Here is a 46,642-nt window from a genome sequence, read left to right as displayed (position 1 = left end):
AAGGAAGCTTAAAGTGAAAACTTTTATAAAAAATATTTATTAGTTAATACTAAAAATGAAATAAGATTTTACTTTTAGCTATTTTTAGCTCTTTTTCACTTTAAATATTAAAATGATCTTTTACTAATAATAGAAGAAAGAAAGAGAAGGCTTAACTTTTAAAAAATGATGTAGAAGTTAAAATGTGGAGAATTAAGAAAGACTTAGCTTTTAAAAAGGTGTGCTTAGTGACTAAGCTATATTAAGTAAGAGTAAGCAAGCAACTTCAAGAGGGTGAAAAAACAAGCGATAGCGCAAGTTTCTTTGAAAAAGATTAACTAAAAACTAGGCTTGCTAAAAGACTTTTTGAGAAGTGCCTTTCTAGTTTTTAGCTTATTCTTAGTAGACTTTAGTACAAGTTAATAAAATAACTAGTATAATGAAAACCAAGATCTTGTAAATCTTTTTCATTAGGCATCACCTCCTTCCTTTTTTGGAACGAGATATACACCTAAGAGGCACCACCCTCTTAGGGCAACCTCTACTTCAATTATAACAAATCAATATTTTTACTTTTATGGATTCTTTTTATGAGTTTTTATACTTGCTTAATCGCGCCTGCTGTGCTTTTAGCGTAGTGACAATGTAGAGATTACTTCATCTTCATGATGCCGCCTTTTATAGAGACATATAAGATTATGACTAAGATGATAGGTGAGATATAGCGTACTAAAAAGTACCATATCTCAAATAAGACGCCATGCAAAGAGTTGCTAGCATAGAGTTTAAGTGTCTCTTTTTTGATGACCCAGCCTACAAATATAACAACAGCTAGTCCACCAAGGATTAATATAACATCTGAGGTTAGGAAAATAAAACATTAGCATCAAAACTAAATATTAATAAACTCTACTTTTTAATCCTAAGAGTACGTTACTTTTAAGCCTATTTTAAATTTAATAAATATTTTTTTAAAACGTCATGACCTGTCGCAACATTTTATTAGATTCTTTTTATCACAACCACCAAAGGAGACAAAGATGACAGAGTTAATAAAAGTCACACTAGCAGCAGTAGGCGGTTTCTTTTTGTACAAATACACTAGAAAGTATTTAGAGAATAAAGATAAATATGATGGTATAAAAGACTTCATCACTAGAGATATTTTAGAAAAAGATTAGCAGCAAACAAGCGACATTTAAAACCTACAAGGATACAATGAGTTAGCACAAGTAAAAAGGAGGCTCCATGCCAACTTCGCATGACAAGATAGCCATGAGACTAGCCCAAATCATAACTAAGCTAAACGACGGCGAGGAGCTAGATCTAAAAGACCTAGCAAGGGAGTTTAATGTAAGCATTAGAACTATCCAAAGAGATTTTAATGATAGGCTTACTTCTTTGCCACTTGATAAAACTAGTGGAATCTACAAGCTAGAAGAGCACTCTCTTGGAAAGCTAAGCTATAAAGACATAAAAAACTTTGCAGCAGTAAGCGGAATCTTAAATCTCTACCCACAGCTAAGCAATGAGTTTATAAGTAGCCTATTAAACAAAGGGGCAAATACGCCCTATAAGATTAATATCAACACTTATGAAGAGCTACAAGCAAGGGATAAAGACTTTGAAAAGCTAAATGACGCTATATTAAATCACAACGTTATAACCTTTACTTACAGCGATAAAAAAAGAGAGTTAAATCCCTATAAGCTTATCAACAACAACGGCATCTGGTATCTAGCAGGGACTGAAGAAGAAGATTTGAAGATGTATGCCTTTAGCAAGATACAAAAACTTAAAGTACTAAACAAAACCTTTAGTTCTAAAGAAGAGCTTGTACAAAAGATAGAGACTAATAATGCCAACTGGTTTGCGCAAAAAGTTACAGAAGTTACATTAGAGATAAAAAAGCCCTTAATTGAGTTTTTCTTAAGGCGAAAGATCTTGCCTAATCAAAAGATAGTAAAACAAAGCGAAGAAAAGCTAGTGCTTTCTACTAATGTCGCTTATGAAGAAGAGATGCTTGGAGTGGTAAAGCGTGGCATCCCTCATATCAAGATTCTAAAACCCAAAGACTTAAATGATAAGCTAAAAGCATTACTAAAAGCATACATACAAAATATATAAACTAAAAATGAGCACTCCATGATAAAACCACTATCCTATCTTAGATGTTGTTTTAGATATTTTTACACCTAAAAAACCTAAAATATAACTACTTATAAAACTCTAAAGGTTATCTATTAAAATGCAAAATCTACTTATACTTTTTAACCCCTACTACCAAAAAGATGTTATAGACATACATCTAAAAGTGCTTCTAGAAAGAGGTCAAGTAGCCTTTGGCAAGATAAGATCAAAACTAAGAGATAAAGAAAACCCCTTTGATGACAAGCTAACAGAAATCTATAAAGGTGTGAGTGAGACTAACTACTTGCAACTTTTTTTAACTGACTATGCAAATATCTATGTTGCCAAAGTTGTGGCGATAGACAAAATAAAGCATGCTAAGATAACCCCTGCTTACTATGATGAAAAGAGCTTAGAGGTTGAAGACTGGTTTATCATAAAAGACTTAAGAGAGCTTGTCTATAACGACTTTGTGCAAACTAGAGATGTGTTTTTAGCAAACTTCACCACTCCAAACCATGGAGGTCATACCTATGCTGTCTATGGTAATAGCTATGTTTATCCTTTAATAGTAGATATGAAAAGTGAAATCAACTACTTTGATAACGAAGATTCTAACTTTCGCTATTTTCCTAATATGTATAAGTCAGCTAAGTTTTTAGAGATAAAACAAAATCTAATAGATTATAGTTTTGGAGAAAGATATATACATCTGCTGCATCCAGATTCTATAAGTAATATAGTCTCAGCCGAGATAGAGTTTCAAGACAACAAAGATGACAATACTTATGACTTTAATAGCATAGTTATAAAGTACTCTAAGACTATGGAGCAAGAGCTTTACTTGTTTGCAAAAGTGATGTTTAACTTTTTAACTAACTTAGAGCCTAGTCTTAAAAGTATAGACTACAAGGTTCAAAGTGAGCATTTTACCCTGCCTGATTTGCAGTTTAGCAAGCCAAACCTTGGCACTTACTCCTTCTTATTTAAAAACACAAATATAAAAGATGCCATAAATAATCACCTATCTAAAAAGGTCACTCTTTTTATATATATAAAACTTATAGGTTTTATAAACGTGCTAAAAGGTGTGAGAAATGAAAGTGTACACGCCAAGTCAGCCAACAAAGAGCAAGCAGAGCTTTTACGAAACAAGATCATAGGTGTAGCTGAAGAAAGCATGTTAATAGAGCTAACAAAGATAAGGGTTAATGAGCTAAAAGGCATAAAGCAAGCAGCCTCATAAGATCTTATGCTTAGCAACTCTTTATCTACCTCAGAAAAGCTTTAAGATGGGATTTAGAAATTTTTACTTAAAGCATTAGTATTTATCACACCAACTCGTACTCAAAGATAGTCTTGTAGAGAAACTTGGCAAAGCACTCATGGAATCAAAGCTTCAAAAGAGTGGCTAGATACTCTCATAAAGCCTTACTTAAAAGATAAGCTAATACCTCTTCTAACTAAAGTATGCCTAAGACTTTAGGGATACTTATATGAGGTTATAAAAAGCTTCTTGTTTTGGAGGCGCAAGTAAGCGACATAACCTGTCATTACGTAAGATTATAATCCTTCCAGTAGTTAAAACTTGAAAAAGGTACTAAAATATTCGCACACCTAGGAAGTCACCTTAAGGGCTTTAAGAAAGGAGATAGGTTGTTTTACAAAGCTTGTTTATATAACCTTTTTGATAATAACTCCTATTTCTTATATCACACAAGAAGTCCTACAAAAGTAGGTATCACACCACTAAAACATCACAACAAAACATTTAAAGGACTAGCCTAATGACAAACAACATAGCACAAGAACCACAAAAGATTTACAGCAGGCTTCAAGACGAAATAGATCGTATAATAGATTCCATAAAGCCAAAAGGGGATGATGAGCTTGCTAAGCTTGGCAAGGGTATACTAGATGAAATAAGTGCATTTAAAGAGCTTAAATTAGATAAAGAAGTAGCCCTTTTAGAGAAAAATGCAAACTGGGATACGTTTACGCTTGCTTTTTACGGCGAGACTAACGCAGGAAAGTCAACTTTAATAGAAGCTCTTAGAATCTACTTTAAAGAAGCAACCAAAGTTCAAAGTGAGCAAAAGTTTAAGGAAGCACAAAAGCAAAAACTAGAGGTAGAAGCTAAGTCTGCTAGCTTGCATGAAGAAATCAAAAAGCTAAGTGATGCTAAAAGCGAGCATGTAAATAATCTTAGTGAGATAGATTCTAAAGTCCAAGCCTTAGATAAAGATATAAAAGATATTCAAGATGCACTTGAGGGCTTAAACACAAACTTAGTCTTATTGACAAAAACCAAAGATGAACTAAACTCTAAGATTAAATCAACTAAAGATAAAAAAGATAGCCTAGAAAAAGAAATGCAAGAGGCCACAAAAAAGCTAGATGAGACAACTTTAAAAAAGACTGATTTTGAAGCCAGATTACAACTTATAAGTAGGAGGCTAGAAGAGTTAAAAAACGCTAGTGCCTTAGTTAGATTTTTCAAGCTTTTCTCAAAGTTAAAACTAAGCCTGAAAAAACTTACTTTAGAATCTAGCCTAGTGAGCTTAGAAAAACTTTTAAATAAAATAACTTTAAAGATAAAGTTAGATAAGTCTGCACTAGAAGCCATGTTTACTGACTGTGAAAATCAAACAAAGACCCTAAAAGAACTAACAGATAAACAAGATAGCTATGAAACAGAGCTTAGCAATACTAGCAGTAAGCTAAAAGAGCTACAAGAAAAACTAAGTAAGTATGATGGTATAAGAGATGAAGAAACAGCCAAGCTTAAAGAATATGAGGTAAGGATAAAAGAAATAGAATCTAACTTAAAAGAATCTGAAGAAAAGATAGAAAGCTTTCTTACTGTTATGAAAGAGCACAGAGATGGCCTTATCATAGGAGATGGAAGAAGTGACTTTACAAGAGAGGTTAGTAAGTATGAGTTTGCTTATCAAGATAAGCGCTTTGCTATCTTAGATGTGCCCGGTATCGAGGGCAATGAAATCTTAGTTCAAGACGCTATAAATAACGCAGTAGCACAAGCGCATGCTGTATTTTACATAACAAGAGAGCCAAGACCACCACAAAAAGGTGATGGCAAAAGTATGGGTACTATAGAAAAGATAAAAAGACAGCTTGGCGCACAAAGCGAAGTGTACGCCCTTTATAACAAGCCAGTTACAAGCCTTCACGCCTTACCTGAGCATGGACTAATAAACAAGGACGAAGAAGAAGGTCTAAAGGACTTAGATTCTAAGCTTGGGGCTGAAAGTGAACTAGGCTCTAAGCACTATAGGGGGCATAAAGCTTTATCAGCGAGACTTCCTTTCCTTGCTTTAGGTAAGTGTTTTATAGAAGGCAAAAAAGATGGCAAGGACCAAAAGAAGTTTTTAAGTGCACTAGATTCTAAAGAGCTTTTGGCAAAATCCCAGTTTTTAGACTTTGCTAGCTTTTTGACTAATGATCTAGTGGTTAACACTAAAGAAAAGATTTTACTTTCACACTTAAACAAGGCTAAAGAAGTCTTAACTAGCTTTGAAAAGATTATAGAGTGTTCATTAAAAGAGAAAGTAGAAAAGTACATTGATATAAATAAAAATAGCATACAAACTACTATAAGAAATATAAACACTAGTTCAAACACTACAGAGCAATCTATTAGAAGTGATATTGAAAGTAAAATAGATGAGATTATGCAGATAACAAGAAAAGGAATGTATGACTACATTGATAATAATGGTGGTAAGGCATTAGATAATGATAAATTTAAATTAGAACTTGAGATGAGACTAGAAAGAGTTCCTAATCTGATGGAAGGTAGTATAGGTAAAATAATTAAGATTAATATAGAAAAACTAAAAGAGAAGACAAAAAAATACCTTGAAGATCTAGGAAGAAGACTTGATAATACTGAAAAAGCCATTGTTAGCTTTAGTGTTAGTATGGATAAGGGGATTCATATAGAAGTTGAAACTCCAAGCTCTTTTAGTATCAGTAGTTTGTTTAGTGCAGGTGGTGGATTAGTTGGTATAGGAGCTGGGATATGGGGAGCTATAGCCATAGCTACAGCTACAGGACCTATAGGTTGGTTAATATTAGGGATGGCTGGGGCTGTAGCTGGTATCGTAGCTGGGGCTATGGGATTATTTAGTGCTGCTATGGAATTCTTTAGTGACAGCAAGAAAAAAAGCAATCAAAAAAAGAAGACAGATAAGGCTATTCATGACTTTCATGGAGCAATAAAAAAGAGTTTAGATAGCCTCTATAAAGAGGTATCTGAGAAATTAGACGAGGGCACAAAGGCCATCATAGATGAACTAGAAGGCCTTATTAAAGATATGGATGATATGAAAACTAAACTGCTAGAAGCAAAAAATAACTTAAAGCTAATAGCTAATGAGATCTAAACTAAGGAGATAGCAATGGATAACAGCACAGTAAAAGAGTTTGAAAAAAGCAAAGAAACCACACTAAAACTTTTAGAAAAGCTTAAAGTTTTTTTGGATGTAGGCAAGGATGCTGGGGTTGATATAGACCCTAGTTTAAACAAAAAGCTAGAAGATGCTATAAACAAGATTGGCACTACTAAGTTAAAGGTAGCTTTAATAGGAGGCTTTTCAGAAGGTAAGACCTCTATAGCAGCAGGCTGGCTAGGTAAGATAGAAGCTAATATGAACATAAGTCAGCAAGAATCTTCAAACGCAGTAGTTGAGTACAACATAGATGACAAAATAGATCTAGTAGATACTCCGGGGCTTTTTGGCTTTAAAGAAAAAAATATAGGAGCTGAAAAAGAAGAAGCTTATAAAGATATAACTAGAAAGTATATAAGTGAAGCCCACTTAGTGCTTTATGTCATGAACTCTGTAAACCCTATAAAAGAAAGCCATAAAGATGAACTAAACTGGCTTTTTAGAACGCTTAATCTACTTCCAAGGACAGTATTTATCTTAAGTAAGTTTGATGAAGTAGCAGACCCAGCAGATGAAGAAGACTACAAAGAAGTTTTTAAGATAAAAAAAGACAATGTTATAGGAAGGTTAAAAGACTTAATAAGGCTAGATTCTAAAGAAGAAGGTGAACTTTCTATAGTCGCTTTGTCTGCTAACCCTTATGGCAAGGGCACTGCTTACTGGCTTTCTCATATGGAAGAGTATAAAAAACTCTCTTACATAGATGAGCTTCAAAAAGATACTACAGAAAAGATAAGGCTTAATGGTGGGGCAAGTGCTATCGCAGATGAGGTTAAAAAAACTATCATTAGTGATATCTTAACAAAACAACTACCACTGGCAAAAAAAGCAACCCTAGAGCTACAACCTCAACTAAAGATGCTTAATGATTCTTTAAAAAGTAATGATACACAGCTTAAAGAGATAGAAAGGGATGTAGAGCAAGCTATTATAGATTTACAAAAATTTGTACAACACTATTTCACTGATCTAATATTGCAGCTAAATGGCACTGATATACAGTCTTTTGAAGAGTTTTTTCAAAGAGAAATAGGCAAGGATGGTATAAATATAGAAACTACAATACAAATAAAATATAAAGAAAGACTAAGAGTTATAGGGGATGAACTAATGGTTTTAAAAAATAGTGTTGATGGAGATGTTAAGGCTTATGATTCTACTATGCTTATGCTTGCAAAAGATGGTGTTAACTATCTTTCAAAGTCTGGCATGATAACTAGTAAAAGCATACTTGCAGCTAGGGACTTTTTAGGTATAAGCTTTAAGTTTAAGCCTTGGGGGGCTGTCAAACTTGCTAATGGCTTGGGTGCGGCACTAGGCTTTGTCAGCTTAGCTATGGAAGGGTTAAACTTGTATCTTGATAAAAAATCTCAAGATGACTTTGAAAAAGCCAAAAGTAAGCTAAAAGAAGACTTAGAATCTAGCAAGGAAGAATTACTCAAGAACTTAGGTAATAAAAAGCAATTTGATGAACACTTCCCAGACCTTATAAGTATTAAGGAGACAATAAGGGAGCTTAAAAATGCTTTAGATGAAAAAAATGCACATAGTGTTGGCTTAGATAAATGGCTTAAAGAAGGTGAGGCAATAGAAGCTGAGTTTGAAGAGATAAGCCATATAGAGTATAAGCCTTAGTTTTTATATAAGGTTTTTACCTTAGTGCTTTATATAATCTCTTAAAAAATAAAGCTTGATGTAAAGATAGGTGAAAGTAAGCTAACGTAGGAAGATGTAGTATCTCTTACTGCTTGCTTAATACCACTTTTTTGTGATACCACGCAAGGGCTGAGAATGTGCTTTATATGAAAGCTAGAATCTTTTAAAAATAACTGCCTAAAGAAACAATACACAACCAACTTGAAGTTAATAAAGACTATTATGCGTCTTTATTAACTTCAAGCTTTTTAAGCTATCATCTTCATGATACCGCCTTTTATAGAGACATATAAGATTATAACTAAGATGATAGGTGAGATATAGCGTACTAAAAAGTACCATATCTCAAATAAGACACCATGCAAAGAGTTACTAGCATAGAGTTTAAGTGTCTCTTTTTTGATGACCCAGCCTACAAATATAACAACAGCTAGCCCACCAAGGATTAATATAACATCTGAGGTTAGGAAGTCTAGCCAGTCCCAGAAAGTTAGATTTAAAAACTTAAAGCCAGTGGTATCACTATAGATGACTAGGGTTCCTACAACTGCTACTATTAGCGAAAGTAGTAAAGTAGACTTAGTGCGAGTTAGCTTAACTTTTTTAGTTTTAGTAACATCAACTAGGTACATAACCCCGGGCTCTAAAAGAGATATAGTAGAAGTGATACCTGCAAAGCCAAGTGTTAGGAAAAATAAAAAAGAGATTATCTTCCCTGTAAAGCCCATACTATGAAAGACTAAAGGTAAGGTTTTAAACACAAGACCTGGACCTGAAAACTCTATACCTTCTTTGCTGTGGGCTGCAGTGTATTGAAACACAACTGTAAATATCATAATGCCCGCCATAAGCGCTATACAAACACCAGCTATAGATATAAAAACTGAGCTTTTAAAAAGGTTTTGCTTCTTTGGACTAGAAGCAGCATAAGCTATGATTATCCCTATACCTATTGAAAGTGAGAAAAAGATCTGACTTACTACGTCTACAAAAGTCTTAGCAGTGATGGCTTCAGGCTTAAACTCAAAAAGATACTTCAGTGCAGTTGTAAAGTAAGGTGAAGTCGCAGAGTAGATGACAAGACCTATGAAGATGATAAAAAGTAAAGGCATAAGCACAAAGTTAAGTTTTTCTATACCGCTTTCAACACCCTTATAGATGATAAAGCCAGTGATGATAACTATCACATAAAAACATACTAGCTGCCAGCCCCAAGGATCACCTAAGAGATTATTAAAAATTTCTAAGCTTTCTGTTGCATTAGATGGTAAAGTCCAGCTAATACCTAGCATGTAGTATAAAACCCAGCCTAAAACAACGCAGTAAAAACACAAGATGCCTATACCGCCAAAGAGTGAAAAGCCTGCTAAGTACCACTTTTTGCTTTTTGTTGTATCTAACTCGCGGTAAGATTCTACAGGATCTTTTCTAGCCGCATTTCCTATTATCATCTCTGCCATTAGGATGCTTATACCTATGGTTAGGATTAGTACTATAAAAATTATGATAAAGGCACCGCCTCCATTGTCTGCTACCATATATGGAAAACGCCAGATTTGTCCTAATCCTATAGAGCTGCCAAGTGCAGCCAATAAAAATCCTAACTTGCTAAATCCACCCACAATCAACTTCCTTTTAAAACGTAATATTTTTCATTTTAGCCAAAAAGTAACAAAAATAGTTAGTCCTATCTAAGCAAAAAGGAGAAAAATTATCAAAAGCATGCTTTGTTTTTATCAAAAGTCCTTTATATAAAAAGCTTTTTTTAGATATAGAATCTAACTAAGAAACCCTTACTAAAAGTATCTTAAACATCCATCTCAAGCATTTTAGTGTAGTAGTCATAAGCAACTACTGCTACTGCATTTGAAAGATTTAAGCAGCGACAGTTTTTGTGCATTGGAATAGTTGCTAGATTAGAACTTAGATAGCTTTTATAAAAAGCTTCTTCAAAGCCCTTATCTTCGGCACCAAAGTGAAGATAGACATCCTTGCTAGCTTTTTTTACATCTAAGTAGCTTTCTTTGTAGTAAGGCTTAGTTACTTTAGAGCTAAGTGCCATGTGAAAGCACTCTTTTAAGGGTAGGTTTAAAAAAGATTCTAAGTTTTCGTGCACTTCTAGTTTTAATATATCCCAGTAATCAAGACCAGAACGCTTAACCCTAGCATCACTTATATCAAAGCCTAAGGGTTTTACTAGGTGTAATGTGGCGTCTAAAGCTATACTTAGCCTTGCTATGTTGCCAGTATTAGGTGGAATCTGAGGTGAGTGAAGGACTATATGTAAGCTCAAAGTTTAAGCCTTTGGTAATATACAAGCTTTATCTATAAGTCCATCTATGCCATTTTCTAAACAGCTTTGAATATCTTGCCTTAAAGTATCTTTAGTGCTTAATAAAAGCACTTTCATATCTAATACATACTTTTCTACTAGACCTTGCACTTCACTAGCTGTATATAAGCTATCACAAAGCACGTACTCACAGCCTAGATTTAGATGGGCTACTATCTCACTTAAGTAGTTTGTAAAGCTACTTTTGGAATCAAGATATAGGCTAAAAGGGATGGAGTTATCCCTGCAGTAGCGTGCTAAAAAGCAGTCTTTAGGTAAAAGTAAGGCTATGGCTTTGGAGTTTAGAGAATCTTCATCTAAACAAACTTTAAAGCTAAGGCTATCAGTTTCTAAGAATCCAAACATCAACATCTTGCTATCTCCTAATCTTTTTTAGCTTTTATTTTTCAGCTTTTTGCGACAGTCGCTACAAAGCACCTTATCCCCAACCCTTTTAGTCTCTTTCTCACTTACATAAGTAGAACACAAATCACACTCTACCATCTTAGTAGAATCATCTTTTTTAGCAGGAGTGTGACTAGAAGCAGCAGATATAACTTTTGAAAACTTTTTAACTATATAGATGACTACTATCACCACTACTATAAAAACTAAGATTTTTATCATATCTTCTCCTAAAAAGACTTACTAAAGTAAACATAAGTAAAGTCGCATTTTTTCATAATAAACTTAACTAATAAGTCCTTATCTATAAGTGTGCTTTCTTCAAAACTACTAGACTTATAAAGTAAGTAGTTTGTGGTTTTTGTGGCTATGTGGGCACTTAGGTCTAAGATAAGGTCTAGGTCTCCTACAGCGCGCGATGTGATTAGGTCTATGTTTTTAAACTCACACTCTTGTATGCGTTTTTGATAGATAGAGATGTTATCTAGTCCAAGTTTTAACTTGACATAGTTCAAAAAGCTAGCCCTTTTAAGTCTAGGCTCTACAAGGTAGAAGTGGCTTTTTGGGAAGACTATACTTAAAGGAAGGGCTGGTAGTCCAGCACCTGTGCCTATGTCTAGGCAGGTTTTAAAAGGTGCTAGCTTATGTCTTGGATAGATGCTTGCTAGGACTTGTCTTTTTAAGTCTTGTAAGTTTAGCTTGCCACTTAGGTTATGGATCTCATTCCACTCTAAAAGTAGCTTTATGTAGCTTAGCAGCTTCATAGTATAAGCATCCCATCACCATAAGAGTAAAACTTATACTCTTTAGACTTTGCTAACTCATAAAGCTCTAGTGTCTTTTCTAGGCCAATCATTGAAGCTACTAGCATTATAAGGCTTGATTTAGGAAGGTGGAAGTTAGTTAGTAAGGCTTTGGCTTTTTTTGGTGGATTAAGCGGATGTAAGAAGATATCACACTCTCCTTGTTCTAGCTTGTAGTCACAACCATGTAAAAACTCTAAAGTCCTTAGGGCTGTAGTGCCTATACAGGCTATCTTAGTGCTATCTTTTAGCTTTTGTAAGTTTTGTCTATCTATAAAAAAAGATTCTGTATGAATCTTATGCTCTAAGATATTTTCTACTTGGACTGGTTGAAAAGTGCCAGCACCTACATGGAGTGTTAAAAAAAGATACTCATAGTGCTTTTTTAAATAAGTAAGCATGGAATCTGAAAAGTGCAAGCTTGCAGTTGGCGCTGCTACTGAGCCAAGATTTCTTGCAAACACACTTTGATAATCTAGCAAATCCTTAGCACTAGCCTCCCTTTTTATATAAGGGGGAAGAGGGATAACTCCTATGTCTTCTAAGAGACTTAAAACACTTGCTAACTCTAGTGCTTTGCCTTCTTTTATAAACTCCACTTCTCTAAATCCAGAATCTAAAAGCTTTAAGATTTTTACATCTAGCCCTTCTTTTATATTGATTAAATCATCTTCTTTTACCTTGCCTTTAATTTGCACTAAAAAGGCTTGCTTGCTTTTTTCTGAATGGATCTCTTTGTGGAAAAAGATCTCATATTTTTTTTGATTTTTAAAGCCAAAAAAACGTGCTTTGATGACTTTAGTGTCATTCATAACTATAAGATAGTCTTTTGGTAGAAAGTCAAAAAGGTGTTTAAAAGTAGTGTGAGTTATCTTATCTTTAGCCCTCTCATAGACTAGAAGCTTGGAATCTTCTTTATTTGTAGGTGGGTTTAGGGCTATAAAACTTGGATCTAGTCTAAAGTCATAAGAGCTTAAGTCTAAAGGACTAGCCTTGCTATTTGTGTCCACTTACTTTTTGCCTTTAGACTTTTTGTGAGACTTAGACTTGCTTGTATCTTCTTGCTTATCTTCTTTTGTCTCATCTTCATTTACTTTATCTTGTGCCTCATCTTTTTCTTCATCTTCTTCGTCTTCTTTTGGTAACTTTGAAGCTGGGTTTACCATAAGGGCTATAAAGTAAGAAAAGCCATATAAAAGAAGCATAGGCACAGCTAAAAGAAGTTGTGAAAAGACATCTGGGGGTGTGATAACTGCCGCTACTATAAAGATAACTACTATGGCATATCTAAAGTAGTGCTTCACAGTTTTATCAGTTATAAGTCCAACTTTAGCTAGAAAGTAAGCAAGCACAGGCAGCTCAAAGCCTATGCCAAAGGCTAGGATAAAGCGCGTAAAAAAGGTCACATACTCACTACTTGAGATATTAGCATCTGCCATGTCATTACCAAAGGCTAAGACGTATTTGATAATAAAAGGAAAAACTACATAGTAAGAAAAAATCACGCCTAAAACAAACATGATAGACCCAAAAGTCACAAAAGGAAGTACTAGCTTTTTTTCATGCTTATAAAGTCCGGGTGCTACAAAAAGCCATAGTTGCCAAAAGATGATAGGTATAGATATAACTAAGGCTGCAAAAAAGCTTACTTTTATCCCTACAAATATAAGCTCAGCAGGGGCTATTTGTATAAGTTTTCCGTGCACGCCTGAAGCAAAGGCAGCAGCTATTGGTGCTTTTACCCACTCAAATATATGCTTCCAAAAAGTAAAGCATATAACAAAGGCAACAACCAGCGTTAGGGCTGATATCATAAGCCTTTTTCTTAAGTCTTGTATGTGGGGCTTTAAGTCTTCAAACATGCGTGTATTACCTTTAAGTGGCTTTGGGTTTTATTTAGCACTTTTTTCTATTTTCTTTTGTAGTTTTTTTTGGCGTCTGGCTTGCTTGCCTTCTAGCTCTATGTCATTAGTTTTAAACTTGGCTTGTTTAGCTCTAAGCTCTAGCTTTCTAGCGTCTTCTTCTAGCTTGGCTTGGCGTCTTTTCTCTCTTTCTTCTTTCGAGATAGGCTCTTTTTTTACTGCCACTTTTTTTTCTGGCTTTAATGCTTTTGTGTTTCCAACTTGGAGAGTGCCAGCTTGGGCTGCTGCTATATCAGTATGTATATTATTAACTTCACCTACACTTAAGTCATTATTTAGCTGATTTAAAACTAAAGATTCATTTAGCCCACTTTTATCTATGGCTCTATCTACCTCTTTAGAAGCACTTTTTACTTTAGAGACTGTTCTAGTATTAGAAGTTGCTAAGTCTTCTAACTCATCTAAGCTAGCTTCATCTTTAGACTTTTTAGAATCTAACCCACTAGCACTTTCTTTTATGTCTTCTACTTGCTCGTTTAGAATCTTTTTAGGATTGTAGTCAGCAAACATAGTATCTATGTTCCCATACTCTTGCATGATAGGATTAACCGTCTTTTTTTCTATGCTTTGTACTTGTTGCTCAAACTTTTCTTTATACTCAAGAGCCTCTTTTTTTAACTCTGATATATTTAACTCTTTATCAATAGTGTCTTTTGCACCATCTATAGTCTTCTTAACAGCTTTGATAAACTTTGCTATATCTACTATAGCTTTAGGGAGTTTATCAGGACCTAAGAAGATAATTGCTACTACAACTATTAGTAAAATCTCACCAAAGCCAAAACCAAACAATGATTTCTCCTATTAATGCTGATTGGAAGAGTGGGTATCTAGTATACCTTTAACTTCATTTACTGCATCTCTTGAAGTTGAGAAGTATATCTCAACCCTGTTATTTGCATTTCTATTTACATCGCTATTATTTGGAAGTATAGGATGGTACTTGCCATATGAAGTATAAGATAGTTGCCTTGGGCTAACACCTTCAGATATTAAATACTCCATAACATTATAAGCTCTTTTGCTAGCAAGTTCATAATGATTACTAAAAGTCTTTAATGGTGCATCATCTGTATAACCTCTTATGTTGATTTGCACTTCTTTTGGAAACTTTGCTATTAAACTACCTAAAAGTTTTAATTCTGTTTGTCTATCTTTATCTATTAGCTTAGCACTATCTGGCATAAATAATATATCACTTGGTAGTCTTAAGACAACTCCTTTTTCCATCTGCTCTAAAAGACCACCATCTTGGATGAGGTTGCTTAGCTGGGTTATAGAGACATAGTTTACAGAAGTGTTTAGCTTATCTGTTTTTGTGACGCGATTAGAATCTGTTCTATTAGTTACGTGGCCTGAGCTTTGAGGAGTGATGATAACTGGCTGAGCGCTTTCTGGTTTTGGCGCAAAGTCAAAGATCTTTATAAACTCAGTTTTTAAAGCTTTTACTTTTTCTGTATTGGTAGCAGATATCGCATAAAGGGCTATAAATAAAGCCAAAAGCAAAGACAAAAAGTCAGCATAGGGCACTGCCCACTTCTCGCCCATAGGGCATTCAGTCTTTTTTTGTCTTCTAGCCATCTATGTCTCCTTATTTAATTAGTCAAACTGAGATATTTTAGGTTCATTAGGACTTAGATAGCCTAGCAGTCTTGCTTCTAGGTTTCTTGGGTTGTCTCCATTAGCTATACCTATGACTGCTTCTAAGATAACTCTTTTTTCTTTTATGATGTCATGAGATTTAGCTTTTAGCTTGCTTCCCCAAGGGCCAAAGAGGGCATAAGAGCCAACTATACCTGTAACTGTCGCAGTAAAAGCTGAGGCAATCCCTGCTGCCATCTCAGCTGGATTATCTAAAAGCTGTAATGCTAACATAAGACCCATAACAGCACCTACTAGACCAAAGGTTGGGCAAGATTCTCCCATTAGCGCCCAGTAGTGAGAAGCACCATGATAGTAGTCTTCTATTTGCTCGATTTGCACTTCCATGTCTTCTCTAACGTCTTTTGCTTCCCTGCCATCTATTATCATAGACATAGCCTGTCTTGAAAAGTCATCTTCTAGTTGGGCTACTCTTGCTTCTAGGGTTAAAAGACCATTTTTCCTTGCCTCTGTGCTAAACTCAACCATCTGCCTAATGGTTGCATTAATATTAACTTTTGGATTTACAAAAATTATCTTTAACTCTTTAAATGCTGCTTTTACATATCTCATATGAGTAGCTGTCATGGCAGAAAAGGCTGCAGTTGGTATAACTATGAGAACAGAGCTTAGATGCAGGATATGTATAGGATTCCCACCTTCTAAGATGTCTCCTACAGAGAGACTAACTAGTGCTAAAACTATACCAATGATAGTAGATAGATCCATAACGACGCCTTATATTAGTAAGATTTTATTTTATTAATAAAGCTTGAAGGTAAGTTCAAGCTTAACTCTTTAAGCAGGATAGTCTTTTAACTCTTTTATGCCGTGCTTTCCGCAGACCCTACATTCACTATCTTTTTTTACCTCTACTCTTCTAAACTCCATGGTTTTTAAATCAGCAGTTAGTAAAGTATTAAGTAATAAATCGCCAACTCCTAGAAAATATTTTATAGCCTCACTTGCTTGCACACAGCCTAGAAGTCCGGGTACTACACCAAAAAGACCTGCTTTAAAGTAGCTATTTAACTCAACTGGAGGAGGAGCATCAAAGGCACAAGCAAAGCAAGCACTTTCTCCGGGCAAGATAGTCATAGCCTGCCCTCTATACTTTAAAACTCCTGCGTGGCTTAGAGGTTTTTTAGCTAAAAACGCAGCATCATTTATCAAAAACTTACCTGCGAAGTTATCGGTTGCATCGATTATAAAGTCATACTTACTAAAAAGCTCTAAGGCATTTTTAGAATCTAGTTTTACTTGATAGGTATCTACTTTTACTTCCGGGTTAAGGGCGTTCATCTTTGCTTTTGCAGATTCTACTTTTGGGACATCTATATCAGCAGTTCTATGTATGACTTGCCTTTGAAGATTGCTAATATCAACTTTATCAAAGTCTAAAACCCCTATGTTGCCAATGCCAGCAGCAGTAAGATAAAGCAGGACTGGTGAGCCTAGACCCCCAGCACCTATAACTAAGACCTTAGCTGCTTGTAGCTTTTCTTGACCTTCAACTCCTACATCTTCTAGCATAAGATGTCTTAGATATCTTTGTTTTTGCTCTTCATTTAACGCCATAAATCTTCCTCCCTACATTCTACTTAGCCAGATATCTACACTAGGATGTTCTTCTTTTATACTAGTGCTTTCTCCATGACCCGGATAGACTTTGCCATCTTGCTTTAAGCTTTGGAATCTTTGTAAGGATTCTTTCATATCTTTGGCGTTAGAAAAATCAAAGTCATATCTTCCTATACTTCTTTTGAATATAAAATCCCCACTAAAAAACTCTCCATCTATCTCTATCATAGAGCAGCCCGGAGTGTGTCCTGGGAAGTGGTGAAAGTTAACTTTTACTCCATTGATAGTAAGAGAAGAGATTCCTTTTTTGCCCTCTATTAAGACATCTGGTTTACAAGGAGTAAGGCCAAGATTAAAGTTATCATTTTCTAGCATGAAGGCATCTTCTTTAGGGCAGTAGACTTTTATATCTTTGCCCATCTTTTTAAAGCCTTCTTTTATTAAGTGCAAATCCCATATATGATCAAAGTGTCCATGCGTTATAAGCACTGCATCTGCGTCTTTAGCATTTTCTAAAACCCACTTAGCAGAATCTTCTCCGGGGTCTATTATAAAAGTAGTGCCATTAGTTTTAACTATATAGCAGTTAGTCTCACATCTTCCAAAAGCTTGCCTTAAGATCTCCATAGTTTAAAAACTCCTTATTGTTTCAAATTGGATTCTAACACATTAATTTTTGTATCGCTTAGCTAAATCTGAAAGATATTTGCAACCTTGTGCACTCCCTAGCTGGCAAGCCTTGGTGTATAAATCAAGTGCTTTGCTTAGATCTTGCACTCCTGCTTGTCCACTTTCATAGATAACCCCAGCGTTTAGGCAAGAGTTAGCTACGTTACTACTGCAAGCTAGGTCATAAAGCTTTGAAGCGTTTTCATAGCTTTGCCCAACGCCTTTACCAAAGTAGTAGCTATTAGCAAGATAAAAGCAAGATTCCATAAAACCACCTTGACAAGCTTTGTAAAAAAGCATAGTTGCTGTGGTTTCATTAGCCTGCAAGCCAAGATTCCCATTTTGATAGCTAAGTGCTAGGTTATTACAAGCTTCATAATTACCAAGATTACAAGCTTTAAGATAGCCTTCATAGCCTTCATTCATAGCATAGGGGGCTTGAAGTCTGTTTGGCTCATAACTTTTTGGAGTGTAGCTTCTTTGAGTGTAGGGATTTTGAGTTTGGGTGCTATAAGGTGCTTGGTTACTAAAACTCCCTTGTAGGTTTTGTTGAAAATTTTGCATATTTTGCATATTTTGGTTGTTTTGGAAGCTTTGAGTGTTTTGAGTGCTTCCATAGTTTTGGTTGTTATAAAAATTTTGACTATTTTGAAAGTTAGGATTGTAGCCAAAGGCATCTTTTTGTTCTTTTTGCCTTAGTGCTGCTAGCTTTTTTTGCTCCTTTTCTATCCTCTTGCTTTCTTTTGCTAGCTCTTTTTCTTTGGCTTTGGCTTGTTTTTCATTGCCACCTTGGCTTTGAAACTCAGCTGCTAAGTTATTACAAGCCTCAGCTATACCGCCATTACAAGCTTTTTGGTAGTAACTTAGCATCTTTGCTTCATCCCTAGCTATACCATGTTGCCCACTAAAAAAGATTCCAGCACTAAAGCAAGCCGTATTATCCCCACCAGAACAAAGGGCATCAAACATGCCAAGGGCTATAGAAACTTTGCCTTCTTTATAAGTATCATAAGCATCTTGATAAGTTAATGGATAAGCAACCCCTATAGCAATCATAATAGCCAAAATAAGCTTCATAAATATCCTTAAATACTAGTTAGTTAATTATAATAGCAATTTTAAGTCCATAGCTTTGATATACATCGACAAAAAGGAATAGTTTGCATCTATCTTTACGCTCTATTTGTTTTAGTGCTTTTATAGCCTTATTTTTCATAGCCTGCGATATGCACTCAGCTTATATAAATAATGCCTATGATGCCAATAACTTTCAAAACACTTATAAAAAAACCCTAGCTGCACAAAGCGATAAAACTAATGCCTTACTTTGGACTATGCAAGAAGGCTACTTGGACTTTGCTTGGGGTGGTGGATTCTACAGTATACCTACGCTTGATAGGGCAGAGGGTTTATTTAATGAGAGGGTGAAAAGTGGCCTTTTAGTTGGCGCTTTAGAAAACGTAGGTGCAACTTTAAGTAATGACTTAGCTATACCTTATACAGGCTACTTCTTTGAAGGCTCCTTGCTTAATCTCTATAAAGCCTTAGCTTTTGTGCAAGTAGGGGACTATGCTGATGCTAGGGTTGAGTTTAATAGGGCTAATGATAGGCAAAGGATGGCAAGTGACTACTACGCTAAAGAGATAAGAAAAGCTCAGCTTAAACAACTAAAAGATGCGGATAAAGAAGCAAGTAAGAATGGAGAGACAAGTGTTGTAGCACCTAGCACTAGAGATAAAGAGATAGTAGGTATCATAAATAAAAACTATAGTAATATCTTTGGCTTTGAGGTTTATAAAAATCTTATAAATCCTAGCGTGTCTTACCTCTCAGGACTTTTTTTCTTACAAGTAGGTGACTACTCTAAGTCTATAGACTTGCTAAAAGAAGCCTATGGGATAACAAAGGCTAAGACTATCTTAGATGATATGCAGCTTTTAGAAGATAGAAGGCTTGGGAAAGATAGCAGTCACTACACTTGGATAGTTATAGATGATGGTGATATAGTTAGGAAGGCTAGTCTTTCAATACGGCCTCTTTTGTTTACCCCAACTGGCCTTGTAGGAGTAAGCTTTGTTTTGCCAAGTATGAAGGGCAAAGATGGTAAAGATGCTTTCTTGCACTATAAAGTAGATTCCAAAAACATAGAAGTGATAACTAATCTAAGCTCACTTTTTATAAGTGAGTTTAAAAAGCAGCTTCCTTTAATCATAACAAGGGCTATGATTAGTACTATCTCAAAGCTTGCTATCTCTCAAAGTATGACCATAGTTGGTAATAATCAAAGCATCCCTCTTTTAAGCATAGCAGGCACTATCTCAACCTTAGCCTTCCAAGCTAGCAGCACTGCTGATACTAGATCAAGTACTTTTTTACCTAATAGGACTTTAGTGGCCAGGATTAAAAATAGTGACTTTAATGCTTCTGATGCAAATATCACAGGAGATGGAAGGTTGCTTTTAAAGCTTCACTTTTCTAGTATGGAAGACTGCACTCCTAGCTACTTTTTTGCCTCCACAACTAAAGATAGACCTCTAACTTTAGATGAAGCTTTTAAAAACTTTAAAGCACTAAAGCAAAAAGAAAGAAGCAAGATACTCCTAAACAACTTTAAAGCTAAAAAAAGCGATACTTTAACTCTTTGTTCCAAGTCTGATAATATAGTCTATATAAGGGCTAAAAATAACATTACAAACCACTTCATCATAAAAGGAAAATAAACAATGAAAAAACTACTCTACATAGCACTTTTTGCCCTCTTTCTAGTAGGCTGTAGCAACCAAGTGACCTACTTAAATAATGCAGATTCTAGTGAGCTTACAAGTGTAGGCATAGACTTTCATGACATAGAAAGCACAGCTAGAAAAAGTGTGCAAAACCTACTTGATAGTAGCTATGTGCAAAACCTAGATGGTAAGCCTAAGATTTTAGCTATATCAGATGTGGTTAATGACACTATGCAAAGGGTTGATACACAAGAGCTTACTTTAAAGATAGCTAGGGCTATGAGAAATACTGGTAAGTTTCAGCTAACTTCAGCCATAAGCGGAAGTGGTGGGATGACTGATGATATGATAAAAAGATCTAGAGGGCTAAGACAAGATAAAGAGGTTAATCAAAAAACTACCATAGAAGAAGGCAACCTAATAGCACCTGAGCTTTCTTTGTCAGGTAAGATAGTGCAAAAAAATACAGCAGTTGGTAAAAAGCAAAGGATAGACTACTCTTTTATACTAGTGCTAACTGATCTTAAAACTGGTCTTGTAGTGTGGGATGATGATAGTCATATCATCAAAGTTACAGGTAATAAGAACGTTGCTTGGTAGAAGGTGTAAAGCTTTTAGATTCTATCTTTAAAGAAAAGATGCACTTAACTTAAGCTAGCAAAGCTAGCTTTATCTTAGGTAGTCAACTAGTGAGAGTTGATTAACCCTGTTAGTAGCGGCTAGGACTGCATTGTAGTTGTTAGATAGGTTGCTAAAGTCATTATAAGTTTTAGCTATATCAGCACCTATAGTTTCGCCTTTTATCGCACTTACTTGGGTTTTTACCATCTCTTGTCTTTGTATGGCAGATTCAAAGCTTTTTGAGTGGGCACCGTTTTTGGCTATTATCTTTTCTACGTGGTCACTTAGGTGGTCAATTAATGCGATAGAGTTTTGTATGCCTCTATTTTCTAAGTCATCTGAGTAGTTTGACTTATTAAGCGAGCCTGCTCTATAGATACCTTTTTTAACAGCTTCTATAGCCTCATCTAGCCCTTTGAAAAAGTTGATTTTTGGGTCATCTATAGTCAATGCAGAGTTTGCATTAAGCCTTAGCATGGCAGAGTTTGCCTTTCTTGCTTTTTCGCTAAAGTCGTTTTCATCGCTGTCTGAGATATTAAAACGCATCCTTGTAGTTGAGCGTGATAAGTCTTTTATGTGCATCTTTCCATCAGTATCTAGACTTACTTCTATGTTCCTAGCAGAGTCTTTAAGCAAGTTTTCATAAGCTACTTTATTAGCTTGGGTTGGCCTAGAAGTTATCTCTGCGTTTTGTAAGTCTTGCGGGCTAAGGTTGGAGTAGTTTAAAGCTATACTCATAGCATCCATTAGTTGTCTGTAAGTTATATCATTAGCCTTAGTTACAGTTACTGCTGGCGGGGCATCTTTTGGATTAAAAAGAGGTATGAGTAATGGAGCGCCCCTATCTCTAGCGTCTTCTCCTTCTTTAGCAGGTAACTCTAAAAAAGTGCCTTGGTCACTAAAGTGCAAACTAGCATTGACTCTAACTCCATTATGATCATGAAGTAGCATGTTGTAAGTTTTGCCATTTAGCGAGCCAGTAGTCACATCTACAAGTTTAGAATCTTCAGTGGCAAGCTTTGAAGTGCCGGCTATATTTTGTGCTATGTTTGCATCTAGTGAGCTTCCATTAAGCCTAAAGCCACCTTCTACGTAGCTTGCACCAAGTGGAGGAGAAAAGCCAGCTACTTGCTTCATATTTTTATCTAGAGATTCCATCTCTACACTTAGGCCATGTTCTCCATCAAATGGACCTTGCACGCTATCTTTTGTAGAGCTTTTTACATTTTTATCAAAGATATTTATAGTGCCTTCATCTATCTCTACTTCTACTTTACCACCAAAGTATTTTTGTATCTCATCAGTTAGGTCACCAACTGTAGCACCTTTTACATCAACTATCAAAGGGGCTTTTTTCTCCCCACCTAAAGGGGCAGGGTTTATCTTGCCATCATCTGTGTTTGGAGAAGTGCCAGTTATCTTTATATATCTTGTATCACTTGATACTACATCTGCTAGCTTAGTTAGACGCCCGGGCATGGAGTTATCTTTGTTTATAAAGACATTAGGTAGGCTTACTAGACGGTTATCATATTTACTATTTACACCTTTTAGTATGCCTAGAGTGTGGGTTGGAGTGATATTTTGCATGCTGTAGACTTTTATATTAGCCCCTAGCTTTTCTAAATTATCTACATTATCTACATCTTTATTACTTGAGATCATGTGAAAGTCTAGGCTAGAGCTGCCATTTTGCAAGTCTTTTATCTCTATCTCCCCCCAAGCATTAAGCTTTACTTCCACGGCTTGAGAAAGGTTGGTATTACCAAAGGCTTTGCCTATCCTATCTAGCAAGTCTCTTACTTTAGTGGCTGAAGTTTTGTTGTTATAGTCTAAATCAAGCCCAAACTTTTCTTTAAAAGCACTCCCATCACTTCTTACGCCTCTTATATAAAAGTACTCTTTGCCATTATTAGTAGTATTAGTATCCTTGTCTCCTATTAGATCTCTTAAAGCATCACCTTCTTTTATAAAAACTTCTTTAGGCTCAGCTGTTTGATTATCAGAATCCATAGTTGCAGGATGCAAAAGTCTTTGATTAAAAAGCGGCATATTAGTAGTTATCTTTCTAGCTTTATCATCATCTGAGCTTAAAAAGAGATCTTGACCAGTTATATTAAAAGGGACTTCGTTTTTTGAGCCAAGCAGGGCTTTTAACTCTTGATTATTCCCCCTATAAGTGCCATCATCATCAAAAGGCCTTTCATCTACCTTACTTCCACCAAAGATAAACTCACCACCTATAGAGGTATTAGCCACATTTATAATGTGGTTTCTTATGCTTTGTAAGTCATTAGCCAAGGCTTGCCTTGAAGTAGGAGTATGGACTTCATTAGCTGCATATAAAAGCTTAGTTTTAAAGTCATCCATAGACTTTGAGATATCACTAAGGGCTTGGTCTGTGTTAAGAGTGGCTGTGTGGGCACTTTTTGCTACGTCTATGTTTTGACCTAGCGTTGTTTCATCATACTGGAGTTTAAGATTTTGATTAAATATGCTTGAATCTTGATAGGGCTGTTGGATCTTAAGACCTGAAGCTATCTTTGCATTAGTATCACTTAGCTTTTGTGCGAGCGTGCTTTGATTGTTTGCCATTTGATTGTACTTAGTGCCAAATGTTACTCTCATCTGCTTAGACCTTGCCTTATAGTTAGTGTGTGCCTATGACTTTTAAAGATTAAAGAAAGCAAAATACGTTCCTTAGTAAGGATTTGCTTTTGTGTGCTATGCAAGCTTTAAAGTTTTAACATCTCACTTATATCGTCACTTAAAAGCTTGAAGTTAAAAGCATTTTACTATTAAGTCTAGCTTGCAGTCTTATTTTTGCTTTTATTTTTTAAATATACTTGTGTTTTAGCTTGTAATTAATATTATAAATCTAGCTTCTTTTGAGATAAAATTAATTCTTCATTTAAGACTTAGGATAGGCATGAATTACATAGATATAATCGTTTTAATCATCATCATACTGCTTTCTTTGCGTGGTTTTATAAATGGCTTTATATATGAAATACTTAGTATAGTAGGACTAGTGCTTGGAGCCTATCTTGGCGCAACTTATGGCAAAGATGTCGGAATCTTATTTGACAAACACGCCTTGCACTTTACTTCAGCCTTTGTAGTTAACGCCATAGGCTTTGCCATAGTTTTTTTAGTCGTTTGGATAGTTTGTCTTTTTATAGGCATATTTATATCGCGTTTTACTCTAGTCCCAAGCCTTAGTTTTTTAAATAAGATTCTGGGCTTTTTGTTTGGACTAGTTAAAAACTTTGTCATCCTTTCTCTTATAGTCTTTGGTATCTCTTATACGCCATTTTTCATGAACTTTGCCAAGAAGGCCGAGAAAAACTCTGCTACTTTTGAGTTGATGATACAAACTGGAGGCGGGATACTGCGTCATGCGTGGCTTTTAGATGAGATAAAAAAAGTAGACCTTAAAAATGCTAAAAACTTACAAGATTCCATAAACTCCACTACAAAAGCTATACAGCATAAGCTTAATAAAACAGTACAAGACCTAGGTGACCACAGTAAAGATGCTATTGATAGCACTGTAAATCACAACCTAGATGAAGTCATAGATAAAGTAAAAGATAAGGTTGAAAATCCTAACTCTACTTTAATGAACACTAATACAGAGCCAAACACACAAGATAAATAACTAAATTAAAGGAAGCCCATGTTTGAAAACCAGTACATCACACAGCGCATACAAAAGTCTAACGAGCTACGTGAGATTGGACTTAATCCCTATGATAACTCTTGCAATAAAGAGCTTAGTAATGAAGAGTTTTTAGAAAAGTATAAGGGTAAAGATCTAAGTGAGCCTGATACAAACATAAAAGAAAGCCTAAGTGGACGCGTTAAGTTTATGCGTCTTATGGGCAAGGCTAGCTTTATAAAGATAGAAGATGAAAGTGGCGTGGTGCAGATTTACTTTTCTCAAAATGAGCTAGGAGATCACTTTAAGATTCTAAAAAAGTATCTTGAAGTAGGTGACATAATAGAAGCTAGTGGCTTTCCTTTTGTAACTAAAACAGGCGAGCTTAGCCTTCATGCACTAAGTCTAAAAATCTTAACTAAGTCCATAGTGCCTTTACCTGAAAAGTTTCACGGTCTTAGTGATATAGAGTTGCGCTACCGTCAACGCTACTTAGATCTAATAATGAATAAAGACGTGATGGGAGTTTTTAAAACTAGAAGCAAGATAGTAAGTAGCATAAGGGCTTTTTTTGAAGATAAAGGCTTTTTAGAAGTAGAAACTCCTATGCTTCATCCAATACCAGGTGGGGCAAATGCTAGACCTTTTATAACCCATCATAATGCTTTAGATGTTGATAGATACTTACGCATAGCCCCTGAGCTTTATCTAAAAAGGCTTATAGTTGGTGGCTTTGAAGCAGTTTTTGAGATAAATCGTAACTTTAGAAATGAAGGCATGGATCACTCGCATAATCCTGAATTTAGCATGATAGAGTTTTACTGGGCTTATCACACTTATAAAGATTTAATAGAGCTTACTAAAGATCTTTTTAAGTACATCTTAGCAAGCCTAGGGATGGAATCTAAAGTGGTTTATGGCGAGCACACACTAGATCTAGCTAACTTTAAGATAGTGTCTTTAAAAGATTCTATAACTTCTATAGGTGGGGTAGATAAAGCTATAGTTGAAAGTGAAGATGGCTTAAGATCTTATCTTAATAGCAAGGGTTTTGAAACTAAGAATCTAAGCTATGGCAAGCTTTTAGGTTTGGCATTTGAAGAGCTAGTAGAAGCAAAGCTTATAGACCCAACCTTTATAACAGAGTATCCTATAGATATAAGTCCGCTTGCTAGAAGAAATGATGCTAATCCAGAGATTGCTGATAGATTTGAACTTTTTATAGCTGGTAAAGAGATAGCTAATGGCTTTAGTGAGCTAAACGATCCACTAGATCAGTTAGAGCGTTTTAAAGAGCAAGTAAAAGCAAAAGATGCAGGCGATGAAGAAGCCCAGTATATGGATGAAGACTATGTGCAAGCCCTTGGCTATGGCATGCCACCAACGGCAGGAGAAGGTATAGGTATAGATAGGCTAGTTATGCTTTTTACTAATAGTTCTAGTATAAAAGATGTTATATTATTCCCAGCGATGAAGCCCGTGGAATCAAACTTAAACTAAGGAGAAAAGATGTCATATTTTATGGAAAAAAGTGATAAGGTTATATTTGACCTAATAGAAAAAGAGTTGGTTAGACAAAATGAACATCTTGAAATGATAGCAAGTGAAAACTTTACCTTTCCTAGCGTTATGGAAGCTATGGGAAGTGTTTTGACTAATAAGTACGCAGAAGGCTATCCGGGCAAACGCTACTATGGTGGTTGTGAGTTTGTAGATGAGATAGAAACTATAGCAATTGAACGTATAAAAAAGCTTTTTGGCTGTAACTTTGCTAACGTGCAACCTCACTCAGGTTCTCAGGCTAATGGTGCGGTATATGCTGCTTTATTAAAGCCTTATGACAAAATCATGGGTATGGACTTAAGTCATGGAGGGCATCTAACTCATGGGGCAAAAGTAAGTCTAACAGGTAAGATGTATCAAAGCTTTTTTTATGGTGTAGAAATGGATGGCAGGATAGATTATGACAAGCTTGCAGATCACGTAGCAGTTGTAAAGCCAGATATGCTAGTTTGTGGATTCTCAGCTTATGCTAGGACGCTTGATTTTAAAAGATTTAGAGAGATAGCAGATAGTGTTAATGCCATTTTGCTAGCTGATGTAGCCCATGTAGCTGGTCTTTGTGTAGCAGGCGAGTATCCTAACCCTTTCCCTTACTGTCACGTAGTAACTACTACAACCCATAAGACTTTAAGAGGCCCAAGAGGTGGAGTTATACTAACTAATGATGAAGAGATGGCTAAAAAGATAGATAAGATGGTATTTCCTGGAATCCAAGGTGGTCCTTTAATGCACGTCATAGCAGGTAAAGCCGTAGGTTTTGGTGAGAATTTAAAGCCTGAGTGGAAAACTTACGCTAAGCAAGTAAAAGCAAACATTAACTCCCTAGCAAAAGTCTTAATAGATAGAGGCTTTGATCTAGTAAGTGGTGGGACTGATAACCACCTTATATTAATGAGCTTTTTGAAAAATGACTTTAGTGGAAAAGATGCAGATCTTGCACTTGGCAATGCTGGAATCACGGTTAATAAAAACACAGTTCCCGGTGAAACTAGAAGTCCTTTTGTAACTAGTGGTGTGCGTATAGGCTCTCCAGCACTTACTGCACGTGGTATGAAAGAAAGGGAGTTTAATATCATAGGAAATTGGATAGCTGATATCTTAGAAAACATAACTGATACCAACTTACAAGCCAAGATCAAAAAAGAGATAAAAGATCTAACTAAAGATTTTATTATCTATGATAGAGCTATATACTAGTATGTAGCTACTACAAAGGGTCGTGGATGCAGATGCAAGAGATAGAACTAAAGCTTATTAAGATGGACACTACTCACTACTTCAAAAAAGTAGATGGTATAGGTAAAAAGATAGTTTATCTAGGTAAGACTTTTTATGATAACTTTGAAAGAGTGGATGCACCTTTAACATCTATGGTGATAAAAGCACATCTAAATAAAGAGATAGTAGTAGCCCACGACTTACTACTACAAGGCGGCAAGAAGGTAGAAAATATAGTCTTTGACTATAATGGCTACAATCCTGAGCGCTTCTATCATAAAGCCCAACTCATACTAAGAGAAGAGGGCTATCAAAACTTTACAGCTTATAACACGGCTAATCCAAGACATTTGCATCTCTACATACATAAAGGACACACAGAGATAAGTGAAGGAAGAAGGTTAGCTAAGAGTTTATCTATGAGGTTTTCTCAAGTTATGCCTATTGAGTGGAGGGTGCTTCCAACTGATGAGTTGCCTCCATGCTATAACATCTTGACACTTCCTTATGGCGTCTTTGCTAAAGAGAGAGGTAGCTGGTCTAAGTATATGTAGTCTATGTTTAAAAAGCTTAGACTTGTGTTATGTGAGAAGAAATTAATTTTGCGTATATGATAAAATGAACACTAATGTTTTAGGTAAAAGGAGATTAAATGCCAAATAGTGAAAAAGAGCCAAATGACATTCTTAGGAATGATAAAAATACAGAAGTCAAAAAGAGTAAAAAGCTAGTTTTTTTACTCATAGTGGCTATTGTTATCGTGGTGATTTTGATAATTGCTATTTGGACTTTAAGCAGAGAAGTTAATAAGCCAGTAAGCAACATCACTCCAGTAGATAAAACTATGGAAAAGCTACCTAGTCAAGCTATGGATTCTAATAAAAATATAGCTAACTCTAAAGGTGACTTACACCTTATGCCAGTTGGAAATGCAAACGGAAGCGAAAACGAAGCAAGCACTGTGGATGCTAGTAAAGCGCCTACTTCAGATATGGAATCTAAGGGCATGGATTCTAACTTAACTCAGACTTCAACTCCTGCTAGTGCTTCAAGTATGAATGGAACTCCAAGTCCAGTTGCAACACCAAATAGTTCTAATATGGAATCTAAAAATCCATTAGATACTAAATTTAGCAGTTTAGAAGATGACCCAAAATTTAAAGCACTTTTAAATAGAGAAGAAGAAAAGAAAAATCATGATGTAGAACATAAAAATCATGAAGGCACAAAGCATGCAGCTATGAAGCAAAAGCATGAAAGTGAGCCTACACCAAAAGAGATTAGTTTCATACCGGCTAAACCTCATGAAAAAGCACCTCTTAAAAAAGAAGCTAAACCTCATAATGTTACGCTAAAAAATGAAAAAAATGCTAAAGCAAAAGACCATAAAGTAGATGATCCTATGCATAGACAGATGTACAAAAAGATAGCAGATGAAAAGCCAAAGACTGCAAAACCAGAAGCTAGCAAAAAGCCTCAAAGCACAACTATGCAAGCTAGTAAGACTAAAGCACCTTTGCTAAATGGCACAGTTGCCTCAGAGCATGGAATCTACCTTCAAGTAGGAGTGTTTAGCCAAAAACCAAATGCTAAATTTATAGAAGAGATATCAAAATATGGATATAAAGTAAAACAAGATACAGTAGAAAATAAAGCAGTAACTAGATACTTACTAGGGCCTTATAAAAGCAAACTTGATGCTACAAAAGATGCAGAAAAGATTGGGCAAGCACTAGAGATAGGAAAACCAGTTTACTACGAAATAAAATAGATAACTAAGGCTTAAGACTATGAAACTAAAACTACAAAATGCTCCTTATGTGGCAAACCAAATCATCCAAGACCTAAGCAGGTCTCCTTTGGTTAGATTAGGGGCTAGCAGCAAGCTTTCAAAGACTGCAGAAAATATTATCTTAGAAGATATGCGATTAGAGTTAAGGATAGAAAACGAAACTAGAGATATATTAGAAGAGTATCAAGATGATATAGATGATATGCAGCTTGATGAAAGAGATCTTTTTAATAAGATAAAAAGGCAACTTTCAGTTAAGTATAACTTTGAGTTAGATGAAAAAGATAGATATTCAAAACTAAGCCATGAGATACTTGATAAGCTTTTAGCTGAAGATGAGGTAAGTTTTGTAGTTAGCTATAACGATGTAAAAAATATTATCCATGCATCTTTTGATAAGTTTATATCTTTTCAAAATGTCGCAAGGAATGCTGTTTTAGAAAAGCTAGAAAACTACAAAAGAAGACTTATCCCCGGTAGTGATGAGTATGAAGTTATATTTAATAGATTATATGAAGAAGAGATGGCAAAAAAAGGGCTTATATGAGTAAGTTAAAACCTATATATTTATATTTTTCTAATGGATGCTTTTTAGAGGCTAAAAGCTTTGGAAGTGAAGGCACTAAAGTCGGCGAGGCTGTGTTTAATACTTCAATGACAGGCTATCAAGAGATAACTAGCGATCCAAGTTATGCAGGGCAGTTTGTGATATTTAGCATGCCTGAGATTGGTATAGTTGGAACTAACGACTTTGATAATGAGTCTTTTAGCCCAAAGTGCAAAGGCATCATAGTAAGAGATGCAAATGAGGTTTACTCTTCATTTAGAGCAGATGAAGGTTTGGGAGACTATCTTAAAAAGCATGATATTTTAGGTATATGTGATATTGATACAAGAAGTCTAGTTAAGATGCTTAGAAAGTATGGTGCACTAGAGATGATAGCTTCAACTACTATAAGCGATAAAGAAAGTCTAAAAGCAAAGCTAGATTCCTCGCTTAAGATAGGTGAGATAGACTATATAAAAGAAGTTAGCACAAAGAGTGCTTACTCTCACACTAAAAGCAACTTTAGCTATGAAAGCTGGGACTATCAAGAAAAAGATGGCCTTAGTAAGACTATAGCGGCTATAGACTTTGGTATCAAAAAAAACATACTGCACGAGCTAGTAACTGTTGGCTTTAAAGTAGAAGTTTTACCACAAGACTATGATGAAAACACCCTTATAAAAGACTATAAAGATAAAAAGATACACGCTGTGTTTTTGTCTAATGGACCAGGTGACCCACTTATCTTAACTAATCAAGTAGATAAGATAAAAAGCTTGCTTGCTGCTAAGATTCCCATCTTTGGAATCTGCCTTGGCCACCAGCTTTTAAGCATAGCACATGGTTATCCAACTTATAAGCTAAAGTTTGGCCACCATGGGGCTAACCACCCAGTTAAAAACGAGCTTGGTTTAGTAGAGATAACTTCTCAAAACCACAATTACAACGTCCCTGAAGAGATTGAGGAAGTAGCCTTTGTAACGCATAGGAATCTTTTTGATAACACTATAGAAGGTTTATGCTACAAAGAAGGCAATGTCTTTTCAGTACAGCACCACCCAGAAGCAAGTCCGGGCCCTAAAGAAGCAAGTAATATATTTGCAAAGTTCTTTGCCCAAGTACCACTAGACTAAATTGCCGCTAATGTCAAAAGTACTAAACTTTATACAGTCAAAAGTTGCCCTTTTAGTTCTAGCTATATTTTTACTTACTGCTTTTTGGCATACGCTATTTGGTGCTAGTATCAACTTTAGTCTAACTCAGATTTCAGAGCTTTTAAATATAGCTAAAAGCAAAGGTTTAAAGCCACTTCCAGTAGGCAGTGAGCTTTCTAAGATCCAAGCAAATACTCTTTCAACTGATATCAAGATGACTAAAGAACAAATAGAGCTAGGAAAGACGCTTTACTTTGACCCACGCTTAAGTGGAAACAAACTGCTATCTTGCAATAGCTGTCATAACTTAAGCCTTGGGGCGACTTCAGAAGTAAGAAAAGAAAACAACAAAGCCCTACTAAACGCGCCAACGCTTTATAATGTAGTCTTTAATAATGTCATGCACTATAATGGAGATATAACTAGCACAAGGGACTTAGATTCTAGTAAAAAAAGTTCTAATCTTAGTGCTTTAACTAAGGCCATCCTAGCATCTTTTAGCAAGGCTAATGAGTTAAATAACACAGCTAAAGGTGTAGTAGAAAACATTAATGATATAAAAAACTATAAGTATCTTTTTAAAAGGGCTTATGGTAGTGATATAAAAGTTACCCCAGAGTTAGTTGCAAATACCATAGCTAGCTTTGTAGCAACACTTACTACTCCTTCACGCTTTGATGACTTTTTGCATGGAAACTTAAAAGCACTAAGTCAAGATGAGCTAGAAGGTCTTGTGCTTTTTATAAAACAAGGCTGTATAAGCTGCCATGCAGGGGTAAATCTTGGCGGTACTATGCAGCCTTTTGGCGTGCTTAAACCTTATAAGTTTGCAAGCCTTGGCGGTTTTAAAGGCGATAGTAATGGCAATATAAAAGTACCAACCCTTAGAAATATAACTATGACTATGCCCTACTTTCATAATGGCGGATATAAAGAGCTTCATAAGGCCATAGATGAGATGGGAAAAATCCAAATGGGAGTTAATCTATCAAGTAGAGAAACTAAGCTTATAGCTAGCTTTTTAAGCTCTCTTGATGGCTATATAGCACCAGTTAAGATTCCACTTCTACCTTCAAGCTATCATGATATAGATGAAAAAAGTGTCATAGATGACCTTAAGTAATGCAGTTTTTTATACATAAAGACGCAGGCAGTCAAACTATAACCTTAAAAGAAGAAGACTATCACTATATCTTTCGTGTGCGTAGGGCACAAAAAGATTCCATCTTTAAGGTTTATAACTATGGTGATAGCATCTATACATATGTAGTAGTAGATGTAAAAAAAGGCCTTTTAGCACTTAATGATAAAGAAGGCATAGTAAGTAAAGCACCTTCAAACATCCACCTTATCTTAGCTTTTATAGACCCAAAAGATATCTATGAGCTTTTAAGCTTTTTAAATGAGGCTAATGTCACAAAACTTAGTCTTTTTTATGCAGACTTTTCTCAGAAAAATAGAAAGCTAAATATAGAAAAAGCTAAAAAGATACTTGAGTTTTCTTGTATGCAGTGTGGGCGTTTTAAGCCTTTGGAGTTAGAGCTTTTAGACGACTTAGATGAAGTTTTAAAGCTTTATAAAGATGCAAAGGCACTTCATGCAAATGCACCTAGTCTAGATATAAAAAGTCCTAGTTTTAGCCTTCAAACCCCCTTTATCATAGGGCCAGAGGGAGGTTTTAGCAAAGAAGAGCTAGAGCTTTTAAAAACTAGGCTTTACTCTTTAAACACACCTTTTATACTTCAAGCACAAAATGCAGCACGTTATATGGCAAGCTTACTATCACAAGGTTTGTTTGGAATCTAAAATATCTAATTCCCACATCATAAGTTAATATTATCTTGTAAGGTAGAGGCTTTAATAAAAATAGATTTTATTAATCTTAGCTTTTATCTTCTAAGCCCATGGTCTTTATCTTCTAGCCCTTGCCATGCCTTAAAGTCTGGAAGATCTAAGTTAAACTGCATTAAAACCTTGCCTAAGATGTGATTAATCTGGGCATCCATAAAGCCTTTGGAATCTAAGGCTTTTTCATCACTAACTTGAAACTGATAAAAGCTTAAAAGTGGAGGGATTATCACATAGCCTAGTTTTGAGCACTTATACATATTTTTAAGATGGATTTGAGAAAGGGGCATCTCACGAGGTACAAGCACCACTTTTCGCCCTTCTTTTATACACACATCAGCAGCCCTAGTAATTAGCGAGTTTGAAAGCCCTATACGCAAGGATGCAAGCGTTTTCATGCTAGTAGGCACTACTATCATGCCAGCTGTTTTGTAAGTCCCACTAGCGATACTTGCACCAAGATTATCATCATCATAAACTTTATAGCTTAGAGGATAGAGGTCTTTTTTCAGATCTAAGCTAGTTTCAGCTTTAAATGTAGTCTTTGCACTTTTAGATACCACTAAGTGCACTTTTATATTGTCAAATCTACTCAAAGCTTGCAGTAGTTTGTAACTTAAATACACTCCACTAGCACCACTTACTCCAATTATTAGTTCCATTTCTATGCCTTTGTATTTTTGCCTTTAGATCCATATTTTTATGAGTATAAATGTAACTATAGATATATTAAAAGATACTTTTAGTTACATATACTAATTATAAAGTAATCTTGACTATCTAAAAACTATGAATCCATCCTAACTTTTAAGTATCTTGAAATCATACCAACATAAAGGATAGCAAAATGGATATAGATAAAAGAAAAGCACCGCTGTTTTTTAGCTTTTTAAAAGCTAGGAGAAACATCGCTTTAACTTTAAGCATAGTGATATTTATCACATATTATGGAATCATGATTTGCGTTGGCTTTTTCCCGGACTTTTTAGGTGTAAGGGTGGGGAATAGTGCCATAAGTTTGGGGATAGTTTTTGGGGTTAGCTTTATAGTGTTAAGCATCATCTTAACAGGGGTTTATACCTACATCGCTAATACTTTTTTTGATAGAGAGCTAAAAGATGCCCTAGCTGAGATGAAGAAAAATAAGCTTATAGATGAGTGTGGCTTGATAGATGAAGTAAGGAGAGAGCATGGAAAAACGATTACTTAGATTGAGCTTTTTAAAAATGGCAGTTTTTGGACTAGGATTTTTTGGATTACTTGGCATTTTTAGCACTTTACAAGCAGCACCAGTCTTAGAAGGAGAAGTTACTAAAGCCCCACTTAATGTAACTGCTATAGTTTTATTTTTTATCTTTGTAGTAGCAACCTTGCTTATTACTTTTTATTCCTCGCGTGTTACTAGATCAAGAGATAGCTTTTATACAGCAGGTGGAGATATAGGCGGCTTTAAAAATGGCCTTGCTATAGCTGGGGATTATATGAGTGCAGCTAGCTTTCTTGGAATCTCAGCTTTGGTTTTTACTAATGGCTTTGATGGGCTTTTATATGCTATAGGCTTTTTAGCTGGCTGGCCAGTAGTGCTTTTTTTGATAGCTGAGAAGTTTAGAAACTTAGGTAAGTTTACCTTTACTGATATAGCAGCTTTTAGGTTACAACAACGTCCTATAAGAACTATAAGTGCTATCTCAGCGCTAATAGTTGTAATATTTTATCTAATAGCACAGATGGTTGGAGCAGGAGAGCTTATACAGCTACTTTTTGGACTTCCTTACTCATGGGCTGTGATTATAGTTGGAATCTTAATGATTATCTATGTGACTTTTGGTGGAATGCATGCTACTACTTGGGTGCAAATCATCAAAGCAGTTTTACTTTTAATAGGTGTAACCATACTTGCTTTTTTAATCTTAAAGCTTAGTAAGTTTGACTTTACTGACTACTTTGCAAAGGCTATTTCTGTGCATCCAAAAGGTGAAGCTATCATGAAGCCTGGAGGCTTTATAAAAGACTGGGTTTCTGCCGTGTCTTTGGGGCTAGCACTGATGTTTGGGACTGCTGGACTACCTCATATCTTGATGCGCTTTTTCACTGTAAAAAGTGCCAAAGAAGCTAGAAAGTCAGTCTTTTGGGCAACTACTTTTATAGGCTACTTTTACATCGTAGTTTTTATTATAGGCTTTGGGGCGATTGCGTTTTTAACTGGCAAAGATAAAGGAAGTAATATGATAGCTATAGAGCTAGCTAAGCTTTTAGGAGGAGATGCCCTCTATGGCTTTATCTCGGCAGTAGCCTTTGCTACTATCTTGGCAGTTGTAGCAGGACTTACTATAAGTGGGGCTAATGCTATAGCACATGATTTGTATGCTAATGTTATAAAAAATGGCAAAGCAAACCCAGAAAAAGAACTAAAATATAGCAAGATAACAACTATAGTCTTAGGTATCATAGCCATAGTACTAGGTATAGTCTTTAAAGGGCAAAATGTAGCCTTTATGGTCGGTCTTGCCTTTGCAATAGCAGCTAGTGTTAACTTCCCTATATTACTTCTTTCGCTTTATTGGAAGAATCTAACCACAAGAGGAGCCTTTTGGGGTGGGGTAATAGGGCTTATAGTAGTAGTTTTACTTACAGTTTTGGGTCCTGGTGTTTGGGTGAAAAGCTTTGGCTTTGAAAGTGCGGTATTCCCTTATGATACGCCAGCGATCTTTTCTTTGCCAACGACTTTTATACTAGTTTATCTTATATCTAAGTTTGATAATTCAGCTAGGGCAAAGGTTGATAGAGCAGGCTTTATAGCTCAAAAGTTTAGAGCAGATAGTGGCATAGGAGCAAGCACTGAGATAACGCATTAAAAACTTTACCTTAAGACTTTAGTGGTCTTAGGGCAGGGTGTCTACAAAGGCTAATATTTACATTTAGCAGGTTTGTAGTTTTTAGTTTAAAAGCCTTAGATTCTATAGAATCTAAGGGCTAATCTAGGCGTTTAAGACGCAAGGATTTTAATTAGTGCTAGCATAAAGTGCCATATGAAGTAGTCTATCTACGTAGCCTATCTCATTATCATACCAAGCTAAAACTTTTATATTATTACCCAAGGCTAGGGTTTTATCAGGCACATAGATGCAGTTAAATCTTGAGCCTATAAAGTCACTACTTACTCTTTCATCATTATCTATTTCAATGATGCCTTTCATGGAATCTTTTGAAGCTTTAGTAAAGACTTCGTTTAACTCTTCTTTAGTTGTGTCTTTTTTAAGAGTAGCACTTACATCTATTAAGCTTACATCTGGAGTTGGCACACGCACAGCAAAGCCATCTAGTTTGCCATTTAACTCAGGCAATATTTTGCCTATAGCTAAAGCAGCTCCTGTAGAAGTTGGAATCATATTTAGCGCACTTGCCCTTGCACGCCTTTTGTCTTTGTGCTTGACATCTAGGACATTTTGGTCATTTGTGTAGCTGTGGATTGTAGTCATTAGAGCTTTTTCTAGCCCAAAAGTATCATGTAGTACTTTTATAACTGGGGCTAGGGCGTTAGTAGTACAGCTTGCATTAGAGATAACTGCCTCTCCTTTATAGGCTTTGTGATTAACCCCATATACAAACATAGGGGTATTTTTCGCAGGGGCTGAGATGATTACTTTTTTGACATTATTTTGTAAGTGAAGGCTAGCGTTTTCAAGATCGTTAAACTTACCGGTGCATTCTAAGACGCAAGTTGCCTCGCCAAAGTTAAGTTCTTTTATATCTCTGTTACTTAAAACCTTTACTTTTTTACTTTTTCCTATACTTAAAGTGGAATCATCAACTTTATGTGCTTCATAACTTCCATGTACTGAATCATACTTGATTAAGTGAAGTAGCATATCTACACTTGCAGTCGAGTTTAAGGCTACTAACTCCATGTCATCCCTCTCTCCTATAAGCCTTGCACAACCTAGTCCTATTCTTCCAGTTCCGTTTATTGCTACTTTTATTTTGCTCATTTTTCACCTTTATGTTTAGTTTGATCCAAGGTTATGTGGTTTGCACGCCTTGATTTTGAATAAAGATTATAGATAAAATGCTACCACTTTATATAAAAAGTTAAAAATACACAAGGAGAATGCTATGAACAAGGCAGATTTTATAGAATCTATGAAAGAAATTGGAGGCTATGACAAAAAGGTCGATGCTGAAAAAGCTTTAAAAGCATTTATCGGGGCAGTAGAAAAAGTTTTAGAATCTAATGAAAGCATAGAATTAGCTGGTTTTGGAAAGTTTGAAAACAACCTTCAAAAAGGTAAAACTGGAAAAGTTCCAGGAACTGATAAGACTTACAAAACAGAAGATAAGTTTGTCCCAAGATTTCGCCCTAGCAAAACTCTCAAAGATAAAATTTCTAAAGTAAAATAATTTATCATTCAATTTGTATTATCTAGTCTATAGAGATAGATTAGGTAAGATGCGTAGTTTATATCTCCTACTTTAATATATGAGATATAAAATAAAATACTGAAGGAATGGTATGGAATTTTACTCATATGTTTTAGCACTACACCTGCTTTTTTTAATATCATGGATGGCGACACTTTTTTATCTGCCTAGGCTTTTTGTGTATCATGTTGAAAATATGACTTTAGCAGATTACGTAAAAGTTGTGCGTGTACAAGAGCATAAGCTTTATTACTACATAGGTTGGCCAGCGCTTGTCTTAACAGTTATAACTGGAGTGATTTTAATAGGTATAAACCCAAGTATAATGACTTCTGGTGGCTTTATGCACGTTAAGTTACTATGTGTTGTTTTATTAATAATTTATCACTTTATGTGTGGGAACTATGTTAAAAAGTTTAGAACTAATAATGTAAAAAGAAGTTCGAAGTTTTTTAGGATTTTCAATGAAGTACCTACAATACTACTAATCATAATAGTTTATATGATAGTTATTAGACCATTTTAAAGTTTGTAATGATGAAGTTGTGGGGAACTAGATTTAGCCAGAGTCAATCAGAGCTTTTAGAGCTGTTTAACGCAAGTATAGATTTTGATAAAACACTTTACAAGCAAGATATAAAAGGATCTAAAGCCCACGCAAAAGGGCTTTTTAAGATAGGAATCTTAACTAAAGAAGAACTAGATTCTATAACTGCTGGATTAGAGAGAGTTCAAAAAGAGATAGAAGAGGGCAAGTTTGTTTTCAAGCTTTCTCATGAAGATATACACATGAGTATAGAGACCAGACTAACTGAGCTAATAGGTGAAGTTGGAAAAAAGCTTCACACAGCAAGGTCAAGAAACGACCAAGTAGCCCTAGACTTTAGCCTTTACTGCAATGAAGAAAATGCGTATTTACAAAACCTCATATTAGAGCTAATCACTACTTTAACAAATCTAGCAAGCCTTCATACCACCACTTTGATGCCGGGTATGACCCACCTTCAGCACGCACAGCCTATAAGTTTTGGCTTTCACTTAATGGCTTGGGTGGCTAGTCTTAAAAAAGACTATCTTCGCTTTAAAAGTGCAAAAGAAAGAAATGATGAGTGTCCTTTAGGAAGTGCAGCCCTAGCTGGTAGTGTTTATGGTAATGATAGGGATTTTGTAGCAAAAGAGTTAGGCTATACGCGTGCAAGTATGAATGCCATGGAAAGCGTTAGTAGTCGCGACTTTGCACTAGATCTAAGCTATGCTATAGCTACTTTGATGATGCATATATCAAGGATGGCAGAAGAGCTTATACTTTGGAGTAGTTATGAGTTTAAGTTTGTAAGCTTTAGTGATGAGTACTCAACTGGAAGCTCTATAATGCCTCAAAAGAAAAACCCTGACGTTGCTGAGCTTTTACGTGGTAAGAGTGGGCGTACTTTTGGGAATCTAATGGCGCTTTTAACTGTGCTTAAAGGCCTACCTTTAGCTTATAACAAAGACATGCAAGAAGATAAAGAGGGCGTTTTTGATAGTGTAGCTACTGCTAAGATCTCACTTCTTATATTAAAAGCTTCACTTGAAACTTTAAGCATACATAAAGAAAACATGCTTGCTATGTGTCAAAAAGGTCACTTAAACGCAACAGACTTAGCTGACTTTTTAGTTAAAGAGCATGCTATAGCTTTTAGAGATGCACATCACATAGTAGGAAGGTGTGTTTTAAAGGCTGAAAGTTTAGGGCTAGATCTTAGCCAAATAGACTTGCATGAGCTAAAAGACTTGCTTCCAAAAGATGTAGATTTCAAAGTCCTTAAAAAGACACTTGATTTAAACTCCTGCATGGAAAGACGTGATACGCTAGGCGGCACTGCTTCATCTCAAACTCTCTCTCAGATAGAAGAGATAAAACAGTGGTTAAAACAAACCTTAAACTCCTAAAAGAAGCTTAATGAAAAAAGATACTAAGTCGCAAAAACAACAAGATATTATAAATATGTTTGATGACATAGCACCAACTTATGACAAGGCTAACAGACTTTTGAGCTTAGGCATAGATGTGAGTTGGAGGAAAGAAGCTTGTAAAGAAGCTTTTTTAGCCCTTGAAAACAGGCACGTAGATATAGCAGATGTAGCTTGTGGAACGGGTGATATGCTAATACACTGGCAAGAAAGTGCCATCTTGCACAATATAGAGATAAAATCAATTAACGGGTTTGATCCTTCTTCTGGCATGCTTGATATAGCTAAGAAAAAAATCCCATCTATGGAATCTAATCTTCACATAGCAAGTGCTACTAATATACCCTTGCCGGATAATTCAGTAGATATAGTTTCTATAGCTTATGGCTTAAGAAATGTCGTAGATAGAAAAGATGCCCTAAAAGAGTTTCATAGAGTTTTAAAGCCTAATGGCGTGGTGGTTATTTTAGAGTTTGCAAGTCAAAAAAAATTTAATCTTCTCACCTATCCTATGTATTTGTATACAAAATACGCCCTCCCTATAATAGGCGGCTTAATATCTAAAAACTTTAAAGCTTATAAGTATCTTCCAGCCTCTATAGATAGTTTTATAACCAAAGAAGGCTTAAGTGAGGAGCTTTTAGCAAGTGGGATGGAGAGTGTTTTTGTAAAAAGCTACTCTGGAATTAGTGCATTAGTTATTGCTAAGAAAACTTAAAACTTAAACTTTTTTTAAGTTTTTGCTTAATATTTGTTTAAGCTTCCATTTTTAATGTTATAATCAACGCAGAATTGAATTTTATACTAATTTAAAGGTACTTTTGATGCGAATTTTGCTTATCGAAGATACATCTTCCCAACATAAAACTTTGCATGAATCTCTCACAAATAAATACCAACTAGACATCGCAGAAAATATGAAAGATGGCAAGTACTATATAGGCATAAGAAACTATGATCTAGTTTTGAGTGCGTGGGTTTTGAGTGATGGTAGTGGGAATGATATCATTACAAGCGTTAGAGAAAAACACGGTCAAGTACCAGTTATCATATTTTCTAACTCAGTACAGCATGAGTTAGAGGCACTAAACTGCGGTGCTGATGACTATGTTAACACTCCTATTAATATTGAAATCTTACTTGCTAGGATAGAGACTAGACTAAAACTTATCAAATCAAACATCATAGAGATAGAAGACTTAGTTATTATCCCAGATGAAGAGCGCATCATGTTTAAAGGTAAAGAAGTTGAAGTTAAAGGCAAGCCTTTTGAAGTTTTAACCCACCTTGCAAGACACAAAGACCAAATAGTTAGCAAAGAGCAGCTTTTAAATGCCATATGGGAAGAGCCAGAGCTTGTAACTCCTAACGTTATAGAAGTTGCTATCAATCAGATAAGACAAAAGATGGATAAAATCTTAGGCATAGATACTATAGAGACAGTTAGACGCAGGGGCTATCGCTTTTGCTATCCTAAAAAGTAACCCATTTTAGGGCTTTAAAAGCCCACAAACTTTTATCATGTTTTTTAAAAAGAACATAACCACTTTAGCTATTTAGTCTTTTTAGGCTTTTAGTTCTTTCTTCATATAAACCATTTTAGTCATTGTTTCAATTAGTTAATTATTTTATATCATTGCCATGTCGTGTATTTTGCACTTTTAGCAATGACAAAATAATATTGAAAGACTAAAATAGTGCAATCATAGTGTCCAAGAAAGCTTGATAGCATGTTTACTTAAAACATAACTAGCCCTTAAGCACAAAAGACTTATAATCCCTACCTTAAAGACACAGAGGAAAACATAAATGGAATTCATACAATCTGCCAATGAAGTAAAAACTCTCCTAGAGCTAGAAAGATCAGTCCTAAGCTCCATACTCCTAGACCCAAGTAACTTTGAGTCTATAGAAGACATACTTCAAGATGCTGACTTTTATGACCCCTTGCACGCTAGTATATATAAGGCTTTTACACGTTTAAGCTTAGATAGTAGCCCGATAGATTTTTACTTCCTTAAAAAAGAGCTTGATAAGCTTTTGCCTAATAACAAGATTGAAGATTCTATCCTTATGGATATCTTCTCACAAAGTCCACTTAACCCGCTAAGTGAGTACGCCAAGCTTATAAAGCGTGCTAGTATGAAGCGTGCTATAGCAAAGCTTTCTAGTGAGCTTAGTAGCAAGGTACAAGATTCTAGTCTTGAAGCAGGTGAGATACTAGAGTTTGCAGAAAGGCAGCTTTATGCCCTAGCAGTTGGAGATACTACTACTTTAAGTGAGTTTTTAAGACCTAAAGATAGCTATGAGTTAATCTTGCAAAACCTAAAAAGAGCAAAAGAAAGAAGTGGGGTTACAGGCGTTGATACAGGCTTTTACTATCTTAATAAAATAACTACTGGGTTTAACCCGGGCGAACTTATAATAATAGGCGCAAGGCCAGCTATGGGAAAAACTTCTTTTTTACTAAGCCTTGCTTTAAATATGCTGGAAAAAGGTAGCGAGGTAGCTATATTTAGCCTAGAGATGCCTTCAGATCAGCTTATACTTAGGGCTATAGCTATCATAAGTGGCGTGCCTTTACAGGATCTAAGAAGTGGGAATCTAGATGATGCTCAGTTAGTAAAGTTTCAAAAAGCTTTAAATGAGCTAGAAAGCAAAAAGCTTTTTATAAGTGAAAAAAGCAATGTAAACATAGCCACTTTAAGAAGCTCTTTACGCCGCTTAAAGATGCAAAATCCAAACCTAGGTATATGCTTTATAGATTACTTACAGCTTATGGAAGGGGATAGTAAGCTTCAAAGGGTTGAAATGATAGGGGAGATAAGCCGTAACTTGAAGCTTTTAAGCAAAGAGCTTAATATGCCTATAGTAGTGCTTTCCCAGCTTAACCGTGCCCTTGAAGCAAGGGATGATAAACGCCCTATGCTTAGTGACCTTCGTGATAGTGGGGCTATAGAGCAAGATGCTGATGTGATAATCTTTTTATATAGGGATGATATCTATAAAGAAAGGGAGTTTAACGCTAAGCGCAAAAAGCTTGAAGAGGCGGGAAAGAAAGAAAAGCTAGAGCAGTTTGTCAAAAAACCTATAGAAGATGCTGAGCTAATAGTTGCCAAAAACAGAAATGGCGAGGTTGAGACAGTGTATGTTGAGTTTGTAAAACACTTAACGCTATTTAAAGATAAACCTAGAAAAGACTATATAGAGCATCAAGAAGGTACTTTTGTGATAGATGATGATGTTTTAGAAGTTGAGATTTAACTCTTAGCATAAAGCTTGCTTATTTTTAATAGTGGCTATGCTATTCCATGCATACTGTAATCCTTGTAATGACTTAGCTAAGAAATAGCTTTCATAACAAAATAGATTTTCTAAACTTATAGAATCTAAAAATATTTAACTACCACATTAACCTTTGGTCTCCTAGTACCAATATTAATATTTTTGTAGTGATGATAGAAGTGATTAAAATTCAAGATAAAGCAAGTCATATATTCTTAGATTCTATAAGTTAATTTAATACACAATCTAATATTTACCTTATATAAAGTAATGTTTTAGTTTCATTTATCCTTATCATTATAAATATATATCTTAAAATTCTGCCTCCATCTATTTCATTTATCAATAAATTTATATTTTTTAAAGAACTTTAGTAACTAGGTATATCTACAAAAAGCTTGCATTTCATTATAAATATGTTTCTTTTATACCACTTATACAATTTTGATCATTTTCTATACTACACGTATGTTTCTGAAATATACAAAAATGTGAATATATTAAGCAATTTTAACTCTTCTAAGTTTCATAAATAATCAACCTTATAATTATAAATTTTTAGTAAACAGAATGTACAAGCAGTCTAAAAAAGAGTATAGTTCGCCTATCAATATTACGGCATTAAAAAGGGGAAGAAATGAGCTTTTTAATAAATCTAAACGAGGGTACGCAGTTTATAATTGAACTGATAATCGTACTTATTTGTCTGTTCTATGGGGCAAAAAAAGGTGGTATGGCTTTAGGGCTTTTAGGAGGAATTGGGCTTTTTGTATTTGCCTTTGGATTCCATATGCCTTTAGGAAAGCCAGCTGTATCAGTTATGCTAACTATACTTGCAGTTGTGAGTGCTTCAGCTACTTTGCAAGCTAGCGGGGGCTTAGATGTCATGCTTCAAATCGCAGAAAAGATTTTGCGTAAGAATCCAAAATATGTAAGCATATTAGCACCACTTGTCACTTGTACACTAACTGTGCTTTGTGGGACTGGGCATGTAGTTTATACAGTACTACCCATAGTTTATGATATAGCTATAAAAAATAATATACGTCCAGAACGCCCAATGGCAGCAAGCTCTATATGCTCACAACTTGGCATCATAGCCTCTCCAGTAAGCGTAGCTGTAGTTACACTAACAGCGTTTTTAATAAATGACAAAACCCACTTAGCTGGGTTTGATGGCTATGTAGACTTGCTAAAAATCACCATACCTGCTACTTACATAGGTGTGTTAGCAGTTGGAATCTACTCTATGTTTCGCGGTAAGTCACTAGATAAAGATAAAGCTTTTCAAGAAAGATTAAAAGATCCAGAGTTTAAAGCTCACTTATATGGAGATACTGGAGAAAGCTCACTAATTGGCAAAAAGCTAGCTAAAAGACAATGGGCTGCTATGTGGATCTTCTTAGGGGCTATAGTCATAGTTGCGATACTTGGCTACTTTAAAGAGTTAAGACCAGTCTTTGAAGTACACGGTAAGATGAAAGCTATGAGTATGGTAGATATCATACAAATCTTCATGCTACTAGCTGGTACTTTCATACTTATCTTTACCAAAACTGATGCTTCAAAAATATCTCAAAATGCCATCTTTAAGTCAGGTATGATAGCCTTAGTAGCCGTCTTTGGAATCTCTTGGATGGCAGATAGTATGTTTGGAGTTCACACTCCTATGATAAAAGCCTTACTTGGCGATATAGTCGCACAGCACCCTTGGACTTATGCCATAGTGCTACTTATCATCTCAAAGTTTGTTAACTCTCAAGCTGCAGCCTTAGTAGCCTTTGTGCCACTAGCTATAGGTATAGGAGTAAGCCCAGGTATCATAGTAGCTTTTGCTTCAGCTTGCTATGGCTACTACATCTTACCTACTTACCCAAGTGACTTAGCAGCCATACAGTTTGATAGATCAGGCACTACACGTATAGGCAAGTTTGTTATAAACCATAGTTTTATAATACCCGGTCTTCTAGGAGTTATCGTAGCTTGTATCTTTGGATATCTAATAGCTGCTGCTGCTGGATATGTAAGCTTATAAGATTTTGGTGATATGTATAAGATAGCCTTTATGGCTGTCTTAAAATCTAGATTCTAAAGAGATAAGGTTTTAGTTTTTACTAAAACTTTTATCTTGATACTTTTTTATACACTAAGCTTTATCTTATCATCTACTTAGTAGTTGGTATGCCTTGGATTAGCTATATCTTTCCACATCTTGGAATGAAGTAGCTTTTATCTTTTATTAAATATTTTTTAATAAACCCTAGCGGTAAGACTACCTGCTAGGGGCTTTATATATCATTGTTTTACTACATTTAAGTTTATATCTTGTGAGTAGTATATGACTTTTGTGTCATGATTTTTTGTCCTTTATCGTAATGACTTTAATAAAAACAGATTCCAAAAAGCTTTTATCTATCATCCCTACACCATCTTCTTATTAGCATCATTTATCTAAGTTATACCATTAGCTTGTTCTTTTATAGATTTAGCTATGAAGTAAAGTCCATAAAAAGCATATTGCAAAGACTTCTTAGTTTATGAGATAAGTTTAAAAGAGTTGTCTTAAGGGCTTCTTTTTAGTAAAAGATGCTTTATTTTTTGATGTTTGGCTAATATTAAAAAGTCCTTAAGGCCTTTAAAAATGTTACAATTTAAACTACTTCTTTAAAAGTAAGGACTTTTATATGATAAAGCCTTTTAACCTAGTCATATTACTTAGTGGAGCTGGGAGTAATGCCTTAAATCTAATAGGGCACTTTCATGATAAAACCTACTTTGATAAGCATACCTTTGTATCAAAAGTTATAAGTAATAATCCTGATGCTAAAGGGCTTTTAAAAGCACAAAGCAAAGGCGTAAAAACTGCTATCTTAAATCATAAAGACTTTATTAGAAGAGAAGACTTTGATAGCGTTCTTGCTAACTTAGTCTTAGAATCTTCTCCTAATCTTATCTTGCTAGCAGGCTTTATGCGTGTCTTAAGTGAGGCTTTTTTAAGCAGGATAAAAGTCCCTATATTAAACATACACCCTTCACTTTTACCCCTCCATAAAGGTGCTCATGCTATAGAAGATAGTTTTAAAGATGCTAGTCAGTTTGGTGGGGTTAGCGTGCACTACGTGACTAAGGAGCTAGATTCTGGAGCCATCTTAGTGCAAGAAAAGATTCCAAAAGCTAGCAATATAAAAGATTATGAAAAAGATATACACGACTTAGAGTATAAACTCTATGTTGAAGCAGTCTTAAAAGTGCTTAAGGGAAGTTAGTTTGCATAAGATTATAACCATAGAGAACTTGCTAGATATACTAAAAACTCAAGCACTTGGTTTTATCATATCTTTATGCTTGTTTTTTTGCATACTGCTACTTTTTGAAGTTTTTAGTAAAGGTAGGATTATAAGCTTAAAAGTCCTTGGGGCGTGGGTCATTAGCGCGGTGCTTATGCTTTTATTTTTATATAAGTCTAATGACTACAGTAAGGCTATAGCTATCAACACTGAGATAGTTTTAGTAGTTGTTAGTTTTGTTATCTTGCTTTTATTTTACATTTATGAGCTTTTTATGACTAAGCCAAAAAGGCTACGCAAAAAACGCTATGGTAAACATCAGTGGTGGGTAAGTATAGTTAGCTTTATAGTCTTGCTAGCATTTTGTTTTTTAGGATCTGTGCTTTTATATGTCGTAGGGATAGTTTACTATCTATAAGATAGGGAGTGCTCTTAGTAGTAAGTGTGTAGCAACTTAAAGCACTGCAAGTACACTACCTTCAGTTAAGAAGGCTTAAGTGTTTTTAAGGTGTAGTTACAAATAGATTCTATCTACCATCTTCTAAAGCAGCCCCACCACCAACTATATATCCAAGCTTAACCTTACCACTACCTACTTTAAAAGCTTGCATGAAGTCTAAATTAGCTGAGTAGGAAGGCTTAGAGGTTTTTAGGGTTTGGGAAGACGCACTTGCATTAGCCGAGGCTGCTAGTCCCATAGTGCTTGTGTTATTAGTACTAAAGATGCCAGTTCCTAGCTTTAAGTTTGCATTAGGACTTACTTTTGGAGTGGTGCTTTGTGAGTTTGAGGCACCATTAATATTAACCCCACTTCCAATCCCAACTATAACTTTAGGACCATTAATATCATAACTGCTTGCTTCTTGTGCTAAAGCACTAGAAGCAAGAGAGCCCAAAACTAGGGCAGTGCTTAAAAGTATGTTTTTTATCATGCTATATCCTTAGATTAAGGTAAAGTTATATTTTACTATAGTTTTA

Annotated in this window: 43 protein-coding genes and 1 pseudogene; 27 read left to right on the top strand and 17 right to left on the bottom strand. The window is 35.3% G+C overall.

Annotation, left to right across the window (positions count from 1 at the left end; genetic code table 11):
• The first annotated feature begins 1,019 nt into the window (after positions 1–1,019).
• The 5 genes from BKH40_RS08700 to BKH40_RS03430 all read left to right on the top strand — a co-directional run bounded on the left by BKH40_RS08700 (position 1,020) and on the right by BKH40_RS03430 (position 8,216).
• Positions 1,020–1,160, top strand: a complete 141-nt coding sequence (locus tag BKH40_RS08700; protein ID WP_180675094.1) for a hypothetical protein — start codon at positions 1,020–1,022, stop codon at positions 1,158–1,160.
• Between the two features lie 67 nt (positions 1,161–1,227).
• On the top strand, positions 1,228–2,106 hold the full coding sequence (locus BKH40_RS03445) for a WYL domain-containing protein (RefSeq protein WP_095276982.1): 879 nt from the start codon (positions 1,228–1,230) through the stop codon (positions 2,104–2,106).
• A 121-nt stretch (positions 2,107–2,227) separates the two neighbouring features.
• Positions 2,228–3,355, top strand: coding sequence for an HP0729 family protein (locus tag BKH40_RS03440; RefSeq protein WP_095276980.1), 1,128 nt, complete (start codon positions 2,228–2,230; stop codon positions 3,353–3,355).
• Positions 3,356–3,896: 541 nt separating this feature from the next.
• On the top strand, positions 3,897–6,515 hold the full coding sequence (locus tag BKH40_RS03435; protein WP_095276979.1) for a hypothetical protein: 2,619 nt from the start codon (positions 3,897–3,899) through the stop codon (positions 6,513–6,515).
• A 15-nt stretch (positions 6,516–6,530) separates the two neighbouring features.
• Positions 6,531–8,216, top strand: a complete 1,686-nt coding sequence (locus BKH40_RS03430) for a LeoA/HP0731 family dynamin-like GTPase (protein WP_095276977.1) — start codon at positions 6,531–6,533, stop codon at positions 8,214–8,216.
• A gap of 269 nt (positions 8,217–8,485) precedes the next feature.
• Here the strand turns inward: BKH40_RS03430 and BKH40_RS03425 are convergent, their stop codons facing one another.
• The 13 genes and pseudogenes from BKH40_RS03425 to BKH40_RS03365 all read right to left on the bottom strand — a co-directional run bounded on the left by BKH40_RS03425 (position 8,486) and on the right by BKH40_RS03365 (position 18,667).
• Positions 8,486–9,859, bottom strand: coding sequence for a sodium-dependent transporter (locus BKH40_RS03425; RefSeq protein ID WP_143428451.1), 1,374 nt, complete (start codon positions 9,857–9,859; stop codon positions 8,486–8,488).
• A gap of 185 nt (positions 9,860–10,044) precedes the next feature.
• Positions 10,045–10,530, bottom strand: a complete 486-nt coding sequence (locus tag BKH40_RS03420) for a tRNA (cytidine(34)-2'-O)-methyltransferase (RefSeq protein ID WP_095276973.1) — start codon at positions 10,528–10,530, stop codon at positions 10,045–10,047.
• 3 nt (positions 10,531–10,533) lie between these two features.
• Entirely contained in the window at positions 10,534–10,941 is a 408-nt protein-coding gene (locus tag BKH40_RS03415; RefSeq protein ID WP_095276971.1) for a hypothetical protein, read from the bottom strand.
• A 21-nt stretch (positions 10,942–10,962) separates the two neighbouring features.
• Positions 10,963–11,196: a PP0621 family protein gene (locus tag BKH40_RS03410; RefSeq protein ID WP_095276969.1), complete on the bottom strand. Its 234-nt coding sequence runs from the start codon at positions 11,194–11,196 to the stop codon at positions 10,963–10,965.
• Between the two features lie 8 nt (positions 11,197–11,204).
• Positions 11,205–11,738: a 16S rRNA (guanine(527)-N(7))-methyltransferase RsmG gene (gene rsmG / locus BKH40_RS03405; RefSeq protein ID WP_095276967.1), complete on the bottom strand. Its 534-nt coding sequence runs from the start codon at positions 11,736–11,738 to the stop codon at positions 11,205–11,207.
• Positions 11,735–12,787, bottom strand: coding sequence for a tRNA preQ1(34) S-adenosylmethionine ribosyltransferase-isomerase QueA (gene queA, locus BKH40_RS03400; RefSeq protein ID WP_095276965.1), 1,053 nt, complete (start codon positions 12,785–12,787; stop codon positions 11,735–11,737). The genes rsmG and queA overlap by 4 nt, the downstream gene beginning before the upstream one ends.
• Positions 12,788–13,639 carry a twin-arginine translocase subunit TatC gene (gene tatC / locus BKH40_RS03395; RefSeq protein ID WP_095276963.1) on the bottom strand — a complete coding sequence of 284 codons (852 nt, stop codon included), beginning with the start codon at positions 13,637–13,639 and terminating at the stop codon, positions 12,788–12,790.
• A 618-nt stretch (positions 13,640–14,257) separates the two neighbouring features.
• A pseudogene (gene tatB / locus BKH40_RS08945) lies at positions 14,258–14,491 on the bottom strand (Sec-independent protein translocase protein TatB); the annotation flags it as partial.
• 12 nt (positions 14,492–14,503) lie between these two features.
• Positions 14,504–15,280, bottom strand: coding sequence for a flagellar motor protein MotB (gene motB / locus BKH40_RS03385; RefSeq protein WP_095276959.1), 777 nt, complete (start codon positions 15,278–15,280; stop codon positions 14,504–14,506).
• Positions 15,281–15,298: 18 nt separating this feature from the next.
• Positions 15,299–16,069, bottom strand: coding sequence for a flagellar motor stator protein MotA (gene motA / locus BKH40_RS03380; protein WP_095276957.1), 771 nt, complete (start codon positions 16,067–16,069; stop codon positions 15,299–15,301).
• A 69-nt stretch (positions 16,070–16,138) separates the two neighbouring features.
• Positions 16,139–16,918 carry a HesA/MoeB/ThiF family protein gene (locus tag BKH40_RS03375; RefSeq protein ID WP_095276956.1) on the bottom strand — a complete coding sequence of 260 codons (780 nt, stop codon included), beginning with the start codon at positions 16,916–16,918 and terminating at the stop codon, positions 16,139–16,141.
• Between the two features lie 12 nt (positions 16,919–16,930).
• Entirely contained in the window at positions 16,931–17,548 is a 618-nt protein-coding gene (locus BKH40_RS03370) for an MBL fold metallo-hydrolase (protein WP_095276954.1), read from the bottom strand.
• Between the two features lie 42 nt (positions 17,549–17,590).
• Entirely contained in the window at positions 17,591–18,667 is a 1,077-nt protein-coding gene (locus BKH40_RS03365) for an SEL1-like repeat protein (protein ID WP_095276953.1), read from the bottom strand.
• 83 nt (positions 18,668–18,750) lie between these two features.
• On the opposite strand from BKH40_RS03365, the gene BKH40_RS03360 reads away from it, so the two are divergent.
• Positions 18,751–20,310 (top strand): hypothetical protein, encoded by a 1,560-nt coding sequence (locus tag BKH40_RS03360; RefSeq protein ID WP_095276951.1) that lies wholly within the window; start codon positions 18,751–18,753, stop codon positions 20,308–20,310.
• A gap of 3 nt (positions 20,311–20,313) precedes the next feature.
• A complete protein-coding gene (lpoB, locus tag BKH40_RS03355) occupies positions 20,314–20,916 on the top strand; it encodes a penicillin-binding protein activator LpoB (protein WP_095276949.1) in 603 nt (200 codons plus the stop codon).
• Between the two features lie 69 nt (positions 20,917–20,985).
• Here lpoB and flgL read toward each other — a convergent pair whose 3' ends face one another.
• Positions 20,986–23,565: a flagellar hook-associated protein FlgL gene (flgL, locus tag BKH40_RS03350; protein WP_095276947.1), complete on the bottom strand. Its 2,580-nt coding sequence runs from the start codon at positions 23,563–23,565 to the stop codon at positions 20,986–20,988.
• Between the two features lie 301 nt (positions 23,566–23,866).
• Between flgL and BKH40_RS03345 the strand changes: the two genes are divergently transcribed.
• The 9 genes from BKH40_RS03345 to BKH40_RS03305 all read left to right on the top strand — a co-directional run bounded on the left by BKH40_RS03345 (position 23,867) and on the right by BKH40_RS03305 (position 32,678).
• Positions 23,867–24,598 (top strand): CvpA family protein, encoded by a 732-nt coding sequence (locus BKH40_RS03345; protein ID WP_095276946.1) that lies wholly within the window; start codon positions 23,867–23,869, stop codon positions 24,596–24,598.
• An 18-nt stretch (positions 24,599–24,616) separates the two neighbouring features.
• Complete coding sequence (gene lysS / locus BKH40_RS03340; RefSeq protein ID WP_095276944.1) at positions 24,617–26,098, top strand: lysine--tRNA ligase; 1,482 nt, start codon at positions 24,617–24,619, stop codon at positions 26,096–26,098.
• Positions 26,099–26,107: 9 nt separating this feature from the next.
• Positions 26,108–27,358 (top strand): serine hydroxymethyltransferase, encoded by a 1,251-nt coding sequence (locus tag BKH40_RS03335; RefSeq protein ID WP_095276942.1) that lies wholly within the window; start codon positions 26,108–26,110, stop codon positions 27,356–27,358.
• 32 nt (positions 27,359–27,390) lie between these two features.
• Positions 27,391–27,933 (top strand): DUF1882 domain-containing protein, encoded by a 543-nt coding sequence (locus BKH40_RS03330; protein ID WP_095276993.1) that lies wholly within the window; start codon positions 27,391–27,393, stop codon positions 27,931–27,933.
• Positions 27,934–28,031: 98 nt separating this feature from the next.
• Positions 28,032–29,150, top strand: a complete 1,119-nt coding sequence (locus BKH40_RS03325) for an SPOR domain-containing protein (RefSeq protein WP_095276941.1) — start codon at positions 28,032–28,034, stop codon at positions 29,148–29,150.
• A gap of 19 nt (positions 29,151–29,169) precedes the next feature.
• Complete coding sequence (locus BKH40_RS03320) at positions 29,170–29,718, top strand: DUF507 family protein (protein WP_095276939.1); 549 nt, start codon at positions 29,170–29,172, stop codon at positions 29,716–29,718.
• Complete coding sequence (carA, locus tag BKH40_RS03315) at positions 29,715–30,851, top strand: glutamine-hydrolyzing carbamoyl-phosphate synthase small subunit (RefSeq protein ID WP_095276938.1); 1,137 nt, start codon at positions 29,715–29,717, stop codon at positions 30,849–30,851. Before BKH40_RS03320 ends, carA begins: the two co-directional genes overlap by 4 nt.
• Before the next feature lie 10 nt (positions 30,852–30,861).
• Positions 30,862–31,995, top strand: coding sequence for a cytochrome c peroxidase (locus BKH40_RS03310; protein ID WP_095276936.1), 1,134 nt, complete (start codon positions 30,862–30,864; stop codon positions 31,993–31,995).
• Positions 31,995–32,678, top strand: coding sequence for an RsmE family RNA methyltransferase (locus BKH40_RS03305; RefSeq protein WP_095276934.1), 684 nt, complete (start codon positions 31,995–31,997; stop codon positions 32,676–32,678). Before BKH40_RS03310 ends, BKH40_RS03305 begins: the two co-directional genes overlap by 1 nt.
• 83 nt (positions 32,679–32,761) lie before the next feature.
• Here BKH40_RS03305 and BKH40_RS03300 read toward each other — a convergent pair whose 3' ends face one another.
• Positions 32,762–33,382, bottom strand: coding sequence for a UbiX family flavin prenyltransferase (locus BKH40_RS03300; protein ID WP_095276933.1), 621 nt, complete (start codon positions 33,380–33,382; stop codon positions 32,762–32,764).
• Between the two features lie 185 nt (positions 33,383–33,567).
• On the opposite strand from BKH40_RS03300, the gene BKH40_RS03295 reads away from it, so the two are divergent.
• Both BKH40_RS03295 and BKH40_RS03290 read left to right on the top strand, forming a co-directional pair.
• Entirely contained in the window at positions 33,568–33,930 is a 363-nt protein-coding gene (locus tag BKH40_RS03295) for a DUF485 domain-containing protein (protein WP_095276931.1), read from the top strand.
• Complete coding sequence (locus tag BKH40_RS03290) at positions 33,911–35,575, top strand: cation acetate symporter (RefSeq protein ID WP_095276929.1); 1,665 nt, start codon at positions 33,911–33,913, stop codon at positions 35,573–35,575. Before BKH40_RS03295 ends, BKH40_RS03290 begins: the two co-directional genes overlap by 20 nt.
• Before the next feature lie 147 nt (positions 35,576–35,722).
• Here the strand turns inward: BKH40_RS03290 and gap are convergent, their stop codons facing one another.
• Positions 35,723–36,709 (bottom strand): type I glyceraldehyde-3-phosphate dehydrogenase, encoded by a 987-nt coding sequence (gap, locus tag BKH40_RS03285; protein ID WP_095276927.1) that lies wholly within the window; start codon positions 36,707–36,709, stop codon positions 35,723–35,725.
• A 124-nt stretch (positions 36,710–36,833) separates the two neighbouring features.
• On the opposite strand from gap, the gene BKH40_RS03280 reads away from it, so the two are divergent.
• From BKH40_RS03280 to BKH40_RS03240, 9 genes are all read left to right on the top strand, one after another.
• Positions 36,834–37,118: an HU family DNA-binding protein gene (locus tag BKH40_RS03280; protein WP_095228607.1), complete on the top strand. Its 285-nt coding sequence runs from the start codon at positions 36,834–36,836 to the stop codon at positions 37,116–37,118.
• A gap of 112 nt (positions 37,119–37,230) precedes the next feature.
• Positions 37,231–37,665: a protoporphyrinogen oxidase HemJ gene (gene hemJ / locus BKH40_RS03275; RefSeq protein WP_095276926.1), complete on the top strand. Its 435-nt coding sequence runs from the start codon at positions 37,231–37,233 to the stop codon at positions 37,663–37,665.
• A gap of 8 nt (positions 37,666–37,673) precedes the next feature.
• A complete protein-coding gene (gene argH, locus BKH40_RS03270; RefSeq protein WP_095276924.1) occupies positions 37,674–39,071 on the top strand; it encodes an argininosuccinate lyase in 1,398 nt (465 codons plus the stop codon).
• A 10-nt stretch (positions 39,072–39,081) separates the two neighbouring features.
• Positions 39,082–39,810: a bifunctional demethylmenaquinone methyltransferase/2-methoxy-6-polyprenyl-1,4-benzoquinol methylase UbiE gene (gene ubiE, locus BKH40_RS03265; RefSeq protein WP_095276922.1), complete on the top strand. Its 729-nt coding sequence runs from the start codon at positions 39,082–39,084 to the stop codon at positions 39,808–39,810.
• A 106-nt stretch (positions 39,811–39,916) separates the two neighbouring features.
• Positions 39,917–40,576 (top strand): homeostatic response regulator transcription factor HsrA, encoded by a 660-nt coding sequence (gene hsrA / locus BKH40_RS03260; RefSeq protein WP_095276921.1) that lies wholly within the window; start codon positions 39,917–39,919, stop codon positions 40,574–40,576.
• A 325-nt stretch (positions 40,577–40,901) separates the two neighbouring features.
• Positions 40,902–42,356, top strand: coding sequence for a replicative DNA helicase (gene dnaB / locus BKH40_RS03255; protein WP_095276919.1), 1,455 nt, complete (start codon positions 40,902–40,904; stop codon positions 42,354–42,356).
• A gap of 658 nt (positions 42,357–43,014) precedes the next feature.
• Positions 43,015–44,412: an anaerobic C4-dicarboxylate transporter gene (locus BKH40_RS03250; protein WP_095276917.1), complete on the top strand. Its 1,398-nt coding sequence runs from the start codon at positions 43,015–43,017 to the stop codon at positions 44,410–44,412.
• Positions 44,413–45,061: 649 nt separating this feature from the next.
• Positions 45,062–45,643, top strand: coding sequence for a phosphoribosylglycinamide formyltransferase (gene purN / locus BKH40_RS03245; RefSeq protein ID WP_095276915.1), 582 nt, complete (start codon positions 45,062–45,064; stop codon positions 45,641–45,643).
• Between the two features lies 1 nt (position 45,644).
• Positions 45,645–46,082 (top strand): hypothetical protein, encoded by a 438-nt coding sequence (locus BKH40_RS03240; RefSeq protein ID WP_095276914.1) that lies wholly within the window; start codon positions 45,645–45,647, stop codon positions 46,080–46,082.
• Positions 46,083–46,191: 109 nt separating this feature from the next.
• Here the strand turns inward: BKH40_RS03240 and BKH40_RS03235 are convergent, their stop codons facing one another.
• On the bottom strand, positions 46,192–46,596 hold the full coding sequence (locus BKH40_RS03235) for a hypothetical protein (protein ID WP_095276912.1): 405 nt from the start codon (positions 46,594–46,596) through the stop codon (positions 46,192–46,194).
• Between the last annotated feature and the right edge of the window lie 46 nt (positions 46,597–46,642).

Origin of the sequence: Helicobacter sp. 11S02629-2, assembly GCF_002272875.1 — a bacterium.
Classification (GTDB): Bacteria; Campylobacterota; Campylobacteria; order Campylobacterales; family Helicobacteraceae; genus Helicobacter_I.
The sequence above is the reverse complement of the archived record's forward strand: the minus strand, read 5'-3'. Positions and strand labels throughout refer to the sequence as shown.

Bases quoted from the DNA above. Each gene is read 5' to 3' on its own strand.
- BKH40_RS03415 (WP_095276971.1), bottom strand. From the start codon at position 10,941: ATGTTGATGTTTGGATTCTTAGAAACTGATAGCCTTAGCTTTAAAGTT.
- BKH40_RS03430 (WP_095276977.1), top strand. From the start codon at position 6,531: ATGGATAACAGCACAGTAAAAGAGTTTGAAAAAAGCAAAGAAACCACA.
- BKH40_RS03320 (WP_095276939.1), top strand. From the start codon at position 29,170: ATGAAACTAAAACTACAAAATGCTCCTTATGTGGCAAACCAAATCATC.
- carA (WP_095276938.1), top strand. From the start codon at position 29,715: ATGAGTAAGTTAAAACCTATATATTTATATTTTTCTAATGGATGCTTT.
- BKH40_RS03325 (WP_095276941.1), top strand. From the start codon at position 28,032: ATGCCAAATAGTGAAAAAGAGCCAAATGACATTCTTAGGAATGATAAA.
- motA (WP_095276957.1), bottom strand. From the start codon at position 16,069: ATGGATCTATCTACTATCATTGGTATAGTTTTAGCACTAGTTAGTCTC.
- BKH40_RS03290 (WP_095276929.1), top strand. From the start codon at position 33,911: ATGGAAAAACGATTACTTAGATTGAGCTTTTTAAAAATGGCAGTTTTT.
- BKH40_RS03300 (WP_095276933.1), bottom strand. From the start codon at position 33,382: ATGGAACTAATAATTGGAGTAAGTGGTGCTAGTGGAGTGTATTTAAGT.
- BKH40_RS03250 (WP_095276917.1), top strand. From the start codon at position 43,015: ATGAGCTTTTTAATAAATCTAAACGAGGGTACGCAGTTTATAATTGAA.
- BKH40_RS03365 (WP_095276953.1), bottom strand. From the start codon at position 18,667: ATGAAGCTTATTTTGGCTATTATGATTGCTATAGGGGTTGCTTATCCA.
- rsmG (WP_095276967.1), bottom strand. From the start codon at position 11,738: ATGAAGCTGCTAAGCTACATAAAGCTACTTTTAGAGTGGAATGAGATC.
- BKH40_RS03435 (WP_095276979.1), top strand. From the start codon at position 3,897: ATGACAAACAACATAGCACAAGAACCACAAAAGATTTACAGCAGGCTT.
- hsrA (WP_095276921.1), top strand. From the start codon at position 39,917: ATGCGAATTTTGCTTATCGAAGATACATCTTCCCAACATAAAACTTTG.
- gap (WP_095276927.1), bottom strand. From the start codon at position 36,709: ATGAGCAAAATAAAAGTAGCAATAAACGGAACTGGAAGAATAGGACTA.
- BKH40_RS03335 (WP_095276942.1), top strand. From the start codon at position 26,108: ATGTCATATTTTATGGAAAAAAGTGATAAGGTTATATTTGACCTAATA.
- BKH40_RS03345 (WP_095276946.1), top strand. From the start codon at position 23,867: ATGAATTACATAGATATAATCGTTTTAATCATCATCATACTGCTTTCT.
- argH (WP_095276924.1), top strand. From the start codon at position 37,674: ATGATGAAGTTGTGGGGAACTAGATTTAGCCAGAGTCAATCAGAGCTT.
- BKH40_RS03445 (WP_095276982.1), top strand. From the start codon at position 1,228: ATGCCAACTTCGCATGACAAGATAGCCATGAGACTAGCCCAAATCATA.
- lpoB (WP_095276949.1), top strand. From the start codon at position 20,314: ATGAAAAAACTACTCTACATAGCACTTTTTGCCCTCTTTCTAGTAGGC.
- tatC (WP_095276963.1), bottom strand. From the start codon at position 13,639: ATGTTTGAAGACTTAAAGCCCCACATACAAGACTTAAGAAAAAGGCTT.
- BKH40_RS03295 (WP_095276931.1), top strand. From the start codon at position 33,568: ATGGATATAGATAAAAGAAAAGCACCGCTGTTTTTTAGCTTTTTAAAA.
- BKH40_RS03370 (WP_095276954.1), bottom strand. From the start codon at position 17,548: ATGGAGATCTTAAGGCAAGCTTTTGGAAGATGTGAGACTAACTGCTAT.
- dnaB (WP_095276919.1), top strand. From the start codon at position 40,902: ATGGAATTCATACAATCTGCCAATGAAGTAAAAACTCTCCTAGAGCTA.
- hemJ (WP_095276926.1), top strand. From the start codon at position 37,231: ATGGAATTTTACTCATATGTTTTAGCACTACACCTGCTTTTTTTAATA.
- BKH40_RS03440 (WP_095276980.1), top strand. From the start codon at position 2,228: ATGCAAAATCTACTTATACTTTTTAACCCCTACTACCAAAAAGATGTT.
- BKH40_RS08700 (WP_180675094.1), top strand. From the start codon at position 1,020: ATGACAGAGTTAATAAAAGTCACACTAGCAGCAGTAGGCGGTTTCTTT.
- BKH40_RS03330 (WP_095276993.1), top strand. From the start codon at position 27,391: ATGCAAGAGATAGAACTAAAGCTTATTAAGATGGACACTACTCACTAC.
- BKH40_RS03310 (WP_095276936.1), top strand. From the start codon at position 30,862: ATGTCAAAAGTACTAAACTTTATACAGTCAAAAGTTGCCCTTTTAGTT.
- lysS (WP_095276944.1), top strand. From the start codon at position 24,617: ATGTTTGAAAACCAGTACATCACACAGCGCATACAAAAGTCTAACGAG.
- flgL (WP_095276947.1), bottom strand. From the start codon at position 23,565: ATGAGAGTAACATTTGGCACTAAGTACAATCAAATGGCAAACAATCAA.
- ubiE (WP_095276922.1), top strand. From the start codon at position 39,082: ATGAAAAAAGATACTAAGTCGCAAAAACAACAAGATATTATAAATATG.
- BKH40_RS03375 (WP_095276956.1), bottom strand. From the start codon at position 16,918: ATGGCGTTAAATGAAGAGCAAAAACAAAGATATCTAAGACATCTTATG.
- BKH40_RS03305 (WP_095276934.1), top strand. From the start codon at position 31,995: ATGCAGTTTTTTATACATAAAGACGCAGGCAGTCAAACTATAACCTTA.
- BKH40_RS03280 (WP_095228607.1), top strand. From the start codon at position 36,834: ATGAACAAGGCAGATTTTATAGAATCTATGAAAGAAATTGGAGGCTAT.
- motB (WP_095276959.1), bottom strand. From the start codon at position 15,280: ATGGCTAGAAGACAAAAAAAGACTGAATGCCCTATGGGCGAGAAGTGG.
- BKH40_RS03410 (WP_095276969.1), bottom strand. From the start codon at position 11,196: ATGATAAAAATCTTAGTTTTTATAGTAGTGGTGATAGTAGTCATCTAT.
- purN (WP_095276915.1), top strand. From the start codon at position 45,062: ATGATAAAGCCTTTTAACCTAGTCATATTACTTAGTGGAGCTGGGAGT.
- BKH40_RS03235 (WP_095276912.1), bottom strand. From the start codon at position 46,596: ATGATAAAAAACATACTTTTAAGCACTGCCCTAGTTTTGGGCTCTCTT.